At 63.7% G+C, this 56,577-nt stretch carries 53 protein-coding genes (1 of these 53 only partly in view); 20 read left to right on the top strand and 33 right to left on the bottom strand.

Annotation, left to right across the window (positions count from 1 at the left end; genetic code table 11):
• From IC608_RS14500 to IC608_RS14525, 6 genes are all read left to right on the top strand, one after another.
• On the top strand, window positions 1-218 hold a 218-nt coding region (locus tag IC608_RS14500), incomplete at its 5' end, for a mannitol dehydrogenase family protein (RefSeq protein ID WP_486813318.1).
• Between the two features lie 39 nt (window positions 219-257).
• The gene (locus IC608_RS14505) at window positions 258-1,844 is read left to right on the top strand and encodes an FGGY family pentulose kinase (RefSeq protein ID WP_191776970.1); all 1,587 of its coding nucleotides are present in this window, start codon (window positions 258-260) and stop codon (window positions 1,842-1,844) included.
• Window positions 1,845-2,033: 189 nt separating this feature from the next.
• On the top strand, window positions 2,034-2,198 hold the full coding sequence (locus IC608_RS14510; RefSeq protein WP_191776972.1) for a hypothetical protein: 165 nt from the start codon (window positions 2,034-2,036) through the stop codon (window positions 2,196-2,198).
• 49 nt (window positions 2,199-2,247) lie between these two features.
• Window positions 2,248-2,403, top strand: coding sequence for a DUF3309 family protein (locus IC608_RS14515; RefSeq protein ID WP_191776974.1), 156 nt, complete (start codon window positions 2,248-2,250; stop codon window positions 2,401-2,403).
• A gap of 176 nt (window positions 2,404-2,579) precedes the next feature.
• Window positions 2,580-2,942, top strand: a complete 363-nt coding sequence (locus tag IC608_RS14520; protein ID WP_191776976.1) for an ElaB/YgaM/YqjD family protein — start codon at window positions 2,580-2,582, stop codon at window positions 2,940-2,942.
• Between the two features lie 2 nt (window positions 2,943-2,944).
• Entirely contained in the window at window positions 2,945-3,370 is a 426-nt protein-coding gene (locus tag IC608_RS14525; protein WP_191776978.1) for a hypothetical protein, read from the top strand.
• Here the strand turns inward: IC608_RS14525 and IC608_RS14530 are convergent, their stop codons facing one another.
• The 4 genes from IC608_RS14530 to IC608_RS14545 form a co-directional block, all read right to left on the bottom strand.
• Window positions 3,371-4,885 (bottom strand): HWE histidine kinase domain-containing protein, encoded by a 1,515-nt coding sequence (locus IC608_RS14530; RefSeq protein ID WP_191776987.1) that lies wholly within the window; start codon window positions 4,883-4,885, stop codon window positions 3,371-3,373.
• Window positions 4,886-4,950: 65 nt separating this feature from the next.
• Window positions 4,951-5,871, bottom strand: a complete 921-nt coding sequence (locus IC608_RS14535) for a diacylglycerol/lipid kinase family protein (protein WP_191776989.1) — start codon at window positions 5,869-5,871, stop codon at window positions 4,951-4,953.
• Window positions 5,871-7,268: a sensor histidine kinase gene (locus IC608_RS14540; RefSeq protein WP_191776991.1), complete on the bottom strand. Its 1,398-nt coding sequence runs from the start codon at window positions 7,266-7,268 to the stop codon at window positions 5,871-5,873. The genes IC608_RS14535 and IC608_RS14540 overlap by 1 nt, the downstream gene beginning before the upstream one ends.
• A gap of 113 nt (window positions 7,269-7,381) precedes the next feature.
• Entirely contained in the window at window positions 7,382-8,077 is a 696-nt protein-coding gene (locus tag IC608_RS14545) for a Crp/Fnr family transcriptional regulator (RefSeq protein ID WP_191776993.1), read from the bottom strand.
• Between the two features lie 201 nt (window positions 8,078-8,278).
• Between IC608_RS14545 and IC608_RS14550 the strand changes: the two genes are divergently transcribed.
• Window positions 8,279-8,647 carry a hypothetical protein gene (locus tag IC608_RS14550; protein ID WP_191776995.1) on the top strand — a complete coding sequence of 123 codons (369 nt, stop codon included), beginning with the start codon at window positions 8,279-8,281 and terminating at the stop codon, window positions 8,645-8,647.
• On the opposite strand, the gene IC608_RS14555 is transcribed toward IC608_RS14550, so the two are convergent.
• Together IC608_RS14555 and IC608_RS14560 are read right to left on the bottom strand one after the other, a co-directional pair.
• A complete protein-coding gene (locus IC608_RS14555; RefSeq protein ID WP_428055786.1) occupies window positions 8,644-9,222 on the bottom strand; it encodes an RNA polymerase sigma factor in 579 nt (192 codons plus the stop codon). The two genes, IC608_RS14550 and IC608_RS14555, sit on opposite strands and share 4 nt — an antisense overlap.
• Complete coding sequence (locus tag IC608_RS14560) at window positions 9,200-9,403, bottom strand: NepR family anti-sigma factor (protein WP_248306422.1); 204 nt, start codon at window positions 9,401-9,403, stop codon at window positions 9,200-9,202. The genes IC608_RS14555 and IC608_RS14560 overlap by 23 nt, the downstream gene beginning before the upstream one ends.
• 176 nt (window positions 9,404-9,579) lie before the next feature.
• On the opposite strand from IC608_RS14560, the gene IC608_RS14565 reads away from it, so the two are divergent.
• Window positions 9,580-10,374, top strand: a complete 795-nt coding sequence (locus IC608_RS14565) for a response regulator (protein WP_191777000.1) — start codon at window positions 9,580-9,582, stop codon at window positions 10,372-10,374.
• A gap of 115 nt (window positions 10,375-10,489) precedes the next feature.
• Window positions 10,490-10,654 (top strand): DUF1328 domain-containing protein, encoded by a 165-nt coding sequence (locus IC608_RS14570; RefSeq protein ID WP_191777002.1) that lies wholly within the window; start codon window positions 10,490-10,492, stop codon window positions 10,652-10,654.
• 43 nt (window positions 10,655-10,697) lie between these two features.
• Here IC608_RS14570 and IC608_RS14575 read toward each other — a convergent pair whose 3' ends face one another.
• A complete protein-coding gene (locus IC608_RS14575; RefSeq protein ID WP_191777004.1) occupies window positions 10,698-11,498 on the bottom strand; it encodes an ElyC/SanA/YdcF family protein in 801 nt (266 codons plus the stop codon).
• Between the two features lie 149 nt (window positions 11,499-11,647).
• Here IC608_RS14575 and IC608_RS14580 point away from each other — a divergent pair, with 149 nt between their 5' ends.
• Genes IC608_RS14580 through IC608_RS14595 form a run of 4 tightly spaced genes read left to right on the top strand, consistent with a single transcriptional unit; the run spans window position 11,648 to window position 14,850 of the window.
• Window positions 11,648-12,445 carry an ABC transporter ATP-binding protein gene (locus IC608_RS14580; protein ID WP_191777006.1) on the top strand — a complete coding sequence of 266 codons (798 nt, stop codon included), beginning with the start codon at window positions 11,648-11,650 and terminating at the stop codon, window positions 12,443-12,445.
• Between the two features lie 51 nt (window positions 12,446-12,496).
• Complete coding sequence (locus IC608_RS14585) at window positions 12,497-13,252, top strand: transporter substrate-binding domain-containing protein (protein WP_248306423.1); 756 nt, start codon at window positions 12,497-12,499, stop codon at window positions 13,250-13,252.
• Window positions 13,253-13,303: 51 nt separating this feature from the next.
• Complete coding sequence (locus IC608_RS14590) at window positions 13,304-14,116, top strand: ABC transporter permease (RefSeq protein WP_191777008.1); 813 nt, start codon at window positions 13,304-13,306, stop codon at window positions 14,114-14,116.
• Window positions 14,116-14,850: an ABC transporter permease gene (locus IC608_RS14595; protein ID WP_191777010.1), complete on the top strand. Its 735-nt coding sequence runs from the start codon at window positions 14,116-14,118 to the stop codon at window positions 14,848-14,850. Before IC608_RS14590 ends, IC608_RS14595 begins: the two co-directional genes overlap by 1 nt.
• Here the strand turns inward: IC608_RS14595 and IC608_RS14600 are convergent.
• Complete coding sequence (locus IC608_RS14600; protein ID WP_191777012.1) at window positions 14,847-17,234, bottom strand: putative bifunctional diguanylate cyclase/phosphodiesterase; 2,388 nt, start codon at window positions 17,232-17,234, stop codon at window positions 14,847-14,849. The genes IC608_RS14595 and IC608_RS14600 overlap by 4 nt on opposite strands.
• Window positions 17,235-17,422: 188 nt before the next feature.
• Here IC608_RS14600 and IC608_RS14605 point away from each other — a divergent pair, with 188 nt between their 5' ends.
• Complete coding sequence (locus IC608_RS14605) at window positions 17,423-18,778, top strand: aminotransferase class I/II-fold pyridoxal phosphate-dependent enzyme (RefSeq protein ID WP_345890908.1); 1,356 nt, start codon at window positions 17,423-17,425, stop codon at window positions 18,776-18,778.
• A gap of 63 nt (window positions 18,779-18,841) precedes the next feature.
• On the opposite strand, the gene IC608_RS14610 is transcribed toward IC608_RS14605, so the two are convergent.
• The 5 genes from IC608_RS14610 to IC608_RS14630 form a co-directional block, all read right to left on the bottom strand.
• On the bottom strand, window positions 18,842-19,234 hold the full coding sequence (locus IC608_RS14610) for a response regulator (protein ID WP_191777016.1): 393 nt from the start codon (window positions 19,232-19,234) through the stop codon (window positions 18,842-18,844).
• A gap of 15 nt (window positions 19,235-19,249) precedes the next feature.
• The gene (locus IC608_RS14615; RefSeq protein ID WP_191777018.1) at window positions 19,250-21,160 is read right to left on the bottom strand and encodes an ATP-binding response regulator; all 1,911 of its coding nucleotides are present in this window, start codon (window positions 21,158-21,160) and stop codon (window positions 19,250-19,252) included.
• A 66-nt stretch (window positions 21,161-21,226) separates the two neighbouring features.
• Entirely contained in the window at window positions 21,227-22,447 is a 1,221-nt protein-coding gene (gene uxuA / locus IC608_RS14620; RefSeq protein WP_191777020.1) for a mannonate dehydratase, read from the bottom strand.
• Between the two features lie 54 nt (window positions 22,448-22,501).
• Window positions 22,502-22,849 (bottom strand): DUF4326 domain-containing protein, encoded by a 348-nt coding sequence (locus IC608_RS14625; protein ID WP_191777022.1) that lies wholly within the window; start codon window positions 22,847-22,849, stop codon window positions 22,502-22,504.
• Window positions 22,846-23,463: a trimeric intracellular cation channel family protein gene (locus IC608_RS14630; RefSeq protein ID WP_191777024.1), complete on the bottom strand. Its 618-nt coding sequence runs from the start codon at window positions 23,461-23,463 to the stop codon at window positions 22,846-22,848. Before IC608_RS14630 ends, IC608_RS14625 begins: the two co-directional genes overlap by 4 nt.
• 78 nt (window positions 23,464-23,541) lie before the next feature.
• Here IC608_RS14630 and IC608_RS14635 point away from each other — a divergent pair, with 78 nt between their 5' ends.
• Window positions 23,542-24,165 carry a hypothetical protein gene (locus tag IC608_RS14635; RefSeq protein WP_191777026.1) on the top strand — a complete coding sequence of 208 codons (624 nt, stop codon included), beginning with the start codon at window positions 23,542-23,544 and terminating at the stop codon, window positions 24,163-24,165.
• Here the strand turns inward: IC608_RS14635 and IC608_RS14640 are convergent.
• From IC608_RS14640 to IC608_RS14720, 17 genes are all read right to left on the bottom strand, one after another.
• Complete coding sequence (locus IC608_RS14640) at window positions 24,162-24,497, bottom strand: cupin domain-containing protein (protein WP_191777027.1); 336 nt, start codon at window positions 24,495-24,497, stop codon at window positions 24,162-24,164. The two genes, IC608_RS14635 and IC608_RS14640, sit on opposite strands and share 4 nt — an antisense overlap.
• A gap of 3 nt (window positions 24,498-24,500) precedes the next feature.
• Entirely contained in the window at window positions 24,501-25,262 is a 762-nt protein-coding gene (kduD, locus tag IC608_RS14645) for a 2-dehydro-3-deoxy-D-gluconate 5-dehydrogenase KduD (RefSeq protein ID WP_191777029.1), read from the bottom strand.
• The gene (gene kduI / locus IC608_RS14650; protein WP_191777032.1) at window positions 25,262-26,092 is read right to left on the bottom strand and encodes a 5-dehydro-4-deoxy-D-glucuronate isomerase; all 831 of its coding nucleotides are present in this window, start codon (window positions 26,090-26,092) and stop codon (window positions 25,262-25,264) included. Before kduI ends, kduD begins: the two co-directional genes overlap by 1 nt.
• 8 nt (window positions 26,093-26,100) lie before the next feature.
• Entirely contained in the window at window positions 26,101-26,841 is a 741-nt protein-coding gene (locus tag IC608_RS14655) for a FadR/GntR family transcriptional regulator (protein WP_191777034.1), read from the bottom strand.
• Window positions 26,841-28,127 (bottom strand): TRAP transporter large permease, encoded by a 1,287-nt coding sequence (locus IC608_RS14660; protein WP_191777036.1) that lies wholly within the window; start codon window positions 28,125-28,127, stop codon window positions 26,841-26,843. The genes IC608_RS14655 and IC608_RS14660 overlap by 1 nt, the downstream gene beginning before the upstream one ends.
• Before the next feature lie 3 nt (window positions 28,128-28,130).
• Window positions 28,131-28,658, bottom strand: a complete 528-nt coding sequence (locus IC608_RS14665; protein ID WP_428055808.1) for a TRAP transporter small permease — start codon at window positions 28,656-28,658, stop codon at window positions 28,131-28,133.
• A gap of 50 nt (window positions 28,659-28,708) precedes the next feature.
• Complete coding sequence (locus IC608_RS14670; protein ID WP_191777038.1) at window positions 28,709-29,689, bottom strand: TRAP transporter substrate-binding protein; 981 nt, start codon at window positions 29,687-29,689, stop codon at window positions 28,709-28,711.
• A gap of 239 nt (window positions 29,690-29,928) precedes the next feature.
• Window positions 29,929-31,338 (bottom strand): dihydrolipoyl dehydrogenase, encoded by a 1,410-nt coding sequence (gene lpdA, locus IC608_RS14675; RefSeq protein WP_191777040.1) that lies wholly within the window; start codon window positions 31,336-31,338, stop codon window positions 29,929-29,931.
• A gap of 186 nt (window positions 31,339-31,524) precedes the next feature.
• Window positions 31,525-31,980 carry a hypothetical protein gene (locus IC608_RS14680; RefSeq protein WP_191777042.1) on the bottom strand — a complete coding sequence of 152 codons (456 nt, stop codon included), beginning with the start codon at window positions 31,978-31,980 and terminating at the stop codon, window positions 31,525-31,527.
• Between the two features lie 163 nt (window positions 31,981-32,143).
• Window positions 32,144-33,439 carry a 2-oxoglutarate dehydrogenase complex dihydrolipoyllysine-residue succinyltransferase gene (gene odhB / locus IC608_RS14685; RefSeq protein ID WP_191777044.1) on the bottom strand — a complete coding sequence of 432 codons (1,296 nt, stop codon included), beginning with the start codon at window positions 33,437-33,439 and terminating at the stop codon, window positions 32,144-32,146.
• 24 nt (window positions 33,440-33,463) lie between these two features.
• Window positions 33,464-36,466 (bottom strand): 2-oxoglutarate dehydrogenase E1 component, encoded by a 3,003-nt coding sequence (locus IC608_RS14690; RefSeq protein ID WP_191777045.1) that lies wholly within the window; start codon window positions 36,464-36,466, stop codon window positions 33,464-33,466.
• Window positions 36,467-36,790: 324 nt separating this feature from the next.
• Window positions 36,791-37,696: a succinate--CoA ligase subunit alpha gene (gene sucD, locus IC608_RS14695; RefSeq protein ID WP_191777048.1), complete on the bottom strand. Its 906-nt coding sequence runs from the start codon at window positions 37,694-37,696 to the stop codon at window positions 36,791-36,793.
• A gap of 24 nt (window positions 37,697-37,720) precedes the next feature.
• Complete coding sequence (sucC, locus tag IC608_RS14700) at window positions 37,721-38,920, bottom strand: ADP-forming succinate--CoA ligase subunit beta (protein ID WP_191777051.1); 1,200 nt, start codon at window positions 38,918-38,920, stop codon at window positions 37,721-37,723.
• A gap of 90 nt (window positions 38,921-39,010) precedes the next feature.
• Entirely contained in the window at window positions 39,011-39,973 is a 963-nt protein-coding gene (mdh, locus tag IC608_RS14705) for a malate dehydrogenase (protein WP_191777053.1), read from the bottom strand.
• 153 nt (window positions 39,974-40,126) lie between these two features.
• Window positions 40,127-41,251: a cell division protein ZapE gene (gene zapE / locus IC608_RS14710; RefSeq protein ID WP_191777055.1), complete on the bottom strand. Its 1,125-nt coding sequence runs from the start codon at window positions 41,249-41,251 to the stop codon at window positions 40,127-40,129.
• Window positions 41,252-41,524: 273 nt separating this feature from the next.
• A complete protein-coding gene (locus tag IC608_RS14715; protein ID WP_191777058.1) occupies window positions 41,525-42,169 on the bottom strand; it encodes an AprI/Inh family metalloprotease inhibitor in 645 nt (214 codons plus the stop codon).
• 120 nt (window positions 42,170-42,289) lie between these two features.
• Window positions 42,290-42,523, bottom strand: a complete 234-nt coding sequence (locus tag IC608_RS14720) for a hypothetical protein (protein WP_191777060.1) — start codon at window positions 42,521-42,523, stop codon at window positions 42,290-42,292.
• A gap of 197 nt (window positions 42,524-42,720) precedes the next feature.
• On the opposite strand from IC608_RS14720, the gene IC608_RS14725 reads away from it, so the two are divergent.
• The 4 genes from IC608_RS14725 to IC608_RS14740 are packed head-to-tail and all read left to right on the top strand — an operon-like array spanning window position 42,721 to window position 48,450.
• Window positions 42,721-43,818, top strand: coding sequence for a microcin C ABC transporter permease YejB (locus IC608_RS14725; protein WP_191777062.1), 1,098 nt, complete (start codon window positions 42,721-42,723; stop codon window positions 43,816-43,818).
• Window positions 43,815-44,945: an ABC transporter permease gene (locus IC608_RS14730; protein ID WP_191777064.1), complete on the top strand. Its 1,131-nt coding sequence runs from the start codon at window positions 43,815-43,817 to the stop codon at window positions 44,943-44,945. The genes IC608_RS14725 and IC608_RS14730 overlap by 4 nt, the downstream gene beginning before the upstream one ends.
• Complete coding sequence (locus IC608_RS14735) at window positions 44,942-46,558, top strand: ABC transporter ATP-binding protein (RefSeq protein WP_191777066.1); 1,617 nt, start codon at window positions 44,942-44,944, stop codon at window positions 46,556-46,558. The genes IC608_RS14730 and IC608_RS14735 overlap by 4 nt, the downstream gene beginning before the upstream one ends.
• 29 nt (window positions 46,559-46,587) lie before the next feature.
• Window positions 46,588-48,450 (top strand): extracellular solute-binding protein, encoded by a 1,863-nt coding sequence (locus tag IC608_RS14740; protein ID WP_191777068.1) that lies wholly within the window; start codon window positions 46,588-46,590, stop codon window positions 48,448-48,450.
• A 128-nt stretch (window positions 48,451-48,578) separates the two neighbouring features.
• Here the strand turns inward: IC608_RS14740 and IC608_RS14745 are convergent, their stop codons facing one another.
• The 3 genes from IC608_RS14745 to IC608_RS14755 are packed head-to-tail and all read right to left on the bottom strand — an operon-like array spanning window position 48,579 to window position 55,439.
• Window positions 48,579-49,181, bottom strand: coding sequence for an SAM-dependent methyltransferase (locus IC608_RS14745; protein ID WP_191777070.1), 603 nt, complete (start codon window positions 49,179-49,181; stop codon window positions 48,579-48,581).
• 19 nt (window positions 49,182-49,200) lie between these two features.
• Window positions 49,201-53,559, bottom strand: a complete 4,359-nt coding sequence (locus IC608_RS14750; RefSeq protein WP_191777079.1) for a translocation/assembly module TamB domain-containing protein — start codon at window positions 53,557-53,559, stop codon at window positions 49,201-49,203.
• Window positions 53,559-55,439 (bottom strand): autotransporter assembly complex protein TamA, encoded by a 1,881-nt coding sequence (locus tag IC608_RS14755; protein ID WP_248306425.1) that lies wholly within the window; start codon window positions 55,437-55,439, stop codon window positions 53,559-53,561. The genes IC608_RS14750 and IC608_RS14755 overlap by 1 nt, the downstream gene beginning before the upstream one ends.
• Before the next feature lie 391 nt (window positions 55,440-55,830).
• On the opposite strand from IC608_RS14755, the gene IC608_RS14760 reads away from it, so the two are divergent.
• Window positions 55,831-56,577 carry the 5' portion of an SDR family NAD(P)-dependent oxidoreductase gene (locus tag IC608_RS14760; RefSeq protein WP_191777081.1) on the top strand. It continues 39 nt past the right edge of the window, so only the first 747 of its 786 coding nucleotides appear in the window; the start codon lies at window positions 55,831-55,833; its stop codon lies off the right edge, out of view.

A 56,577-nucleotide genomic window follows, 5' to 3' on the forward strand; every position in this document is an offset into this window, starting at 1 on the left:
GCACCGTCATCGCACCCAACGACCCCAGCTGGGACCGCCTCACCACCCAGGCCAAAAAGGCTCAGGAGCACCCCCAGGCCTGGCTCGAAATGACCGACATCTACGGCGAACTGGCCGGAAATACAGCCTTCATCAACGCGTTCAGCCGCTCTCTCACGACGCTCTGGGAGATCGGCACTCCCGCCACGCTCAAACGCTACTTGGCAGCCGCGCTCTAGCCCGAGTAAGGTCCGCCCAGACCAAGAAGAGAGGGCGGCGTGGCGCAAAACCTCCTGGTGGGAGTTGATGTCGGCACGGGCAGCGCCCGGGCCGGTGTTTTCACGCCCGACGGCCACCTCCTCGGCCGCAACGAGAATCCCATTCTCATGCGGCGCACCGACGCCAATTTCGCCGAGCATGACAGCGAGCAGATCTGGACCGCCGTCTGTTCGGCCGTGCATGGGGCGATGAACCAGGCCGGCGCCGCCCCCGAGGATGTGGTGGGTATCGCGTTCGACGCCACTTGCTCGCTCGTCGTGCGCGATGGCCAAGGCGCCCCCGTCACCGTCTCCCGGGACGGAGAGGATCGCTGGGACACGATCGTCTGGCTCGATCACAGGGCGCTTGAAGAAGCGGACGAATGCACCCGGACCGGCCATGACGTGCTCCATTATGCCGGGGGCGTCATGTCGCCGGAAATGGAAGTGCCCAAGCTCATGTGGCTCAAGCGCAACCTGCCCCAGAGCTGGGGCCGGGCCGGCCAGATCTTTGATCTTGCCGACTTTCTGTCCTGGAAGGCGACGGGATCTGCCGCCCGCTCGCAATCCACCCTCACCTGCAAATGGACCTATCTCGGCCACCAGGAGCACCCCTGGCGCCAGGACTTCCTCGAGATGGTGGGGCTCGATGACCTCCTCGAGCGCGCAGCGCTCCCCCAGCGGGCCAGTCCCGTCGGGGAAAATCTCGGGGCCCTGACGGAAAACGCTGCGGCGGCACTGGGCCTCACCACCAAGTGCAGGGTGGGGGCAGGCCTGATCGACGCCCACGCCGGGGCCCTCGGCGTCCTTGGCGCCTTCACCGCCGACGTCGAAACCATCGATCGTCACCTCGCTCTGATCGCCGGCACCTCGAGCTGCGTCATGGCCCTTTCGGCCGAGGACCGCCCCACCACCGGCGTCTGGGGACCCTATTTCGGCGCGGTCCTGCCCGGTGTCTGGCTCAACGAAGGGGGCCAGTCGGCCACCGGCGCGCTCCTCGACCACATCATCCGCTGGCATGGCGCAGGCGGCGAGCCGACCCCCGAGCGGCATCTGGCGATCTGCCGCCGCGTGAGCGACCTGCGCGCCAGCGAAGGCCTGACCCTTGCCAACCGGCTGCATGTGTTGCCCGATTTTCACGGCAACCGGTCGCCGCTCGGCGATCCCTTCGCCCTCGGCGTCATCTCCGGGCTGACGCTGGACAGCGATTTCGACAGCCTTTGCCGGCTCTATTGGCGCACCTGCGTGTCGATCGCACTGGGCGTGCGGCACATCCTCGAGACGCTCAATACCCGCGGCTATGCCATCGACACCCTCCACATCACCGGCGGCCACACCAAGAACCCGCTGCTGATGGAGCTGTATGCCGATGCGACGCTGTGCACGGTCGTGGTTCCAGGGACACCGGACGCCACGCTTCTGGGCATGGCCATGGTGGCCGCCAATGCAGCAGGTCTATATTCCAGCCTCGACCAAGCATGTCTGGCGATGCAGCAGGGGGGCCAGTCCCGCCCGCCCGATCCGGCGGCCCAGCCACAGTTCGACAGGGACTATCGGATTTTCCTCGAAATGCTGCGGCAGCGGCAGGTCATCGACGCGCTCGAATGAGGATGGGTCCATTGCCCCAGGGTCTCGCCTTGTCGGCATCCTGTGCACGCTGACCGCGCGAAACGCGGCGGCCGGTGGAGGTCATCCCGTCGAACGGGCTGGCGGGAACCAAAAATCAGCAGTCGCCGTTTCAGTGTCACGCAGCCCGGAGGGCGCGCAGGACGATCCGACGGATCACTGGAGGACGAGATGACACACATGGAAATCAAGGCACTGGAAGACGCTGGCCGGGACACCGCTGTTTGGACCGAAGCCTATGACGGCCAGACGCATTATTCCAGCGTCATCCTGGCTCTGATGCCCGCCACCTTCATCCTGTTCGTCGCTACCGCACTGCTGCTTGCGTTGATCTGAGCCTGATAGCGCAAGTTAGCGTCAACATGTCGAACCGGAGGGTCGCTCGATGCTCGGCACCATTCTTATCATCATTCTCATTCTTCTTCTCATCGGCGCCCTGCCGACCTGGGGCTACTCCCGTGGCTTCGGCTACTTCCCGTCCGGCATTCTCGGCGTGGTCCTGGTCGTCATCATCATCCTGGTGCTGATGGGCAGAATTTAGCGCCAGCTAAAACCGGCAACTCCACTGGAGTTTGCCTGACAACCTGCAGGTCGCCCCCCTCAGGTTGCCCCGACCCCGAGCGCGTCCCGCGTCTCGGGGTCGTTTTTGTCACGGCCGGGGCCGGAACTCACATGGATTAAGCTACGTTGTAGCGGCATCATCCAAGGAGCGTCCCAATGGCAAATACACCTGACATGGCCCCAGGCCGCCGCAAGGCTGCTGCGGCAGTCTCTTCTGTCGAAACCGAAACCCGTGAGCGCGAACTCGAGGCCCAGGTGGCCCAGTTGCAGAGCGACCTCAAGGCCATTACCGAAACCCTGAGGAAGCTGACGGAGGAGAAGGCCGGCGAGGTGCGCACCAGAGCTGAAATCGAACTGGAGCATCTCAAGCGCCGCGGACAGCACATGCTGGAGGACGCCCAGGGCCAGGCGGGGGAGTACGAGCAGCAACTCAAGGACTCCATCCGGGAAAAGCCGCTCACCGCCGTGGCCGCGGCCCTCGGGGTAGGCTTCGTGCTGGCGCTGCTCACCCGGCACTGACCATGCACCTTCTCCTGCCCCTGGCCTCCCTGCTGGGTATCGAGCTGGAAGGACTTTCGGAGCGGCTCAAGGCGAAGGCCGTGGCCTTCGCCCTTATCGGCGTATTCGGTCTTCTGGGACTGGGGTTTGTGCTGAGCGCCATCTTCATCCTGGTGGCGTCGCAGACGGGGGTGCTTCTGGCAACGGCGATCTTCGGCGGTGTTTTCCTGCTGCTCAGCCTCGCCATCTATGTCGGCTACAGCGTCAGCGAGAATCGTCACCGTCGGTCTGTCACGGAACGTCGCCGCTCCGCCGAAAAGGGTGCCTTCCTGTCCACCGCTGCAGCGGCCGCCCTGCCGCTGCTGCTGAAGTCGCCACTGATCGTCAAACTCGGGCTGCCGGCCGCTGCCATTGCCGCCCTGGCCCTCATGCGCAACGGCGACGACTGATCACTCCGCGGGCAGAGGGATCCATATCTCTGCCCGCACACCTGTTCCGGTCATCTTCAAATGAACGGAACTGTTGAGCACCTTGGCGAGGCTGCGCTCGATAAGCCGGGTCCCGAGGCCCGGCGCACCCATGGCGCCAGCCGAAGATGCTCCGGCTTCCTGCCAATGGAGCCGCAGCCCGCGCTGCGGGGCTCGCTCAATCGCCCAATGCAGGTCGATATGGCCCTCCGGGCTCGAGAGTGCACCATGGCGCCGGGCATTGGTGGTCAGTTCATGCAGCACCAATGCAAGGCCCAGCGCGGCATCGGGCTCGAGCAGGATGTCCGGTCCAGACACCTCCAGCCTCTCGGTCGGAACAAGGAAATCCGGACCCAACTGGTTCTCGATGATCTCAAAGAGCTGAATGCCCCGCCAGTCGCGGTCGGCCAGCAGAACATGGGCTTCCGAGATGGTGCGCAATCTGCCGCTGAAGGCTTCGAGGAAAACGGCGGGATCGGGATTGCCGCGCCAGGTCTGCCGCGCCACCGACTGGATCATGGCCAGCGTGTTCTTCACGCGGTGATTGAGTTCCCGCAACAAAAGCCGCGTCTGGTCGGCGGCCGTCTTGGTATCGGTGACGTCGATGGAGACTCCCATCATGATCTGCGCCCTACCCGCGGCATCGCGCTGATACACACGGCCACGCATCCAGATCCATCTGCTGCTGTGCGCCAGCCGGGCCTCGATGTCGAAATCGTCCCCGCTTTCGAGCGCACGCCCAAGCGCCTCGGCCACCATGACGGCGTCATCGGGATGATTCAGCGACAGGATCTGCTCGGACCTGAACGGCCCGGCCCCGTGGAGCCCGTACAGCCTGCAGAAGGTGTCGTTGCAGGTCACTTCATCCTTGCCGATGTCCCACAGCCAGCTTCCGACGCGCCCGACCTCGAGCGTCAGCGCATGGCGCCACTCCTCCCGCATCAGGGCCGCGGCCGTGCGCGCGCGCATCCTGGACTCGTCCTTGAGCTCGAACAGGCTCGCTGCGGTTTCGGCAAGGTCGTGCAACTGATCAAGCCAGGGGTCAGGGATTTCGGTCCAGGGCCTGGTATCGAAAACGCTCAGCGTTCCGAGGCGCTCCCCGCGGACACTGATCGGGACACCGCAATAGAACCGCACGAAGGGCGGGCCCAAGACAAAGGGGTTGTTGGTAAAGCGCGGGTCCTGGGTCGCATCCAGAACGGTCAGATGAGGCATCTCCTCTGCCGCAATGGTATGGGCACAGAACGAGGTCTCCACGGGCGTTTCCTTGGGACTGTCCATCCCGAAAGAGGCCCGGTGCCACTGCCGCTGTTCATCGATCAAGGCAATCTGCGACACCGGCACACCCATCGCACGGGCCGCCATGCGGGCGATCTGATCGAAGTCCTTGTCCGGACCCGTATCCAGCACCCCAAGATCGCGCAGCACCGCCAGCCTTGCCGAATCCGATACCACCCTGCGAACGTCATCGGGCAGGATGGGGATTTGTTCAGTCACGTTCGTTCCTTGAGCGGCACCGACACTGTGCGTTCATCAACAGCGGCTAACGACGGGGGACCCATCTAGTTCCGCCTGCTCTGCTCATCGGCGGACCGGGGCATGATGACCGTCAATGCTTGTCGCTCGCACCGCAGCACGACCTCCTCGTCGAGCGGGATGAGCTCGCCATCGATCACGGCGTGAGCGCGGCGTTTGCGCTTGGGGAACCGCAGCGTAATCTCCGGCGCGGCCTCCTCCTCGACAAGAGCATTGTCTCGCCACCGACCGGTGAACACGTCGAAGATCAGGCTCACGAGCTCTCCGGTCGTCAGCGTTTTTGCAACTACGACATCCAGTACGCCCTCGTCCAGGCGTCGCGCAACCGGCACTGGCGCTTCATTGAGGATGTTGTTCGAGACAACGATGCCGGCCACGGTTTTAGCCGTCCGGTTTTCCTTGACCAGAAGGTCAACCTCAAACTTCGGAGGATCAACCACTGCGGCTGAAATGGCCCGCACACTGGCCACCATCTTGCCGATGCGGCTGCGAAAAACCATCTGGTCCCGGATGCGCACCAGTCGCGCATGGATCCCGACGCCGAACTGGTGCACGAAGGGCGTGCCGTTGGCAGTCCCGATATCGATCTTCCTAAACTCGCCAGCAGCGATGGCACCGAGCGCCCCTGGGAGATCAAGCGGCCCACCGAGCGCCCGAGCAAACAGGTTCATCGTTCCCGCCGGCAGGACAGCGAGGGGCTTGCCGCTCTTGAACGCAATGGCCGCCGCGGCAGAAATCGTGCCGTCTCCGCCGCCCGCGACGATGGCGTCCACGTCCGACGCCGCCGCCTTCTCCAGAGCGGCTTCGATGTCTTTGCCCTCCACCACGGTGCATGTGCACTCGTGGCCCGCTTCAGCGAAAATGGATCTCGCCTCCGCGCAGAAGGCCTCCAAATCCATGGTGCGCAGGGTGCCGCCCCCCCGGTTCAAGATCATTTCGTAGCGCATCATGGTTCCATGGGTGAGGGGTCTGCGGGCGGTCTGTGCGCGCCCAATTCCGGCAACGCTATCCGGACCCTGAGGCCACCTTCGGCGCGCGGCTGGTAGTCCGGCACGCCGCCGAACTGACCGGAGAGCTGCTTGATGATGACGGAGCCAAGTCCCGGGCCATCGGCAACTTCCGGACCAAGGCCAACACCATTGTCGGCGACTTCGAGGACGGCAATGCCGTCTTCGCGGCGGAGCGACACCGAAATGGCTCCGGTTCGATCACCGGGAAAGGCGTGCTTGAGCGCGTTGGTCACCAGTTCTCCCACCAGAATGCCGATGGTCGTCGCATCACGCGCCGAAACCGCGATGGGCTCGATGCTGCTGGTGATGCTCATCCTATCGGCATCGACCTGCGTGGTTCGGATATCCTCGATCACCGTGCCCAGAAACTCATCCGCGCTCGCCGACTCCAGGTCGTCCCCGAGGCGAAGGCGGCGGTGGGCCGAAGCGATGGCGTGCACGCGAAGGCGGGCGGCCTCAAGAGCATTGCGCACCTCCTGGGACGGTGTGCGCAGCATCTGCAGGGCCAACAGGGACGAGACGGTCGCCAGGGAGTTGCCGATGCGATGGTTGGTGTCCTGCAGGATGGCCTCGACCCGTTGGCGCTCATGCTCGGCAAAGGCTCGTGCCTCCTCGATGGCGCGCGTCCGCTCCGCCACCTCCGCCTCCAGCGCTTCGTTCTGGCTCACCAGACCGGACTGACGCACGGTCAGGTCGGTGACCTGCCTCTGCGTTCGCGTCAACAGGGCATAGGCAAGGATGGCGGCGGCGGCGAGCGCTGCGATGAGCGCGGCAACCAGACCAATGCGGCTTCGATCGATGGCCGCGTTGCGCGCCTCGAGCTTTGCGTTTTCTTCCCCGATGAACGCCTCAAGCGTCTGCGTGACTTCAGTCATGACGCGGGCGCCCATGCCGGTCTCGGTCAGAGTCTGGGCCTCGGCGGCCCGGGCATTTGCGACAAGCTCGATCGTGCGGGCCATCTCCGCCATCTTTGTGGAGATGTCGCCCGTGATGCCGGCAACCTTGGCGGCCTGCCCCGGGTCCTCCTGCGTCATGGCCAGGAGTTCCTCGACGCGCCTGTCGATGCTCGAGACGGCCTCGCGGTAGGGCCTGAGGAAGTTCTCGTCGCGTGTCAGCAGGTAGCCGCGCTGGTTCGCCTCTGCCTGGCTGAGCGCGTTCATCAACTCTCGTGCGGCATTGCGCACGGCGTAGGTCTGGGTCACGTCGCCCAGTTGGCGGTCGATGCCCTGCATCAGCATCAAGGACGCTCCGGCCGCCAGACACACCAGCGCCAACGAAATCCATACGGCCAGTCGACGAGTGCTCAGCCGGGAGCGCAGCAATGGGCCTGCCATAACCACTCTTTCAAGGAGCAGGCCACACGCCTGCTTTTGAGCGCCAACGCCGCCGAAGCCATCCCGCTCCCGCCGGCCGCCGAATGCCCACCATGTGTTGCGCGATTGAACCACTAGATCAAGGGCCGGCGGCGTTCCTCGGGCTCTTCCCACTTGGCAACGCTGCGCAACCCTTCGGCATCCAGCACTTCGCAGCTCCGGTCGTGCCAGCGCAGCAGGTTGAGGTTGGCGAGCTTGCGGAGCGTCTTGTTGGTGTGGACGATGGAGAGGCCGAGCGTGTCGGCCACGTGCTGCTGCGTCAGCGGCACCTCGATGCGCCCTCCCTTGCCCAGGCCCACCGATTCGCCGCGCCGATAGAGAAATGCAACAAGGTATGCAGCCCGTTCGAGGGCGCTGCGCCGTCCCAGACTGAGAAGATGCTCATCGAGCATCCGCTCCTCGCGCGCGGCCAGCCATGTCACGTCGTAGCCAAGACCGGGGTGGTTGCGGTAGAGCTCGTGCAGGCGGTCGCGCTGAAAAACACAAAGAACCAGAGGCGTGAGCGCTTCTACGGCGTGCTCGAGCTCTCCCATAAGCGAGCCCTGGAGGCCGATGAGATCCCCCGGCAACATGTAGTTGAGAATCTGTCGACGTCCGTCCGACAAGGTCTTGTAGCGAAAGGCCCATCCTGACAACACGGTAAAGAGGTGTGCGCTGTTGGAGCCCTGCGAGAGGATGCTGGCACCGGGTTCGGCAACCAGCTCGCCGGTCTTGAAGGATGACACGAACCTCAGTTCGGTGGTGGTGAAGTCCCGGAAGCGGGGCATCATGCGCAGCGGGCACTGCTCGCACGGCACGCGTCGCCCACTGTTCGGCAATACAAGAGTCAAACCGGAAGCCCTACCCTCGAAGTCCGTTCACAACGTTGCATCACCCGGCTCGTTCCTTCTGCTCCTTGATCAACATGTCAAAGTTAAATGACACCGAAGGGTCCAGCGCCCATCAAGCGGGTCTTAACGGAGACATTCTGCATGCTGAAGGGCCGCACCGTCCTGATCGTAGAGACGGAGGCGCTGATCGCCATCGACATTCAGTCGACCCTCGAGTCGGCTGGCGCCGCAGAAACCATCATTGCCTTCAGCGCGACCGAGGCGTTGAAGCTCGCCGAGCATTGGGCCGGTGCCGCTCTTGCAGTGGTGGAGGTTGAACAAAACCGTCATGACCTGCTGGCTCTCATCCGTACGGTCGTCCAATCGGGCATTCCCACCGTCTGCATTTCAGCCGATTCGCGCCTCACTGCGGGCCTGCCGGGCCTGCCGAACGTAAGGGTGCTCGCCAAGCCTGTACCCGAAGAGACGCTTTTGGAAGCTGCGCGGCAGGCGCAGCTTCCAAGTCGCTAGAAGGAGTGGTTTCCGGAGGTCACCTGCGCTGAGACCGCGTCCGGACCATAATCGGACTCTCCGCTCACCTTGAGAATCTCCGTCAGGCGGGTTCGCGCGCGGCTGACACGGCTCTTCATGGTGCCCACGGCGCACTCGCAAATGGCCGCCGCTTCTTCATAGGAAAAGCCCGAAGCCCCGATCAGGATGACCGCTTCGCGCTGGTCGTCCGGAAGCTGGCTCAGGGCCTTCTTGAAGTCTTCCATGTCCATCGAGCCATATTGCGAGGGATGGACGGACAACCGTTCGGTGAAAGCCCCATCGGTATCCTGGACCTCGCGGCCGCGCTTGCGCATCTGGCTATAGAATTCGTTGCGCAGGATGGTGAAGAGCCACGCCTTGATGTTGGTCCCCATCTCGAAGCTGGACTGCTTGGCCCAGGCCTTCATGACGGTGTCCTGCACCAGATCGTCGGCCTTGTCGTGTTTGCCTGTAAGGGAAACGGCAAAGGCGCGCAGGCTGGGCAGAGTAGCCAGCATTTCGCGCTTGAAGGAAGTGCTTTCGGCGCTCATGCTATTCCCTGTTCCGCGAGGCATTCGTACCCGATTGTGCCTGCTCGGCACTGTCGAGCTTTTCCAGCAGATCGAGAAGCTGCGATGGTACGCCTTCCTCCTGCACCGCGCCATAGAGCGCGCGCAGTCGCGACCCGATGTCAGAATTCGGGCCTAGACCGTCATCCGCCCGCCCCGTCTGCTGCCGCGTACGTTGCTGGTTCAATTGGTTGTCTTTCGTCATTAGCTGGAACCGACCGATTCAAGAGCGCGTTTCGTCAATCGGACACAATGTGGGGCCATTTGAAAAGTTCCATTCATGCGTGGAACTTTCGCACTTGCTTGCCGTTAAGGGCGGGTGTGAGGTCAAACACGAAAAAGCGTCACTGGGAGTCTTCGTCAATGTCACTGTCTACGCGGATTGCGCCGCATCTGCCCTACCTGCGCCGGTTTTCACGAGCTGTCACAGGATCGCAAACATCGGGTGATGCGTATGTTGCCGCCACGCTGGAAGCTCTGATCTCCGATATTTCTCTCTTCCCCGAAGCTTCCAGCGATCGAATTGCGCTCTACAAGCTCTTTTCTGCGCTGTTTTCCTCTTCTTCGGTGACCATTCCCGAACCCGCCTCCAGCTTCGCCTGGGAGCAGCGGGCGGCCGCAAACCTTGCAAATCTATCGCCCAAGCCGAGGCAGGCCTTCCTCTTGGTGGCCGTGGAAGGCTTCACCCATCAGCAGGCGGCGGAAATCCTTTCGGCGTCAGAAGAGGAATTCTCCAAGCTCCTCGACGAGGCCTCACACGAGATTTCCCGCCAGGTCGCCACCGAGATCATGATCATCGAGGATGAGCCGCTGATCGCGATGGATATCGAGCAGATGGTGGAAAGCCTCGGTCATAAGGTGGTTTCCGTTGCCCGTACGCACAAGGAAGCCGTCAAGCTGTTCGACCAGACCAAGCCACGCATGATCCTGGCCGATATTCAGCTCGCCGATGGCAGCTCGGGCATCGATGCGGTCAACGACATCCTCAACACCCATTCGGTTCCGGTGATTTTCATCACCGCTTTCCCCGAGCGCCTGCTCACTGGCGAACGCCCCGAGCCGACCTTCCTCGTTACCAAGCCGTTCAATCCGGACATGGTGAAGGCCCTGATCAGCCAGGCCCTGTTCTTCGACGAAGGATCACGCGCGGCAGCGTGATGTGGGCAGCAGCGAATTCGAAAGGCCGGCGGTGAGCCGGCCTTTTTGTTGCCACACAAGGAACCACTCCCATCAAAAGCCGTTGATGAAGCAAGATTAAACCATGGAGCTTCCCATGCTGTATTATGCTCTCGTCTTTCTTGTCATCGCGCTGATCGCAGGCGTACTCGGCTTCGGCGGTGTTGCCGGCGCGTCGGCAGGTATTGCTCAAATCCTGTTCTTCCTGTTCCTCGCGTTCCTGGTCATTTCCCTGGTGATCGGCTTCTTCCGCCGCACCTGATATCTGACCTATGTTCTACAAGGCGGCCTAACGGCCGCCTTTTTTATTTGGGCGAAGGAAACAATGCATCGGAGCGCCCGGTTGCCCAATAGGCCACCAGGCCCACCCATTCGCGAACTGCTGTCGTCGCGGTCTGCATGTTGGTGGCGGGGTCTGCGATGTCGAGGCCGAACGTTTCCTCCCCGGTGCCGCGGTAGTCGACGGGCCAGGGCGTGACGGCGACGCCGGCCTGCCGAAACAATCCGACAGAGCGGGGCATGTGAAAGGCCGACGTCACGAGCAGCACCTCCCCACCTCCCGAAGGGATCATCGCTTTCGAAAACCGCACGTTCTCTGCGGTGTTGCGAGCCTGATCCTCGAGCACCAGCCGTCCCGCATCGATGCCTTGCTCGATGAAGAACCGCTGGGCGGAAATCGCTTCCGTTTCCATCGTAGGGTCATCCACAAGGACACCAAGCCCACCGCTGAACATGATCGGGGCCGTCGGATAAGCGCGGGCAAGGCGCAGCGCCTCGGTCATGCGGTCGCCCGCCACGTTCAGTTCCGTCACGTCACGGGCACCGCTGATCCGGCTGCTGGTGGCCCCGCCCAGCACGAAGATGGCAGAGACGGCCTCGGGCGCGGCCGGCGGCCGCGGGAAGCGGTTTTCCAGCGGCTGGATCAGCAGCGCGCCCAGCGAGGTGTAACCAAGCAGAAACAGCATCGCTGCGGCGGCCGTGACCGCTGCGATCCCGGTGCGCCGCCACCGCCGGATGGTCGCCACCAGGGTCACCAGCATCAGCAACAAGATCAAGCTGAGGGGCTGGACGACGATCCAGACGATTTTGGACAGAACGAAGAACACGGGGAGCAACTCGCGGTGCGGAACGGACGTGGGGACGATTTGGCACTTGCACTCTCGCCAGCTTCTGTTTTTCTAGCGGCCGGTCAAGATTGCCAGAACAATAAGGCAGTCACCGGTCAGGAAGGCGCCCCAACGGCCCAATGGTGAGTATGACGCACGCTTCGCCCGTACCGACGGGATCGTCTCCCGTGGTGGAACTGCGCGATCTCCACAAGTCTTTCGGCGCTCTCGAGGTCCTCAAGGGAATTTCACTCGCCGCCGGCGAAGGGCAGGTCATTTCGCTGATCGGCTCTTCGGGCTCGGGCAAGTCCACGCTGCTGCGCTGCATCAACATGCTGGAAATCCCCGACCGGGGGGACGTGCTGATCGACGGCGAACCGATCCGGCTCAAGGGAGAAGGCGCTCGCCGCCAGATCGCCGACGAGGCACAGATCCGGCACATCCGGTCTGAACTGGGGATGGTGTTCCAGTCGTTCAATCTCTGGGCCCACCTGACCATCCTTCAGAACGTGATGGAAGCACCACTCACCGTGCAGAAGCGGGAGCGCGCGGAAGTGGAAGCCGAAGCGCGCGCCATGCTCGACAAGGTCGGCATCGGCGACAAGGCCGATGCTTATCCGGCGCAACTCTCGGGCGGCCAGCAGCAGCGCGCGGCCATCGCGCGGGCGCTGTGCATCAACCCGCGGGTGATGTTGTTCGATGAGCCGACGTCCGCTCTGGACCCGGAGCTCGAGGTCGAGGTGCTGCGGGTCATCAAGCTTCTGGCCGAAGAAGGGCGCACGATGATTCTCGTGACGCATGACATGGAATTTGCGCGCACCGTATCGGATCGGGTTGTCTTCCTGCACCAGGGGCTGGTGGAGGAAGAAGGATCGCCCGAGGCGGTGTTCGGCGCGACGCAGTCACCGCGCCTGCGCCAGTTTCTCAATGCGGCGGCCCATGATTGACGGCCCGACGAGAACAAGAACGATCAAGCAAAAAACGAGAAGGAGATCGACATGATGAAGAAGATGGTGCTGACGGCGTTTGCCCTGCTGGCGGTCAGCGCGCCGGCGATGAGTCAGGAGACCGTCCGTATCGCGACGGAGGGCGCCTATGCGCCGTGGAACTTCCTCGCGGACGACGGCAAGCCTGCCGGATACGAGATCGACCTCGGCAACGCCATTTGTGCCAAGGCCGAGCTCAGCTGCGAATGGGTCGTCAATGATTGGGACTCCATCATCCCGAACCTGTTGGCGGGCAACTACGACGCCATCATGGCCGGCATGTCCATCACCGAGGAACGCCTGCAGACCATCAACTTCTCGGATGAATACTTCCCGGCCGATCCGTCGCGCTACATCGCGCCCACCGGATCGAGCGTCGACTTCGACAATCTCAAGGACGTCCGCATCGGCGTCCAGGGCGGCACGATCCAGGCCAGCTATGCCGAACAGAACCTGGCGGCCGACAACACCATCGTCTCGTTCACCACGGCCGACCAGGCGGTCGCCGATTTGGCCGCCGGCAACCTCGATGTGATTTTTGCCGATGGCGCCTATGTCGATCCCATCGTCGCCGCGTCCAGTGGCTCGATCGATTACGCGGGCCCCGAGGTCAATATCGGTGAAGGCATGGGCGTTGGCCTGCGCAAGGACGACACCGAACTCAAGGGCAAGCTCGACGCCGCACTCCAGGCACTCAAGGCCGATGGCACTGTCGACAAGCTGATCGCCCAGTGGTTCGACGGCCGCGGCCCGTACTACTCCAACTGACACCCTCGCCTCCTTCGGCTACGGCCGGGGGAGGCGCCATAAGATCGGCGCATGTTCGACGACATTGCCTTCTGGCTTGGCTATCTCACCAACGGCAAGCATCTGGCCTGGTACGCAAGTTTCCAGTTCACGATCTTTGCCGCGGTCATGGGTGGGCTGTTTGCCATCCTGTTCGGCCTGACAGGGGCCATGCTGAAGAGCTCCAGGTTCTGGCCGCTACGGCTCCTGGGGACGCTCTACTCGTCCATTGTGCGCGGCGTCCCGGACGTCCTGTTCTTTCTCTTCTTTCCCCTCGCCTTCGAGCAGGCGGTGGAGTGGCTCGTGGCGACCCAGGTCTGCTCGCCCGAGATGATCGCCGCACAGACCGCTGCCTGGCCGCCCTGCGGGGAAGCGAACTGGTATCTCGACACGCCGCAATATCTCATGCTGGCCAGCGTTTCGCTCGGCATCGTCTACGGGGCCTTTGCCAGCAACGTCATTCATGGCGCCATGCGATCGGTGCCCAAGGGGCAGCTCGAAGCTGCGCGCGCCTATGGCATGTCGGCCGCCCAGGTCATGTGGCGCATCCACATCCGGCAGATGTGGGTCTACGCCCTGCCCGGCCTCTCCAATGTCTGGATGCTCATCATCAAGGCGACCTCGCTGCTGTCCCTGTTGCAGATCGCCGACATCGTTCTGTGGGCGGACCGCCTCGGCGCCCCGAACTTCCTGCCGACGGTGGGGCTCGTTCATGACGACTGGCGGTGGCGCTACTACCTGGTGCTCTTCGTGTTCTACATCCTCGCCACGTGGGTCTCGGAGCGCGGCTTCGAGGCGCTGATGCGCCGCGCCGGTCGGGGCATCCTGAGCGAGGGCCGCGTCTGATGCAGGCCTTCCTCTCCGATCTCGGCTTCATGGCCCCCGCAGTAATGTTCAACATCTACTTTGCGGCAGCCTCGATCCCCATCGGCTTTGTCCTTGCCATCTTTCTTGCCCTTGGCAAGGCTTCGTCCAACCCGCTCATCAGCCGTCTCTCTCGCGGCTACATCTACGCCTTCCGCGGCTCACCGCTCTTTATCCAGTTCTTCATGTTCTATTCCCTGGCACTCTCGCTCAACGTGGCGCTCTGGAAGCCCTGGGGCCTATCGGGCGTCGTGCTGCACCCCTTGTTCATGGGCCCGCTGGTGCTGATCCTCAACACCGCCGCCTATACGGCCGAGATTTTCTATGGCGCGCTGCGCGCCGTGCCGGGCGGGGAACTGGAAGCCGCCCGCGCTTATGGCATGAAGCCCGCGCAGCAGTTCCGCCGCGTGACATGGCCGAACCTGATCCGGCTGGCCTGGCCCGCCTACACCAATGAGGTGGTGTTCCTGTTCCACGCCACGGCCATCGTCTATTTTGCCCTGCCCGTAGTGGGGGGGCAGAAGGACCTGATGATCACGGCCAAGGATTTGTTCGAGCGCGATTACAACGCCTTCCTCCACTTCTCGGTGGCGGCGCTGTTCTTCCTCTGCGTGTCGCTCGTGGTGTTCTTCGTGTTCGGCCTGATCTACCGCCGGCTCATCCGGCACATGCCGCCGCAACCGGGCTTGCGCTTCTCGTTCAACTGGTTGCGCTAGGCCGAGGCGCGAAGCGCGCGCCTGGCTTCCTCCGCCACATCGGGTGCCCGCGTGGGGACGGTCGAGAGCAGGTAATGCGGCATGTCGCGCGGATCGAGCGGCCGGGCAAAATAGAAACCCTGGAGCTGGTGGCACGCGATCTCGGACAGGAACGCGGCCTGTTCGGCCGTTTCGACCCCCTCCGCCGTGATCTTGACCTTGAGGATTTTACCCAGCGTCGCAATGGCGCGCAGAATGTCGCGGGCAACGCTGTCCTTGGCGGACGCTTCCACGAAGGAGCGGTCGATCTTGATCTTGTCGAAGGGAAATTTCAGCAGGTAGCCAAGCGAGGAGTAGCCGGTGCCGAAGTCGTCCATGGCGATGGTGACGCCAAGCGCCCGCAATTGCTGCAGCTTCTCGACCACGGCCTCGGGCTCCTCGATGAGCAGGCCTTCGGTGATTTCAATCTCGAGGCGATTGGGCTTCAGCCCCGACTGAGCCAGCGCTGCGTTGACCACCACGCCGATGTCGGACTGGCGGAAGTGCCGGGCCGACAGGTTGACCGCGACCGTCAGGTGCTCCGGCCATTGGGTAGCGGCGAGGCACGCCTGGTGAATGGTCCAGTCGCCAATGGCAATGATGAGATGGGACTGTTCCGCCAGAGGAATGAACTCGGCCGGCGGGATCAGGCCGCGAACGGGATGGTTCCACCGCACCAGCGCCTCAAAGCCGGTAGGGGCTCCGGTTTCCGCATCGACCAGCGGCTGGTAGTGCAGGACGAGCTGGTCCTTTCCCACCGCCTCGGTCAATTCGTTCTCTAAGAGCCGCCGTTCGCGCGCCTCCGAATCCATGCGGCTTTCGAACATGCGGAACACCGACCGGCCATCGGTCTTGGCTCGGTAGAGCGCGAGATCGGCATTGCGCAGGATCTGGTCGGGGCGCGTCCCGTGCAAGGGCGCGATGGCGATGCCGATGCTGACGCCAACCATCATCTGCCCACCATCGACCTCGACCGGTTGGCAGATGGCCTCGATCAGCCGCGTAGCCACCGCCTGCGCGGCCTCGACGTCAGCCTCGTCGGGCAGGATGAGCGCGAACTCGTCTCCGCCGAGGCGGGCCACCAGATCCCCCTCCCGCACCGTCTTTTCAATTCTGCGAGCGACTTCGAAGAGCAGCCGGTCTCCGGCAAGATGGCCGCGGCTGTCGTTGACCAGCTTGAACTGGTCCAGATCCATGTACAGCACCGTAAACGGGCTGCCGTAGCGTTCGAGCCGGCCCACCGAAAGGGCAAGAAACTCGTTGAACTTCGCGCGGTTGAGCAGCCCCGTCAGCGAGTCGTGGTGCGCCAGCATGGTGATGCGCCGTTCGTCGCGTTTCTGGACAGTGATGTCCGAGCCTGTCCCGAGATAGCCCAGGTAGCGGCCGGTGTCATCGAAGGCTGGCTTGCCCGTGAGGCGCCACCAGGATTCCTCGCCCCCGGCCAGGACCTGCAATTCGACATCCTGGAAGGTCTGCCGGGCCAGCACTTCGTGCTCGATCTGGGCGATGACGGGGTCGGCCGGCGGCGTAATGCAGCGCAGGAAGTACAGAAAATCCGCCCCGATCAGGTCCTCTTCCGAAAGCCCCGTGACGGCGGTGAAGCCACCCGAAAGCCGGTCGATGGTGCCATCCAGGTCAATGCCCCAGATCCAGTCGGACGTGGTTTGCTCGAACTCGCGCAGCAGGAGGCCAATAATCTCCTGCTTTTCCTCGACCAGGGTCTCGGACGTGCGGAGGGCGACAAATGCCGCGGCGTGGTTGAAGGTGATCGTCACCGTAACAAAGGTCAGGCCGGTCAGCATGAGGGAAAGGATCAGCATGTCGCCCGATTGCCCCAGCCCGGAGAAGCCGCTGAGCATGCCCACGATAAGGGGCACGGTGAACGCGCCCATCGCCTGGGGATAGTTGATAAGGGCCATCATCGAGATGCACAGCAAGCCCCCTGCACCGATTATTGCCGCGCCCTGCAGCGCACCGGGCAGTCCGGACGGCAGCAAGGCCAAGGCGCAGGCCCAGCTGGTTCCGGCAAGAAAGCAGCTGAGCACCATCTGTCCGGCAAGGCTGGGCGCCTGGCCTGGCGATGACCTCAAGACGCGCGTGGCCAGCAGAGACGACCACAACAAGATCAGACTGGCGGCGCATAGCAGCGCCAGCACTGCCCATGCCCGCGGCCGGCCCCAAACCAGCAGCACCAGCACTGGCGAAAGGATCAGAGAGGTCGCGAGCAGCGCGGGCACCATGCGCCCGATCGAATCCAGTTGCTGCTTGAGGAGTTTCTCGCGCACGGGCACTGAAAGCCCGTCGGCGCCAATTGCCCGATCGACAAACGCATTGGTGGCTGAATGGAGCAGGCGCAGCAGGAGCATAGCGGCACCTTGGCCCATGCCACTTAATTTTGCGTGTTTTCTATTGCGCCCAAGCAGAGGATCGGGGACAGCGGAGGAATGCTGTTGATCGGGGTCACTGAATTACTAAAGATGCACCAAGATTCAGACGGCGGCATGAGCGGCGCCGTATAGTGCTGCCAGTCAACAAAAAATCGATGGGACCTCTCGTGGAAAAAACTCTGCCAACCGTGCCGGAAGCCGCCCTTACCGGCAGTTTGCGCGACTACAGAACCCCCGAAGGTCCGGCGCTGATCGCGCGAACCCGTGAATTTTACGATTGGCAGAACCTGCGCCGCGAGTCGGGGGTATGGCCCTATGCCCGCTCGGCGTCCACCGCTCCCACGGCGCGCTGCGACGCCCTCAGCGACAGCGGCGAGGGCTTTCGAGGCATCAATTTCGCCAGCCAGGACTATCTCAGCCTCTCGTCCCATCCCGCCATCAAGGCGGCGGCGATCGAGGCCATCGGCCAGTACGGCGTGCATAGTGCCGGCTCGGCGGCATTGCTGGGCAACACCGCGAACTCACTGAGCCTGGAAAAGGCTCTATCCAGTTTCCTTGGTGGCCGCGAAATCGTGCTCTACCCCACGGGCTGGGCGGCGGGCTACGGATCGGTGCAGGGTTTCGTCCGCGCCGACGACCATGTCGTGATGGACATTCTGGCCCACTCCTGCCTGCAGGAAGGCGCCAAGGCTGCAACGCAGAATGTGCACTACCACGGGCACCTCAACCTTAGCGCGCTCTTGCGCAAGCTCGAGCGCATCCGTGCCACGGACCAGCAGAACGGCATCCTCGTCGTCACCGAGAGCCTGTTCTCCATGCACTCCGACACGCCCGATTTGGGCGCCATGCGGGCGCTGTGTGACCAGTTCAACGCGACTCTGCTGGTCGATTGTGCTCACGACCTGGGATCGATCGGTGAAGACGGCCTTGGCCATCTGGGCCTGCAGAACATGCTCGACGGCGCGGACATCATCATCGGCAGCTTCTCAAAGACGTTTGCGTCCAACGGCGGTTTCATTGCCGTCAGGGATCGGGCGGCGGCCGAGTACCTCAAATATTACAGCGCGACCCACACCTTCTCCAACGCGCTCTCCCCCGTCCAGGCGGCCACCGTGCTTGCTGCGCTTGAAATCGTCCGCTCAGATGAGGGCCGGGAGCTCCGCCGGAAACTGATGGACAATGTGCTCTACCTGCGCGCCGAGATGAACAAGGCGGGGCTTGAAACGCTGGGGGACCCTTCCCCTATTGTCCCGGTGAACCTGGGGCTCGAAGGCGTCGGCCGCTATGCCGCCAGGCGACTTGCTGCCCTGGGCGGCATCGCCAACCTTGTGGAATACCCGGCCGTGCCGCAGGGCGCAGCAAGGTTCAGGTTCCAGGTGATGGCGTCACACACCCGGGAAGATGTCGAGCAGGTCGTGGATATCTTGAGCCGGGCCATGCGCGATGCGGACCTCGAATATCGCCTCGGCCACGAGGGGCGGGACCCGGACCTTCGTCAGCGCTCGCGCGCCGGGGCGCTCTGAGCCGGGTTAGCATCCCCGCGCCTGCTGGCGGCTAGCGACGACGCGGCACCTGGCGCCCGACGCTCAGCCGCCAATGGCTGCTGGGGGCATCTTGGGCCCCAGCACGGCTTCCATTTTTCCCAGCAGCCGCGGCAGGTCGACGGGCTTGGTGTCAAAATCGATGCAGCCGGCGGCAAGAGCCTTGGCCCGGTCGCTCTCGAAGGCACTGGCGGTGAGGGCGATGACGGGCAAGGCCGCAGTCTCCGGATCGGCGTGGATGCGGCGCGTGGCTTCGCAGCCGTCCATTTCGCCCAGGCCGATATCCATCAGGATCACGTCGGGCATCAGGTCTTTGGCCGCCGCGATGCCTGAAGGACCGTCTTCGGCGAACCGGATGGCAAAGCCCCGGCGCTCGAGCCTGCGCCCCAGCACGTCCCGATTGATCGCATTGTCTTCGATGATGAGGACCAAGGCCATTGTCGATCGTCCTGACTAACCGGCTGCCGATTTCGCGCGACTGCTGCGAACAGACTGGATCCCCGACAAGGCCGCTTTCACCTTGGCTGCGTCGAACGGTTTCATGACGATTCCGTCCGCACCGGCGGCCAGTGCCTTCGAGCGCTCGGACAGAATCGAAATCATGAAGACGGGAATGTCCGAGGTGATGGGATCGGCCTTGAGGGCCGCCAGGACGTCCCATCCGTCGAAACCCGGCATGAGAATGTCGAGGAAGATGGCATCCGGCTTGACGGTGCGGGCGATCTGCAGGGCCGATTGCGGGGCATCGGTACAAATGGGCGTGTAGCCGTGCTTAGAGAAAAGCCGCTCGGCAAGTTCGAGAAAATTCCTGTCGTCATCCACCACCAACAGGCGGTTCCTGCCCTTGTGCTGGGTGTAGGAATCCGCGTCACTCATGGCCGGAGCGCCGATGGCGTCGGGGCGGTCTTCCTCAGGCGCGGCAGGGGGATTTCGCGTGGGCTCGCGTGAAACCTGCGGCGCGGGTGACGCGACGGGAGAAGCGCCGGCCGACGGCGCCACGTCTGCGGGCAGATGGATGGCAAACCGGGCGCCCTTGCCCAGCGCACTTTCGACTTCGATCCGGCCACCCATCAACCGGCACAGGTTTTGGCTGAGCGACAGGCCCAGTCCGGTGCCCCCGTAGACTGCCGCGATCTTGGAGTTCGCCTGTGAGAAATTGCTGAAAAGGGCGCGCTGTTGCTCGGGCGAAATCCCGATGCCGGTGTCGGTGACGGCAATCTCCATCCATTCCCAGCCATCGATGCGGCGCCGCGCGACGGACAGGGTGATCTGGCCATTCTGCGTGAACTTGGCCGCGTTTGAGAGCAGGTTGAAGATCGCCTGTCGCAGCTTGGTCGCGTCCGCCTGTACCGTGCCGAGCGGGCGTTCTGCGTCGACCACGAAGCTGTTGGTGTTCTTGGCCGCCAGCGGTCGGGCCGTGGCTTCGACGTCACTGATCAGCTTGTCGAGGTCAACCCTCTCGACATGCAGCACCATCTTGCCGGCCTCGATCTTGGAGATGTCGAGAATGTCGTTGACCATGGCCAGAAGGTGTTTTCCCGCGCCACTGATCTTCTGAAGATCGGCGATCTGCTCGCCGCGTCCATCAAGTTCGGCGTCCTCGAGCAGAATTTCGGAATAGCCCAGCACGGCATTGAGCGGCGTCCGCAGTTCATGGCTCATCTTGGCCAGGAACTCCGACTTCGCCCCGTTGGCGCGTTCAGCCTCGTTCTTGGCAACGGTCAGGGCACGAAGGGTGGACTGGTGCCGCTCGATTTCCTGCATCAGCTCGGACTGGCTGTCCACTACCACCGCGTAGTACGCGGCCATCATGAACACGTAGAGGTTTGCGCCAAGCGCCGAGAGGACCCCGGCGACCACCATGTTCTCGACGGGAATGTGGTTGGGGAACGCCCCGTGCAGATACAGTCCGTAGAGACAGGCGAGGCCGCCAAAGATCGCGCTGAGCACCGTGATGCGCGCCAGCCAGGTCGAGCCGAGATACATGAACCCCAGCAGCGGAACGAGGACCAGCCAGACCAGGAAGGGCGAGCTGGCGCCCCCGTAGTGGTAGGCCCCCCAGAGGATGCAGAACACAAGGTTCAGCACCGACGCCATTGCAATGGGAACATAGGCCCGGGGCAGGAGCTTGAGCAGCCCCAGGAAAGGCCAGAACCCGTAGATCGACGCCGCCAAGATCGGCACATGCGGCATGGGTTGGGGATCAGCGATCCACAGCGTCACCGGGATAGGGGTCGCGATCAGCGGCCCGAACAGGTGGCTGATGACGAACATCTGCACGCGCTTTCGCACGTGCAGGTCGCTCCTCATTTCCTGGGGTGTGAACCAGGCCACCAGATGGTGGAAGGCCCTCAAGGCGTCCATAGGCAATGCTGTCCGGTGCGGGATGACCGGACGATTGTGGGCCAGCAGGGTTTGAGAAGTCGTAAACTACGGCTTGGCAAGGCCATATGTTGCGTGTTCCAGCGCCGTCATCACGCCCCGCAGTTCCGCCAGTCCCTTCATGCGGCCGATGGTGGGGTAGCCCGGTTGCGAGCGGCGGCCCAGGTCATCTAGGATGTCCTGCCCGTGGTCGGGTCGCATCGGGATGACGGCATCGGCACGACCTTCCGCCTTCCGTCGGGCCTCCTCGCGCACGATGGCGGCGATCAGGGCCACCATGTCGGTATCGCCGGCCAGATGCTCGGCCTCGTAGAAGGAATCGCGCAGGGCTTCGCCATCGCGCTTGACGTTGCGGAGGTGGATGAAGTGCACCTTGCTGCCCAGGCGCTCCATCATGCCGGGCAGATCGTTGTCGGGACGGGCGCCAAGCGATCCCGAGCAGAGCGTGGCACCATTGGCCGGACTGTCCACCGCCTCGAGAATGGTGCGGTAATCAGCTTCGGTCGACATGACCCGCGGCAACCCCAGCAGCGAAAACGGAGGGTCATCGGGATGACAGCAAAGGCGCAGGCCCAGATCCTCGGCCACCGGCACCACTTCTTCGAGAAAGTCGATGAAGTGCTGCCGCAACTGATCGGCATCGATGCTGCCGTATTGGGCAAGATGCTCCCGGACGTCATCGAGGCTGAGGGATTCGGTGGAGCCCGGCAGTCCCATGGTGACGTTGCGGGCGAGGCGCTTCTTGTCATCCTCGCTCATCGCCGCAGCACGGCGGGCGGCTTCGTCCACGATGGCGTTGGTGAAGTCGGCTTCGGCGCCGCGCCGCTGCAGGATATGGATATCGAACGCGGCAAAGTCGTTGATGTCGAACCGCATGCAGGAGCCGCCATTGGGCAGGGTCCATGTCAAATTTGTTCGGGTCCAGTCCAGCACCGGCATGAAGTTGTAGCAGATGACCTCGATGCCGCTGTCCGCCAGGTTGCGGAGTGACGTCTTGTAGTTGGCGATGTGCTCGCGCCAGTCGTTCTTCTGCTTCTTGATATCCTCGCTGACGGGCAGGCTCTCGACCACGTCCCAGGTGAGGCCGGAGGGCGTGCCATCACGGCGCGTGCCGATCTCGGACTTGCGTTTTTCGATCTCCTCGCGGGTCCAGACGACACCGTTGGGCACGTGGTGCAGCGCACTGACAACCCCCACGGCCCCGACCTGGGTGATGTCATCGATGCTGCACAGGTCCTTGGGACCGAACCAACGCCAGGTTTGCCGCAAAGCAGTAGCTCCTTCTTGTATGGTAGCGTCATTAGACGGTGGGACCGGAGAGGTCTAGGGGTTCGCCACGCTAATCAACGTGTCGGCGTGGCAGGGACCATCGGACGAGCACCAGCAGGCCAGGTTCTTGCCGCCCAGTTCAGCGCGGATCGTCGCTGGATCGGGTGGGGGACGGTCGATCTCGAGTTGCCCGGCCAGCCAGAGCCTGTGCCGCCGCACGGCCTCGGCACGCGCTGCATCGGCGGGAATGCCCATCTCCTCCGCTATCGCGCCGACGGAAAACGGGTTCCCCCACCGACCCGGTCTCGCCACGGACTGCGCCTGCAGTCCATTCGTCGTTTGCGAAAGGGCCTGCAGGTCAAATCCGGACCGCCTTGAGAGCACGAGACGCACCGGCTTCATTTGCGCATCTGCCTGTCGAAGACGAAGCGTGGCATTTCCCATTTAAAGAGCAGCGCGGCGACGCGAAGGGAAAAGCCTACTGCAGCGGCAATGATCGCTATCAAGTCGGCCTGAATGCCGCCATGGATGCCAAGGAAGTAGATGACGCCGGTGACCATCGAGACCGTGGCGTAGAGTTCGCCCTGGAAGATCAGCGGAATGTCGTTGCAGAGCACGTCCCGCAGGATGCCGCCCACCGTGCCCGTCACCATGCCCGCCACGATGACGATGATCGGGTGCACGCCGGCGTCGATGCCCACATTGCACCCGATGATTGTGAACACCACCAGGCCCAGGGCATCGAGCAGGAGAAAGGGCCACTTCAGCCGATCCACCAGCCGCGCCAGCGGAATCGTCGCTAGCGCTGCGCCGCACACCAGCAGCAGCAGATAGGGGTTGGCGACCCAGACGAGCGGGTAATGGTCGAGGAACACATCGCGCATGGTCCCTCCGCCCAGAGCCGTGACGCAGGCAATGAGGCAGACGCCGAACCAGTCCATGTTGCGCCGTCCGGCAGCCAGCGCGGCTGTCATCGCCTCGGCAGCGATGGCGATGTAGAAGGCGATCAGCAGCATGTCCCATCCGTTGAAATCGGCTTGCAGGCCCGACCATAGCGGCAGAACGTGGCGCCGTCGCCATCAGCTGAGACAACCATGCGCCAGCCCACCAGCGTCCGCGCTCTCGAGACCTTCGGCCGGGTTCGGCTGAGCGAAAGCTTCTTCATGCGCGATTTTCTTTTTTCGGAGATCGCCGCCGTCAACGGCTTTGCCAACATCCCGGATGATCCCGATCTTGCCATCGCGGCCGGACGCGCGCTCTGCCAAACCCTGCTTGAGCCGCTCCAGGAAAAGTTCGGCCGCGTCGCCGTCAGATCGGCCTACCGCTCGCCGGAAGTCAATGCGTTTGGCAATGCCAACAAGCTCAACTGCGCCAGCAATGAACGCAACTACGCCGGTCACATCTGGGACCGCCGCGACGCTGAGGGACGGATGGGCGCTACCGCCTGCGTCGTCGTCACCCGCGCCATCGGCTACTACGACCGCACCGGCGATTGGGAAGCGCTGGCCTGGTGGATCCACGATCACCTGCCCTACCATGCGCTCGAGTTCTTTCCCCGTTACGCGGCATTCAACATCACCTGGCGGGAGCGGCCGGAGCGGCAGATCTACAGCATGATCCCGCCGCGTCGCGGCTGGCTGACCAAGCCGGGGCATCCCAATTGGGCAGGACGACACGACCACGCCTACGCCCCCTTGCTGCAGGAGCTGGCCGGTTAGACAAAATCCTGACGCATGGGCGTGAAGACGTCGACCAGGCGGCCGCGCGTCAGCGCCACGACACCATGGGTCAAACCGGACGGCACGATGAAACTGCCGCCCTGCTCCACCACTTGCGTCTCGCCATCAATGGTCACTTCGAACCGCCCCTCGGCCACGTAGCTAACCTGGACATGCGGATGGCTGTGGGGCGCACCCACGGCGCCCTGTTCGAAGCCGAACTCCACCTGCATCAGCTCCGGCGTGTGGATCAACACGCGGCGCGTATTGCCCGGTCCCAGCTCGGTCCACTCGGTCTCATGGGGCTGGGCAAAGAATTTCTGATCGCTCATGACTTACCTCGCTAACCAGCCGCCATCCACGGGGATGACCGCGCCGTGCATATAGTTGGACGCAGGCGCCAGAAGGAACACCGCCGCGTCACCAATGTCCGCCGGAACGCCCCAGCGCCCTGCGGGTATCCGCCCAAGAATGGAGGCCGACCGGTCAGGGTCGTGGCGCAGTGCTTGGGTGTTGTTGGTCTCGATATATCCGGGCGCTATGGCATTGACGTTGATGTCGTTGGCTGCCCATTCATTGGCGAGGAGGCGCGTGATGCCCAGGACCCCGCTCTTGGAGGCGGTGTAGCTCGCTACCCGGATACCGCCCTGGAAGCTCAGCATCGAGGCGATATTGACGATACGGCCGCCCCGCCCCGCCGCGAGCGCCTTGCGGCCGAGGGACTGGCAGAGGAAAAACATCGACTTCAGGTTGATGTCCATCACGCTGTCCCAGTCCTCCTCGGTGATGTCCACGGCATCGGCTCGACGGATGATCCCGGCATTGTTGACGAGCCCATCGATTGGGCCGTGCGCGTCCCAGGCCGCTTCGAACATGGCCTGCGCACCCCGAGGCGAGCCGAGATCGGCCTCGATGGCCGCAAAATCTGCCCCCTGCCCCGCCATCAGCGATGCGGTTTCTTCCATGCTCGAGCGCCCGACGCCGAGCACGGCGCCACCAGCGCGTCCGATGGCAAGAGCGATGCCCTGCCCGATGCCCGTATTGGCCCCGGTCACCATGACCCGCTTGCCGGACAGATTGAAGGCGCTGAAGTCCATCAGCGCAAATCCTCCATGGCGACCTTGTCCACGTCGGTGTAGTCGACATTGTCGCCGGCCATGGCCCAGATAAAGGTGTAGGCCCCGGTGCCGGCGCCGGCATGGACCGACCACGGCGGGGACAGCACCGCCTCCTCATTGCGCACGATCAGGTGCCGCGTTTCCTGCGGCTCTCCCATGAGGTGCATGACGAACGCGTCCGGCTGCAGGTCGAAATAAAGATACGCCTCCATGCGCCGGTCGTGGACGTGCGCCGGCATGGTGTTCCAAACCGATCCCGGAGCAAACTGCGTCAGCCCGACCACCAGCTGGCAGGTCTTGACGCTGTCTGCGTTCACATACTGGAAGATGGAGCGCTCATTGGCCGTGGCATTGCTGCCCAGATCAAGGCGCTTTGCCCCCGACTGCTGCAGGAGCGTGGTCGGATAGCGCGCATGGGCTGGAGCGCTGAGCAGGTAGTACTTGGCGCCGTTGCCGGCAAAGCGGACGTCTTTGGCGCCCATGCCGATATAGAGCATGTCGCGGCTGCCGACGGCGTGATCCTGGCCATCGACACTGATGCTGCCGGGTTCGCCGATGTTGACCACGATCATCTCGCGCCGCTCAAGAAAGGCGCCCGTGCCCGTGGGCTTGATGGGTTCCAGCGCCAGCGATCCTTCGCCGGGGACTGCGCTCCCCACGGCCATGCGGTCGTAGTGGCTATATGTCCAGCGCACCTCGCCCAGGGCAAACAAGTCTTCGATGAGGAAGTTTTCGCGCAATTCCTCGGTGCCCAAGCCTGCGGCGGTGACAGGATCGATGGCGAAGCGGATGTCGTATTGGGTGGTCATGGAAATTCCTACTGGCTTTGGCTTCGCTCGGCGAGCCGCGCGCGGTAGCGCTCCTGGCTGCGGGAAAGATGGTCGCGCATCGCCTCGCGCGCTGCTTCCGCGTCGCGCGAGGCGATGGCACCGAGAATGCGGCGGTGCTCCTCGTGGAGGCCTGCCTGGTATTCGAAGGTGAGGACGCTCTCCGTACCCCAAGGTGAGGCCACGTCACACGGGATCGTGCGGCTGCCCAAAGAATCGAGCACTTCGATGTAGAACGGGTTATTGGTTGCCGCGGCGATGGCGCGATGGAAGGCGAAGTCGCTCTTGCCGGTCGGATTACCCTGCTTCAGCAGCCGCCCAAAGTCGTTCCACGCCTCCAGGATTGCGGCCTCCTGGCTGGCGCTGTGGCGCTCGGCAGCAAGGCCGGCGGATTCGATTTCGATGCCCATACGCACTTCGAGCACGTTGAGAGCCACTGAAATCTTGTTGCTGCTCTCCCCGCCCAGCCGGGTGAACGCCGTCGCGGCGCGATCGAGCAGGAAGACGCCGGCACCCTGGCGCGGCTGCACGAGCCCATCCGCCGCCAAGGCCGCGATCGCTTCACGAATGACCGTTCGACTCACCCCGAACTGCACCGCCAGCTGATTTTCGGTCGGCAGCTTGGCACCGGCACCGAACTCACCAGCGGAGATGCCCTTGCGCAGCGTCTCGATCACCATGTCGGCCAGTTTCAGCCGGCGCGCCGGCACCCCCGCGGTATCAAGCGACATCAGTGCCCCCTGAACAGGCCCGGAAGCCAAAGAGAGAGCGCGGGGATGTAGGTGACGAGTCCCAGCACCAGCAGCCCCGCTCCGTAGAACGGCCAGACGCTGCGCATGGCTTGCCAGATCGAGATCTTGCCCACTGCTGCGGCCACGAACTGCACGGGCCCCAGGGGTGGCGTGTTGAGCCCGATGCCGAGATTGAGGATCATGATGACGCCGAAATGGACGGGATCGACACCGAATTCGGTGACCATCGGCAGGAAGATCGGGGTCGTGATGATGATCAGCGGGCCCATGTCCATGAAGGTCCCGAGCAGCAACAGCAGGATGTTGATCAGCATCAACACCATCAGCGGATCGTTGGTGAGTTGCGCCACGCCATCGGTGAGGATCGGAGCAACGCGCAGATAGGCCATCAACCAGCCGAACGAGGCGGCCGAGCCGATGATGAAGAGCACCATGGCGGTGGTCCGAACGGCGCCGGTAACGCAGTGCACGAAGTTCGAGAAGTCCATCGTCCGGTAGACGAAGATGGTGACGAGCAGGGCGTAGATGACGGCGATGCAGGAGCTTTCCGTGGCCGTGAAAATACCGGAGCGCACGCCGCCAAAAATGATGGCGATCAGCATCAGGCCGGGTATCGAAATGATGAAGTATTGGAATGCCTTGGCAAAGCCGGGAAATGGTTCGGTTGGGTAGCCCCGGCGCCGCGCCACAATATAGGCCGTGACCATCAGTGAGATGGCCAGCAGGATGCCCGGGATCACCCCGGCCGTAAAAAGGTCGGCGATGGAGATGCGTCCGCCGCCGGAGATCGAATAGATGATCATGTTGTGGCTGGGCGGCAGCAGGAGCGCGATGAGCGCGGCCATCGAGGTCACGTTGACCGCATAATCGGCGCCATAGCCGCGCTCCTTCATCTGCGGAATCATGATGCCGCCGACGGCCGCCGCTTCGGCAACAGCCGATCCGGAAATGCCACCGAAGAGGGTCGAGGCGAGGACGTTGACCTGGCCAAGGCCGCCCCGGATGTGGCCGACAATGGCGCCGGCAAAGGCGATGATGCGCGCGGCGATGCCGCCACGCATCATCAGGTCGCCGGCAAAGATGAAGAAGGGGATGGCCATCAGCGTGAAGACCGAAACACCCGAATTGAGCTGCTGGAACACCACGATGGCCGGGCGCCCGAGATAGGTGATGGTCGCGAAACTCGCGATGCCGAGACAAAAGGAGATCGGCGTGCCTATCAGCATCAATGCCGTGAACGTGCCGAAGAGAATCCAGTATTCCATCGCTTAGGCCTCGCTCACGATCTGGTCGGTCTCGACGTCGTCCACCGGTTCTCCGGCCAGGCGCAGGGCCATGCGCTCGAGCACGAAAAGGCAGATCAGCAGGCCTGAGACGACGATGGGAAGGTAAGTCAATGTCTGCGGCACCCCGAGCACCGGGACGCGAACCGTCCACCCCCGCAAGGCAAGTTCTCCGCCGAACCAGACCATGCCGAAGCCGAACGCGAATATCGCCAGATCGCTGATGGTGCGGAGGACCGGCTTGCCCGATGGCGGCAGGACGTAGAGCAGAACGTCAAAGCCCATATGGAACTTCTCGCGCACGCCGACCGCGGCGCCGAGGAAGATGAACCAGCTCATGATCATGATCGAGGACGCTTCGGTCCAGGGGGGCGAGGAGTTCATCACGTAGCGCATGAAGACCTGGTACGCCACGATTGCCGTCATCGCCACAAGGCCAAGTCCCGCCAGCCACAAGGCGACCATGGCGACGCCTCCGAACACCCGGCTGGCGGCCAATAATCCGTTTTTCACGTCACTCTCCATCGAGAAACCAGGCCGGCTTTCGCCGGCCCGGTTCGCCATCAGCCTTCAGTGGCCTGGATGCGTTCCACCAGGTCCTTGAGCTTGGGATCGGTGACGTACTTTTCGTAGACCGGCTTCATGGCCTCGATGAACGGCGCCTTGTCGACGGTGTTGATCTTGGCGCCGAGTTCCTCGACCTTCTTCTTGGACTCGACTTCCTGGGCCGCCCAGAGCTCGCGCTGCTTGGCGACGGAGTCCTTGGCCGCCTGGCGGAAGATTTCCTGATCTTCAGGGGCTAGGCCGTCCCAGACGATCTTGGACATCACCAGCACTTCGGGCACCATCAGGTGTTCGTCGAGCGAGTAATATTTCGCCACTTCAGCGTGACCGGCCGTATCGTAGCTGGGGTAGTTGTTTTCGGCACCGTCGATGACGCCGGTCTGGATGCCCGAATACACCTCGCCATAGGGCATGGGCGTCGCGTTGCCGCCGAGTGCTCCGACCATGTCCACGAAGATGTCGGATTGCATGACGCGGAACTTCATGCCGGCCATGTCGTCCGGAGTTTCGATCGGCTTGCTGCTGTTGTAGAAGGAGCGCGAACCGCCGTCGTAAAAGGCCAGAGCCACCACGTCGACGCTGTCGAAGGCAGCCAGGATTTCGTCGCCGATCGGGCCATCGAGCACGTTGTGGTAGTGGTCGACCGAGCGGAAGATGAAGGGCAGTTGCGTAACCGTGGCCTCAGGCACCTGGGTGCCGAAGGCTCCGATCGAGATGCGGTTGAGGTCGATCACCCCGAACTGCGTCTGCTCGATGGTGTCGGCTTCCTGACCCAACTGAGCCGAGTGGAAAACCTCGACCTCATAGCGGCCATCGGTGCGCTCCTTGACCAGTTCGCCAAAGTACTTCACCGCCTCGACCGTGGGGTATCCATCAGGATGGGTATCGGACGAGCGAAGCACTGTCTGGGCGCTGGCCGCTGAGACGAGAAGTGATGCGGCGACGACGGCACCAGCCGCCGCGCGTGGCAGATGAAACATGATGATCCTCCCAGTTTTATCTCCGACGGTTGCGCCCTCTCCCTGGCGCTTGGTCGGCGGAGCCTCCCCGGCCCCTGTGCAGCGCAGGCGAAAAACCCGGCTGCCATGCGTAACTGGTATGGAAGCCGAAAAAACAAGTCAACATACAATCTTTTCCAAGTTGTATGATGACCTTAACTGGAGCCGGATGCAAAAAGCCCCGGACTAGGCCGGGGCTTTGGGATCTTGATGAGGCTCGGTCAGATGTGAATGGCGCCGTCGCCGAGAGCAAGGGCCGCCTCTCGCACTGCCTCCGAAAGGGTCGGGTGGGCGTGGGTCGTTCGGGCCACGTCCTCGGCAGCACCGGAGAACTCCATCGCCACCACGAGCTCGTGAATCATCTCGCCGGCATTCTTGCCGATGATGTGGGCCCCAAGGATTCGATCAGTCTCGACATCGGCAAGGATTTTGACAAAACCCTGGGTGGCCAGCATCGCCTTGGCACGGCCGTTGGCGGTGAAGGGGAACTTGCCGATCTTGTAGTTGACGCCCTCGGCCTTGAGCTCATCCTCGGTCTTGCCGACAGAGGCCACTTCCGGATTGGTGTAGACGACCGCTGGGATCGCCTTGTAGTTCACGTGCCCCGCCTGCCCTGCGAGAATTTCCGCTACCGCGATGCCCTCGTCCTCTGCCTTATGCGCCAGCATCGGCCCGGCAATGACGTCCCCGATGGCGTAGATGCCGTCCACTGATGTCTGGTAGTGGTTGTCCACCCGGACCCGGCCACGCTCGTCCAGCCCCACGCCGACGATGTCGAGCCCCAGCCCATCGGTGTATGGCTTGCGGCCGACGGCGACGAGCACAATATCGGCGTCCATCGTCTCGGCCTCGCCGCCCTTGGCGGGTTCGACGCGCAGCTTGAGCGATCCGTCTTCCTGCTTGTCGATTCCCGCCACCTTGCTCGAGAGCCTGAACTCGATGTCCTGCTTTTGCAGCATGCGCTGGAACTGACGGGCCACTTCGCTGTCCATGCCGGGCAGTATGCGGTCGAGATACTCCACCACGGTGACCTTGGCCCCCAGGCGCTGCCACACCGACCCCAGCTCGAGCCCGATAACCCCGGCACCGATGACGACCATGCGCGCCGGCACCTGTTCAAGCGCCAGAGCACCGGTGGAGCTGACAATGCTGCGCTCGTCGATCTCGATACCGGGCAGGCTGGCGGAAACGGAGCCGGACGCGATCACGGTGCTCTTGGTGGCGATCTCCGTCTGCGCGCCTGTCTGCGGCGTCACCAGCACCTTGCCGACAGCCGGAATGGAACCGATGCCGCGGAACACGGTGATCTTGTTTTTCTTGAAGAGGTAATCGACGCCGCCCACATTGGAGGCCACGGTTTCGCTCTTGTGCGTCATCATTTGCGGCAGGTTCAGCTGCGGCGCCGGAATGTCAATGCCCAGGCTCTTGAAGCCGTGCCCGGCCTCTTCAAACAGTTCGGAGGCGTGCAGCAGCGCCTTGGACGGAATGCAACCGATGTTGAGGCACGTGCCCCCCAGGGTCGGCCACTTTTCCACCACGGCCACCTTCAGCCCCAGTTGCGCCGCGCGGATGGCGCACACATAGCCCCCCGGGCCCGAGCCGATGACGGTGAGGTCGAATTGTTCTGCCATTTGTCCTTGCCCTGAACTGTTGTGCGCCGCGTGCAGCCGGCTCGCTCAATGTAGTACCGGTGACGTGATTAAACCACCGGCGGCGGTGGGAAAAGCCCTGCCGCGTCCGATCAGGTACAGGATAGGCGGGGGCCCGCGAACGCTCCAAAAGCATGAGGTCTGTCGAGGAGGCTGGACGTGCCGCCCTCAGGACGCGGAAATCTCCTGGGCGCGCTCCAGCGGCCCGGGCAATTGCTTGTCGATGTCAAACGCGCCGCTCTCGACCTGCTCGAGGAAGGTGCGGCAGAAGGTGTCCTGGTCGCCGGCCTGGTTGTAGGCCGACATGATCTGGCTGCCGCCGTATTCCCGGGCGGCTTTGAGGTCACCTTCGGCCGCTCCGCCAAGCATGTCGATCACCCGGTCAGCCAGGTCCAAGTAACTGATATTGCGAAGATACCAGTTCTCGGCCGCGGTCTTGTAGCTGTCGTCGAGGCCGGTGGTTTCGTAGCAATGGGTGGTCATCACGTTGACGATGGCTTCCGAGCCGTGGAACGCCATCAACTCTCCGATCAGGGCCGCATTGTCTTGCGCTTCCTGGGCTTTGCCAGGAGCGATCGACAGGGCGAGGAGGGTGAGGACCAAGGCCGGGGTACGAAACAACATTTCACTCCAAACGCTAACAGACAGTGCCCCCGGTCACGCACAAAGACGGTTCGCGCGTTAACGGAGGGCTAACACTGGCTTCCACCACGGACACGAAGCTGCGAGGCACGCAAAAAGGGCCCGCCGGAGCGAGCCCTTTTCAACCAGAACTGCGGCAGAAATCCTAGAGGTCGAGCACGAGACGCTCGGGCGCCTCCAGGCTCTCCTTGACGCGCACGAGGAAGGTCACCGCTTCCTTGCCGTCGACGATGCGGTGATCGTAGCTCAGCGCCAGATACATCATCGGGCGAATGACGATCTGTCCGCCCACCACCACGGGACGCTCCTGGATCTTGTGCATACCCAGAATGCCCGACTGCGGGGCATTGAGGATGGGCGTACTCATCAGCGAGCCGTAGACGCCGCCATTGGAAATGGTGAAGGTGCCGCCCTGCATGTCGGCCATCGACAGCTGGCCGTCGCGCGCCTTCTTGCCCAGATTGCCGATTTCCTTCTCGATCTCGGCGATTGCCATCTGGTCCGCATTGCGGACCACCGGCACGACAAGACCCTTGTCGGTCCCGACGGCCACGCCGATGTGGGCGTACTGCTTGTAGATCAGGTCATCGCCATCGATCTCGGCATTGACGGCGGGAATTTCCTTGAGCGCATGGACGACCGCCTTGGTGAAGAAGCCCATGAAGCCCAGCTTGACGCCGTGCTTCTTCTCGAAGAGCTCCTTGTACTGGTTCCGCAAGTCCATCACCGGCTTCATGTCCACCTCGTTGAAAGTGGTCAGCATGGCGGCGGTGTTCTGTGCGTCCTTGAGGCGCCGTGCGATGGTCTGGCGCAGGCGGGTCATCTTGACCCGTTCTTCGCGGCTAGCGTCATCCTGCGCGACAGGGGCGCGCGGCGCGGCAGGAGCCTTGACCTCGGCCGGCTTGGCGGCCGGGGCCGAGGCAGGGGCGGCCTGCGTGGCCTCCTCGGCAGCCGTCGGCTGCTTCAGTGCCGCCAGAACATCTTCCTTGAGCACCTGGCCCGACTTGCCCGACCCGTTGATGGCGTCGCCATCGAGGCCCTTCTCGGCAATCATCTTCTGGGCCGATGGCGAGGGGGCACGATCCGTACCCCCAGAGGCGGGAGCGTTCTGCCGTATGGCTTCCGGGCCTGCCTGACGCGCCGTTTCGGCCTGCGGTGACAGGGCTGCGGCCTTGGCGGCCGGCGCCGAGGTACTCGCACCGGACCCGGCTCCGATCGCGCCGAGCAGCGCGCCGACGTCCACCGTGTCGCCGGGGTTGGCAGCGATGGCCTCGAGCACACCGGCAGCCGGCGCGGGCACTTCGATGGTCACCTTGTCGGTCTCGAGTTCGACCACGGGTTCATCGGCGGCGATGGTGTCGCCCACCTTTTTGAACCACTGGCCGATGGTGGCCTCGGTGACGCTTTCGCCCAGCGTCGGCACGCGGATTTCTGTCGACATGGAGTGTTGATCCTCTTTGGTGGCCTATTTGGCGAACGCTTCGTCCAGGAATGCCTGAAGCTGGGCAAGGTGGGTGCGCATGAGCCCGGTGGCCGGCGAAGCCGCGGCCGGACGGCCCACATAATGCACCCGCTGGCCGACGCGGCCAACCTGATCCAGCACCCATTCCACATAGGGCTGGATGAAGGACCAATAGCCCATGTTTTTGGGCTCTTCCTGGCACCAGACGATTTCCGCATTGGGGAAGCGGCTCAATTCGTCCACCAGCGCCTTGGCAGGGAACGGATAGAGCTGCTCGACGCGCAGGAGATAGACATCGTCGATGCCGCGCTTCTCGCGATCCTCCAAGAGGTCATAATAGACCTTTCCGGTGCACAGCACGACGCGGCGGATCCGGTTATCCGGCGCCAGCTTGATCGTCGTCTTCGGCACGCCCGGCGTTTCAGCATCGTCCCAGAGGAGACGATGGAAGAAGCTGCCTTCGCCCATTTCGGCGAGGCTCGATACCGCACGCTTGTGGCGCAAGAGACTCTTGGGCGTGAACAGCACCAAAGGCTTGCGGAAGTCGCGCTTGAGTTGCCGGCGCAGCGCATGGAAGTAGTTCGCCGGCGTGGTGCAGTTGGCGACCTGCATGTTGTCTTCGGCGCAGAGCTGCAGGAAGCGCTCGGGACGCGCCGAGGAGTGCTCGGGCCCCTGCCCTTCATAGCCATGCGGCAGCAACATCACGAGGCCCGACATGCGGAACCACTTGCGCTCGCCCGAGGAGATGAACTGGTCGATGACAACCTGGGCGCCGTTGACGAAGTCGCCGAACTGGGCCTCCCACAGGGTCAGCGCCCGCGGCTCGGCAAGGCTGTAGCCATATTCGAAGCCCAGCACGGCCTCTTCCGAGAGCATGGAGTTGATGACTTCGTAGCGCGCCTGATCAGGAGCGAGGTTGTTGAGCGGCGTGTAGGAGCGCGCTTCCACTTCCTGATCGTTGAGCACCGAATGGCGCTGGCTGAACGTGCCGCGTTCGACGTCCTGGCCGGAAAGACGAACGGGATGGCCCTCGGTGACAAGGGTTCCGAAGGCAAGCGCCTCGGCGGTCGCCCAGTCGATCCCCTCGCCCGCGTTGATGGCCTTGAGACGGTTGTCCATGAAGCGGCGCACCGTCTTGTGCGCGTTGAAGCCCTCGGGCACGCGGGACAGATCGGCGCCGATCTGCGCCAGCCGGTCGATGGCAACGCCGGTTTCGCCGCGGCGCGGACCCTCGTCTTCGGCGGGCTTGAAGTTCTTCCAGGCGCCATCGAGCCAATCGGCCTTGTTGGGCTTGTAGTTCTGGCCGGACTCGAATTCGGTCTCGAGCGAGGCCTTCCAGTCGGTACGCAGCTTTTCCACTTCCTCGGCCGTCACGAGGCCTTCGGCGATCAGCTTTTCCGCATAGATTTCGAGCGTCGTCTTGTGGCCGCGGATGCGCGAATACATCAGCGGCTGGGTGAAGCTGGGTTCGTCGCCTTCGTTATGGCCGAAGCGGCGATAGCAGAACATGTCGATGACGACGGGCTTGCCGAAGGTCTGGCGGTATTCGACCGCCACCTTGGCCGCGAACACCACCGCTTCCGGATCGTCGCCGTTCACGTGCAGCACCGGCGCCTCGATCATCTTGGCGACGTCGGTCGGATAGGGCGAGGAGCGCGAATAGATTGGGGAGGTGGTAAACCCGATCTGGTTGTTGATGACGAAGTGGATCGAGCCACCCGTGCGATGTCCCTTGAGGCCGGACAGCCCCAGGCACTCGGCAACCACGCCTTGGCCGGCGAAGGCGGCGTCGCCATGGATGAGCAGCGGCAGAACCATGGAGCGGTCCGGCTTGCCCTCGGTGGCGATGTCGATGAGCTTGCCCTGCGGGGAGATGTACTGGTCCTGCTTGGCGCGCGACTTGCCCAGCACCACGGGATCGACGATCTCGAGATGCGAGGGGTTGGCGGTGAGCGACAGGTGCACCTTGTTGCCGTCGAACTCGCGATCCGAGGAGGCGCCCAGGTGATATTTCACATCGCCCGACCCCTCGACGTCGTCCGGGTAGAACGCGCCACCCTTGAATTCGTGGAACAGCGCACGATGCGGCTTGGCCAGCACCTGCGTCAGGACGTTGAGGCGCCCGCGATGGGCCATGCCCAGGACAATGTCCTTGATACCAAGGGCCCCACCACGCTTGATGATCTGCTCAAGCGCGGGAATGGTGGCTTCGGCGCCGTCGAGACCGAAGCGCTTGGTGCCGGTGTACTTGACGTCGAGGAATTTTTCGAAGCCCTCGGCCTCGACCAGCTTGTTGAGAATGGCCTTCTTGCCCTCGGGCGTGAAGGAGATTTCCTTGTCCGGCCCCTCGATGCGCTCCTGGATCCACTGCTTGGCGTCGGGATCGGAGATGTGCATGAACTCGATGCCGAGCGTGCCGCAATAGGTGCGCTGCAGGATGGCCAGCATCTCGGGGATGGTGGCGTATTCGAGCCCGAGGTAGTTGTCGATGAAGATCTTGCGGCCGTAATCGGCCTCCGTAAAGCCGTAGCTCTTGGGATCGAGCTCGGGGGCCGACTCGTCAGACTTGAGCTTGAGCGGGTCGAGATCGGCGTGCAGATGGCCGCGCATCCGGTAGGCGCGGATCATCATGATGGCGCGGATCGAATCGCGCGTCGCCTGCAGCACGTCGGTCGGGCTTGGCGCGGGCTTGGCTTCCGCAGCAGCCTTCTTGGCCGTAGCCTTTTCCGTCTTGACCGCGATCTCGCCCCAGTTGCCGTCAAGCGCGTTGACGAGCTCACCCTGTGGCGTCTGCGGCCAATCCTTGCGGCCCCAGCTCGGGCCATCGGCGTTCTTTTCGGCAACGCCGGCCTGGTCGTCGAGCCTTGAAAAGAAGCTCTTCCAGGTCTCGTCGACACTGGATGGGTCCGTCTTGAAGCGGGAATAGAGTTGTTCGATGTAGTCGGCGTTCCCCCCATAGAGGAACGAGGTCAGCAAGAACGTGTCGTTCTTTTCCTGTCGTGTCATCGCTTGTGTCGCAAGGCTTTGCGCCTTGCTATCCTTCTCAACGGACCGGCTGCGGCCGGCTTCAGATGCGGTCTGCAAAGTGCGGGGATATTGACCGCTTTTCCTTTGTATCTTGTTAAGACTTGCGGCGCCTGCAAGGGCACCTACCTCACCTAAACGTGTAGATTCGGGCACTACCACCGAACCTTGGCCGAACCGCGACCGGCCGGGTCGCGCGCGGGTTTGGACCTTCTCGCTCCGTCCCTCTCATCGAGGCGTGGATCACCCGGACAAGCCGGGTGATGACGGTGGGGGATGGAACAGCGTCCCCTAACCCGGACTGCCTCAGCCCTTGAGCACTTCGGACAAGGTGGCGCCGATGCGTGCGGGCGAGGCCGAAACCTTGATGCCGGCCGCTTCCATCGCCGCGATCTTTTCTTCCGCGCCGCCCTTGCCGCCCGAGATAACGGCGCCGGCATGACCCATGGTGCGGCCCGGAGGCGCCGTGCGGCCCGCGATGAAGCCGGCCATCGGCTTCTTGCGGCCCTTCCTGGCTTCGTCGATCAGAAACTGCGCGGCTTCTTCTTCCGCCGACCCGCCGATTTCGCCGATCATGATGATCGACTTGGTGGCGTCGTCGGCGAGGAACATCTCGAGCACGTCGATGAACTCGGTGCCCTTGACCGGATCGCCGCCAATGCCGACAGCGGTGGTCTGCCCCAGGCCCTCATTGGTGGTCTGGAACACCGCCTCATAGGTCAGCGTGCCCGACCGGGAGACGATGCCCACCGAGCCCTTGGAGAAGATCGAGCCCGGCATGATGCCGATCTTGCATTCTTCCGGCGTCAGCACGCCCGGGCAGTTCGGACCGATAAGGCGGGACTTGGATTTGGCGAGCTTGGCCTTGACGCGCACCATGTCCATGACCGGAACGCCTTCGGTGATGCAGACGATAAGCGGGATTTCCGCCTCGATCGCTTCCTCGATGGCGGCAGCGGCGCCCGGAGGCGGCACGTAGATCACCGAGGCATTTGCGCCGGTCTTTTCCTTGCCCTCGGCCACGGTGGCGAAAATCGGCAATTCGGTGCCGTCGACACCGGACGACCAGGTTTCCCCGCCCTTCTTGGGGTGCGTGCCGCCGACCATCTTGGTGCCGTAATAGGCCAGCGCCTGCTCGGTGTGGAACGTGCCGGTCTTGCCGGTTAGGCCCTGGACGAGAACCTTGGTGTCTTTGTTGACGAGAATCGACATTGGGTACTTCTCTCTTCGAGGGGCTTAGGCGGCCTTGCGGACGGCGGCGACGATCTTCTGGGCGGCGTCGTCGAGGTCGTCGGCGGAGATGACGTCAAGGCCCGAATTGTCGAGGATGGCCTTGCCTTCCTTGACGTTGGTGCCTTCGAGACGGACCACCAGCGGAACCTTGAGGCCGACTTCCTTGACCGCGGCGATGACGCCCTCGGCAATGACGTCGCAGCGCATGATGCCGCCGAAGATGTTGACGAGAATTCCCTTCACGGCCGGATCGGCGGTGATGATCTTGAAGGCGGCCGTCACCTTCTCCTTGGAGGCGCCGCCACCGACGTCGAGAAAGTTGGCAGGCTCGGCGCCATAGAGCTTGATGATGTCCATGGTGGACATGGCCAGGCCCGCGCCGTTGACCATGCAGCCGATATTGCCCTCGAGCGCCACATAGGCGAGGTCGTACTTGGACGCCTCGATTTCCTTGGCGTCTTCCTCGGAAAGGTCGCGCAGGGGCTTCAGTTCCTCGTGGCGGAAGGCGGCGTTGTTGTCGAAGGAGACCTTGGCGTCGAGCACGCGCAGGTGGCCGTCTTCCATGACGATCAGCGGGTTCACCTCGAGCAGGCTCATGTCCTTTTCGGTGAAGGCCTTGTAGAGGATCGGGAACAGCGACTTGCCGTCTTCCGCGGCGGCGCCGTCGAGCTTGAGCGCGGTGTTGATCTTGCTCACGTCGCCGGCGGTGACCCCGGCCTCGGGGTCGATCGCGACGGTGATGATCTTGTCAGGCGTATGCTCGGCCACGGCTTCGATGTCCATGCCGCCTTCGGTGGAGACCACGAAGGAGACCTTTGAGGTGGCGCGATCGACCAACAGCGAGCAGTAGAGCTCGCGCGCGATATCGGCGCCGTCCTCGATATAGAGGCGATTGACCTGCTTGCCGGCCTCGCCAGTCTGCTTGGTCACGAGGGTGTTGCCCAGCATTTCGCGGGCGTTGGCGATGACTTCATCCACCGACTTGGCGAGGCGCACGCCGCCCTTGGCGTCGGGCCCGAGTTCCTTGAACTTGCCCTTGCCCCGGCCACCGGCGTGGATCTGCGACTTGACCACGTATAGCGGACCGGGAAGCTGCTCGGCCGCGGCCTTGGCCTCGTCGACCGAGGTAATGGCGACGCCCTGGGCGACGGGCGCGCCGTATTCCTTCAGCAGCGCCTTGGCCTGGTGTTCATGGATGTTCATCTGGTTCCCCTTGGGAATGGGCAGAAAGGAGCCGGCGAGAGGCCGCCGGAAAGCAACAGCCGCCGAACGGGGCCGGCGGCTGAGAGGCGATCAGGCCAGCTTGGGCTGGATCTTCTGGCAGGCTTCGATCAGGCCTTCGACGGCACCGACCGATTTGTCGAACGCCTTCTGCTCGGCCGAATTGAGCGTGATCTCGATGATCTTCTCTGCGCCATTGGCGCCGATCAGCACAGGCACGCCGACATAAGTGCCTTTGACGCCGTATTCGCCATTGAGGTAGGCGGCGGCGGGCAGGATGCGCTTCTTGTCCTTGAGATAGCTCTCGGCCATGGCGATGGCGGATGCAGCGGGGGCGTAGAAAGCGGACCCGGTCTTGAGCAGCCCGACGATCTCGGCGCCGCCGTCACGGGTGCGCTGGATGATCTCTTCGAGCTTTTCCTTGGAGAGCCAGCCCATCTTGACGATGTCGGTCAGCGGAATGCCGGCGACGGTGGAGTAGCGGGCCAGCGGCACCATGGTGTCGCCATGGCCGCCGAGCACGAAGGCCGACACGTCTTCCACCGACACGCCCAGCTCTTCGGCGATGAAATGCACGAAACGCGAGCTGTCGAGGACGCCCGCCATGCCGATCACCTTGTTGGTGGGCAGGCCGGAGAACTTCTGCAGCGCCCAGACCATGGCGTCGAGCGGGTTGGTGATGCAGATGACGAGCGCGTCCCTGGCATACTTGGCAATGCCCGCGCCCACCTGCTCCATCACCTTGAGGTTGATTTCGAGGAGGTCGTCGCGGCTCATGCCGGGCTTGCGCGGCACGCCGGCAGTGACGATGACGACATCGGCGCCCTCGATGTCCTTGTATTCGGACGTGCCCTTCAGCGAGGCATTGAAGCCCTGCGGGGGAGCGGACTGCGCCAGGTCCAGCGCCTTGCCCTGCGGAACGCCATCGACGACGTCGAACAGGACGACGTCACCCAGTTCCTTCTGGGCCGCCAGCAGAGCCAGCGTACCGCCGATCTGTCCAGCACCGATTAGGGCAATTTTCTTGCGGGCCATAAGTCCTCATCCCAAGCTGCAGGTAGAATTGGGGCACGTCTTAACCCTGTGGGCCACCTCGGGCAAGTGAACCGTTCGTCGTAAGGCGCAATTCGGCATTGCCGATGGGCGAAGGGGGCCTGCCGGTTCGGCATCGTGTCGGTGCGCAACTGTTCAATTGGGCGATTCCACGGCATCGCGCAGCCCCTTGCCCAGATACTCTTCGGACTGCATTTCCGTGAGCCGCGAGATGGTGCGCTGGAATTCGAACGCCGTCTTGTCGTCTCGCCCGAGTTGGTCGAGTGGCACCGCGAAGCTGGCGGCGAGCTTGACGCCGCGGTCGTAGAGCGAGTCGATGAGCAGGATGAACCGCTTGGCCGCATCGGACTTGGTGCGGTCCATTTGCGGCACCCCATCGATCAGCACCGAATCGAACTGGTGCGCGATGCGGACAAAATCCCGGGTCCCGAGCGGCTTTTCGCAGAGATCGACAAAGCCGAAGCGGGCGGCGCCCATGGCCATGGCGGGAACGGGAATGGAGCGGCCGATGCTTTCGACGGCGCCCGGGTGCCCCGGGTCGCCTCCCGTGATGCGCAGCCAGAGCCGGTCCATCGCCGCCTTGACGTCCGGCCCGGTACCGAAGGCGTAGACCTGCTGACCGGCAAACTTGAGCCGCCGGTAATCCTGCTCCGCAGGCAGCGCCAGCACGACGCAGTTGCGCTTCAGGAGCGCGATGAAGGGCAGGAAGAGCTGCCGGTTGAGCCCATCCTTGTAAAGCTCATCCGGCACCACGTTGGAGGTAGCAACGAGCGTGAGGCCACCGGCAAACAGCTTGCTGAACAGCCGGTCGAGCAACATGGCGTTGGTGATGTCGTGCACGTGGAATTCGTCGAGGCACAACAGCCTGAGGCCCGTCGCCAGTATCGGCTTGACCACCGCTTCGATTGGGTCGGCGTCGTCACTGCTCCCCTTGGGTGACTTACGGAAAGCGGCGACCTTGGTATGCACCTCGTCCATGAACTCGTGGAAATGCACACGCTTCTTCTGGCGGAACGGCACGGCCTCGTAAAAGAGGTCCATCAGCATGGTCTTGCCGCGCCCGACCTCGCCATGAAGATAAAGGCCCCGCACCTTGGCCGGTTTTTCGAAGAGGCCGCGAAAGCCGCGCCTCGGCCGGGCGGCCAGCAGGTCCGCCAGGACGCGATCGAGTTCTTGAGCGGCGTCGCGTTGGGCGGGATCTGCCGTCAGCGCGTCCCGCGCGACAAGCGCGTCATAAGCGCTGCGGACGGGGGCCTGCATGCCGGCGTTCACTCTATAGACCTCATGCAGTTCTCAAAGATGTCATCTCCGCCTGTCCAGGAGCAACTCACGTGAGGAGGTCCGTCAATAATCGTCGTGGCTTGGAAATGCGATGACGTCGCGCGGCAGAAGCCGTTCCGGATGCAGGGCAGCGCCCTGGTGCGTGGGCTCAAACGGAGGCCCCCGCTTTCGCGGGGGTGACCGGTGTGGGTGTCTGGGACGGGCTCGCAGCACAGCCAACAAAAAGCCGGCCCGATGGGCGGGCCTCTCGTCTTAGCGAGCCATCGACACGGCCTGGCCGCCGCTGATGGTGCCGATATAGCGGCCACCGGAAGGGGCCATGAAAGCAGCGATGTTGCCGTTGTCATCATAAAGCTGCAACTGGCTGCCCACCTGCTGCCAGCCCGTGACCGAGGCAATCTGCGGCACGGTGCAGCCGGGAGCCGAAGCGCGGTAGTAGTTCGTGCCCGTCTTGGCGGTCATCGGCAGGTTGAGGCGACAAGTCTGGCCGCCGGCAACGACGTTCCAGGTGCCTTCCGGTCCGGTGGACGCACCGGTTGCCATCGGAGCGCCGACAGTAGTGATCGAGCCGGTGCTGGCCGTCGCGGTGGGTGCCGTGCCGACGCTGGCGCCGGTGGTGATCTGCGAATTGGAGGCCATGGCCGTGTTGGTGGCAGTGCTCTGACCGCCAAGCACCGGTTGACCGGAGAGGCTCGGCGTGGGTGTGCCGGGCGCGCCGATCGCGGGTAGCGAACCCTGCTGCACGGTGGACGACTGCACGGGCTGCGCCTGTGGAGGCGCCCCAATGACGTTGAGATTGGACGTATTGGTACCGGCGGTCGATGAGCAGCCTGCCACCACAAGGGCGACGATCGCCAATCCTGCACCGGAAGAAGCGCCGCGCTTCCAAACCTGCATTGTACACTCCTGCCCCGAGGGCTTAAGGGAATTAACTCTTTGGGCGGCTTTTAGCCCAGACGCCCGTTCGGTTCAATTGCCCATCCCGCACAACAGTGCTGCGCGAGCAATGTGGCCGATTTACGAGGCCGCACTATCCATGTCCTTCAATAGATCGGCGACCAGAAGAGTTGCGTCTTCTGCTTCGTCTTCCGGAACATCTATGGCAATGCCTTCCGGACCGAAGAGGTTAGGCACCCCCGGCAGACCACCGTCGCGCGGTTCCAGCGGGTGGAAGCCGTGCGCCCGCAGCGCAACCAGCAGCACCCGCACCACCCCCGGATTCTTGACTTGGGCGACCGTCTGGAAGCGCATGGCGATCTCCTTCTCCCTTGAGTTGTAACGGGAAATGGCCTGTGGGCAAGCGCAAATGCGGTGATGGCCAAGCCGCCGCGCCGCTTGCACACCGGGCAGCGGCATGATGCTTTAGGGCGATGGCTTCACCGCTTGGTGATTTGCCGGTCCCCTGCGGCTGGCGAACAGTGGCCACAAGTGTTTCCGCCGGAGAAGGCATGGGCGCCTACATTATCCGCCGCCTGCTTCTGATGATCCCGACCGTGTTCGGCATCATGGCGATCTCGTTCCTCATCACGCAGTTCGCGCCGGGCGGTCCTGTCGAGCAGGCGTTGGCCAATCTTTCGGGCCAGAATGTCTCGATGACCGAACGCATCACCGGCAGCGGCTCGGGGGATCTGGGGGTCAACCAGACCAACGGCGACAGCAAAACCGGCTATCGCGGCAGCCAGGGCCTGCCGCCCGAACTCGTCGCGCGCATCGAAAAGCAGTTCGGCTTCGACAAGCCACCGCTCGAGCGCTTTGGCACCATGCTCTGGAGCTATCTGCGCTTCGATTTCGGCGAGAGCTATTATCGCGACATTTCGGTGATCGACCTCATCAAGGAAAAGATGCCGGTGTCGATCTCGCTCGGCCTCTGGATGACGTTGATCGCCTATGGCATTTCCATTCCGCTCGGCATTGCCAAGGCGGTGCGCGACGGATCGCGGTTCGACGTGTGGACCTCGACCATCATCATCGTCGGCTATGCCGTGCCCGGCTTCCTCGTCGCTATCGCGCTGGTCGTTCTGTTCGCGGGCGGCAGCTTCTGGTCCATCTTCCCGCTTCGCGGTCTGACCTCCCCGGGGTGGGCGACATTCCCCTGGTGGCGGCAAATCCTCGACTATTTCTGGCATCTGGTGCTGCCCATCATCGCCATGGGTCTCGGCGCCTTTGCAACGACGACGCTGCTCACCAAGAATTCCTTTCTCGACGAGATCGGCAAGCAATACGTGACGACGGCGCGCGCCAAGGGCCTGACCGAGCACCGGGTGCTCTACGGCCACGTCTTTCGCAATGCCATGATGCTTATCATCGCCAGCTTCCCCGGCGCCTTCATCGGCGTCTTCTTTTCCGGCTCGCTGCTGATCGAAACCATCTTTTCGCTCGACGGGCTGGGGCTGCTCGGCTTCGAGGCCGTGACGACGCGCGACTATCCGGTGGTCTTCGCCACGCTCTACATCTTCTCGCTGCTCGGGCTGGTGATCGGGCTCATCTCCGACCTCGCCTATATGTGGGTCGACCCGCGGCTCGATTTCGAGGGCCGCTCGGCATGACCGTGCTTGCCTCCCCTGCCCCGATTAGAAAGATGACCCTTTCGCCGCTCAACCGGCGCCGGCTCGCCAATTTCCGCGCCAATGGCCGCGGCTGGTGGAGCCTCTGGATCTTCCTTGTGCTGTTCCTCGTGACGCTGGGCGCGGAGTTCATCACCAACGATCGGCCAATCGTGGTGCAATACAAGGGCGAGACACTATTTCCCGCCTTCGTCACCTACCCCGAATCCACCTTTGGCGGGTTCCTCGCGACCACCGATTATCGCCAGCCCTTCATCGCCGACGAGATCGCGGCCAATGGTTGGGCATTGTGGCCGCCGGTGCATTTCAGCTACCAGACGGTGGACATCTACCTGCCGACATCGGGCGCCAACCCGCCGACCTGGATGCTGAGCCGCGACGCTGCCTGCGCCAACTATCCGATGGGCGTGGCGGACCCGGCGTGCAACTGGGGCAATTTCCACTGGCTCGGCACCGACGACCAGGGCCGCGACGTGCTGGCGCGGCTGATCTACGGCTTCCGCATCTCCATTCTCTTCGGTTTCATTCTAACCATTCTCTCCTCGGTCGTCGGCGTGGTGGCGGGCGCCGTGCAAGGCTATTTCGGCGGCTGGGTCGATCTCATCTTCCAGCGGCTGATCGAAATCTGGAACTCGGTGCCGGCGCTCTACCTGCTGCTGATCGTCTCGAGCGTCATCGCGCCGAGCTTCTGGGTGCTGCTGGGCATTTTGCTGCTGTTCTCCTGGGTAGCGCTGGTGGGCATCGTGCGGGCCGAATTCCTGCGCGCCCGCAATTTCGAATATGTCACCGCCGCCCGGGCGCTCGGCGTCTCCGATCGCACCATCATGTGGCGGCACCTCTTGCCCAACGCCATGGTCGCGACGCTGACCTTCATGCCGTTCATTCTCTCGGGCTCGGTGGCAACACTGACCTCGCTCGATTTCCTCGGCTTCGGCCTGCCGCCCGGCTCGCCCTCGCTCGGTGAACTGCTGGCGCAGGGCAAGGACAATCTGCAGGCGCCCTGGCTGGGGCTGACCGGCTTTTTCACCCTCGCCCTGATGATGACGCTGCTGGTCTTCATCGGCGAAGCAGTGCGCGATGCCTTCGATCCGCGAAAGACCTTCGCATGAGCGGCCCCCTGCTCTCGGTCCGCGACCTCTCCATCGGCTTCGGCGCCTTCGAGGCGGTGCGCAAGGTGAGCTTCGACATCGAAGCGGGCGAAACGCTGGCTCTGGTGGGCGAAAGCGGCTCGGGCAAGTCGGTGACGGCCCTCTCGGTGCTGCGCCTTTTGCCGCCGGCCGCATCGCTTGCTGGCAGCATCGCCTTCGAGGGGCAAAACCTTGTGACACTGCCCGAACCGGGGCTGCGGGCTGTGCGCGGCAATCGGGTGGGCATGATCTTCCAGGAGCCGATGAGTTCGCTCAACCCGGTGCATACAGTGGGTCGGCAGATCGGCGAGGTGCTGGCGGTGCACCAGGGCATGCGGCGCGAGGCAGCGCGGCGGCGCACGCTCGAATTGCTCGATGCCGTCGGCATTCCCGACCCGCAGCGCCGGCTCGAGGACTACCCGCATCAGCTCTCGGGCGGGCAGCGCCAGCGCGTCATGATCGCCATGGCGCTGGCCAATGATCCAAAACTGCTGATCGCCGACGAACCGACCACCGCGCTCGACGTGACGGTACAAGCGCAAATCCTCGCGCTGCTCAAGGATCTGCAGCGCCAGACAGGCATGGCGATGCTGTTCATCACCCATGACCTGACGATTGTGCGGCGGATCGCCGACCGCGTCTGCGTCATGACCAAAGGCGAGATTGTCGAGACTGGCCCCACGGCGAAAATCTTTTCGGCGCCGCAGCATGCCTACACCCGGCACCTGCTGGCCGCTGCCCCGCAGGGAAAACCTCTCGCGCCGCCCGCCGATGCCCCCGAAGTGGTTTCGGCGAGCGACATGAAAGTGTGGTTTCCCATCCGCCGCGGCCTCCTGCGACGGACAGTGGGCCACATCAAGGCAGTGGACGGCGTGAGCCTTTCGGTCCGCCGCGGCGAAACGCTGGGCGTCGTCGGCGAAAGTGGTTCGGGCAAGTCGTCGCTGGGGTACGCGCTGCTGCGGTTGATCGGGTCCGAGGGACGCATCGTGGTTCTGGGCGAGGCCATCGACGAAAAATCGGGCAAGGCATTGCGGCCATTCCGCAAGCACATGCAGATCGTCTTCCAGGACCCGTTCGGCTCGCTCAGCCCGCGCATGTCGGTGGCCGAGATCGTTGAAGAAGGGTTGCGCGTGCACCGGCCTGACCTCAACGCGCCGCAGCGGGCGGATAAGCGCGACGCGGCGTTGCGCGAAGTCGGACTGGACCCCGGGTCCGCCGGCCGCTATCCGCACGAATTTTCAGGCGGTCAGCGCCAGCGCATTGCGCTCGCCCGGGCGCTGGTGCTGGAACCCGCCTTTCTGGTGCTTGATGAACCCACCTCAGCGCTGGACGTCTCGATCCAGGCGCAGATCATCGATCTGCTGCGCGCCATCCAGCAGCGGCACGGCCTGAGCTATCTCTTCATCAGCCACGATCTGCGCGTGGTGAAGGCGCTGGCCCATCGGCTGATCGTGATGAAGGACGGCCTGGTGGTCGAGACCGGCGCGGCGGACGCGATCTTTGCCGCACCGCAGCATGATTACACGCGCCAGCTCTTGGCCGCCGCCTTTTCGGAAACGCCCCACCAATTGCCCGGCGCCCCGCAAACCGACTAGAGTTTCCGCCACCCACAGGAGATACCGCCATGACGCTGCGATCACTGTTCAAGACGATGCTCCTGGGGGCGCTTGTAACGCTTGGACTTTCAGCACCGGCCCTGGCGCAGAGCCCTACCGGCGTCTGGGTCCACGCCGCCTCGGTCAACGGCACGCCCAAATATCCCGAAGGCTTTTCCCACTTCGACTACGTCAATGTCGATGCGCCCAAGACCGGCCTCCTGCGCCTCAGCGCGCGCGGCAGCTTTGACACCTTCAACCCGCTATTGCCCAAGGGCCAGGCGGCCTCGGGACTGGGCCTGGTCTATGAAACGCTGTTCACCTCTTCGCTCGATGAGGTCAATGTCAGCTACGGACTTCTGGCCGACGCCATGAAGATCGCCGACGATTACACCTCAGTTACCTTCCGCTTGAACCCCGAGGCCAAGTGGCACGATGGCGAGCCGGTGACCGCGGAGGACGTGGTCTGGTCCTTCAACAAGCTGGTCGAGCTCAACCCCAACGTGGCGCAATATTACGCCGACGTGACGGGAGCCGAGGTCACTGCGCCGGGGGAAGTTACCTTCACCTTCAAGACAGGGGAGAACCGAGAATTGCCCGACATTCTCGGGCAGACCATGGTGCTGCCGCAGCACTGGTGGGAAGGTACCGACGAGAGTGGCAAGCAGCGCGATATCGGCCAATCGACGCTGGAGCCACCCATGGGCTCGGGTCCTTACGAACTCTCGAGTTTCGAGGCCGGCAAGACGGTGCGCTATACGCTGGCCGACAATTACTGGGGCAAGGATCACCCTACCGAGATCGGCGCCAACAACATCGCCGAAATCCGCTACGAGTATTTCCTCGATGAATCGGTGACGTTCGAGGCCTTCAAGGGCGACCAGATCGACTTCTGGAGCGAATATATCTCGCGCCGCTGGGCCACCGCCTACGATTTCCCGGCCGTCACGGACGGTCGCGTGGTGCGCGAGGAGTTCCCGCAGGATTATGCCCAGAGCGGGGAGATGACCGGTTTCATCTTCAACATGCGGCGCGACAAATTCAAGGACGAGCGGGTGCGGGAGGCGCTGAACTATGCGTTCGACTTCGAACAGCTCAACGCCACCGTCTTCTTCAACCAGTACCAGCGCATCGACAGCTACTTTTTCAACCTGCCGTTTGCCTCCAAGGGCCTGCCCGAGGGGCAGGAACTGGATATTCTTCAGAGCATCAAGGACAAGGTGCCGGCGCGCGTCTTTACTGAGCCCTATAGCAATCCGGTGAGCGGCGATCCAGGCAAGCTGCGCGAGAACCTGCGCACGGCGCTCGGCCTTTTGACCGAAGCCGGCTACAGGCTCGACGGCTCGCGCCTGGTGGATGCCAACGGCACACAGCTCAGCTTCGAGATCCTCATGCACCAGCCGACGCTCGAGCCCATCGCCACCAACCTCAAGACCAATCTGGGGCAGATCGGGATCGCCGTCTCGATCCGCATGGTCGACACGCCGCAATACATCAACCGGCTGCGCAGCTTCGACTACGACATGATCTATGGCGGCTGGGACCAAAGCTTTTCACCCGGCAACGAGCAGCGCTACTTCTTCGGCTCGAGCACGGTGGATGACGAAGGGGCCCAGAACTATGCCGGTATTGCCGACCCCGGCGTCGACGCGCTGATCACCAAGCTGATCGCGGCCAAGGATCGCGATACGCAACTGGCGGCCGTCGCTGCCCTCGACCGCGTGCTGCTCGCCAACCACTACGTCATCCCGGGCTATGCCCTGACCTATTCCCGCACCGCCCGATGGAACCGCTATTCGCACCCCGAACCGGTGCCGGAATTTTCTTCCGGCTTCCCGACCATCTGGTGGTGGGACGCGGACAAAGCTGCAAAGACCGGCGGCGGGGAATAGGAGACGTACCTTTCGGAGACCTCATGGTGAGCCTGTCGAAACCCCGTCCTTCGACGGGCCCAGGATGAGGTTACGACGGGCTCGGGATGAGGTCTACCGAGGCACCTGTTGAGCTGGCGAGGCTGGAGCTAAAGCGGCTTTCTGGCGACCAGATCGATCAGCGCCGACATGCCTTTATGTGCGGCGCCTTCGTCCACCTCGGCATCGTAGCTCCTGAGTTCGATGATCTCGAGGGCGGCGAAAGCGCTCCGCAACAACGCCTCGGTATAGAGCTTTTCAACTTGCCCCGGCCCGCCGGTGCCGTACTCGAGTTGTTTGGGCGTATAGCCTTCGATCAGCAACAGGCCGCCCGGCGCGAGCGCGCGGATCATGCCAGCAAAGATGGCCTCGCGCAGCGCCGGCTCGGCGAACTGGAAAAAGATGCCGACGACAATTTCGAACTGGCCCTCGGGCCAGTCGTAGTCGGCAATGTCGATCAGTTCGGTCTTGAGGTGGACACCGCGCCGGCCTGCCAGGTTGCGCGCCTTTTGCAGGGCCACCGCCGAGGCATCGAGGCTGAGGACGTCCAGCCCCTGCTCGGCCAGCCACACCCCGTTGCGACCTTCGCCATCGGCAATCGCCAGCGCCGTCCTGTAGGGCTTCAGCCGCTCGACCTGCCCAGCGAGGAAAGCGTTGGCTGCCTCTCCGAAAAGATAGTCGGGCCGGTCGTAGCGTTCGTCCCAGAAACTCATCGGTTGTCTCCGAAAAGGATCAGTAGTCCCGTTCGTAGAACACACCGACACTCGAATTGCCATCCTGCCCTGCGGCGCCCTTGACGACGAGATCGTCGGTGACGTCGAGGTTGATGGTGACCTTCGAGTTGCCGTTCGCCCCAGCGGTGACGCCGAGATAGACGTTGTCCTGGATGTAGGTGCCGGCCTTCACGCCGACATTGCCCTGCGCATCTGTGACCACATCGAGATCGGCGAGACCGGCCGCGCCGCGCAGGCTGTCGACGAGCCCGCCATTGCCGCCCCCGCCCACGAGCTCGGCGGCAGCCGCCGCCAGCTGTGCCAGCTGGATCGGGGAAAGTTCGCCCATGCCGCGCTTGAAGATCAGGCGGCTCAATACCTCATCCTGCGGCAGGGTCGGGTTCGAGCTGAAGGTGATGTCGGGCTCCGAGACGCGGCCGGTGACCGTGATGAACACCGTGATGTCATCGGTCTGGGTACGCGCCACGAAGTTGAGCTGCGGATCGAGGTCCCCGACCAGCGTCACCGTCCCGCTCTCGAAATCGAGCCGTTGGCCGAGAATGGAGAGGCGGCCGCGATTGAGCGAGAAGGCTCCCACTGGCTGGATGTTATTGAGCGGGCCGGTCAGGCGCACCGAACCACCCACTTCCGCGTCGAGGCCGCGACCGCGGATGAAGATCTGGTTGGGGGCGTTGAGCTGCACGTCGAGCAACAGGCCGGGCGAACGAGTCTGCGGCACCGGAGCACCGCCTGCATCCACCTTGGCCCTCGCCAGGGTCTGCGCCACGTCGCGCGGCGTCCGCTTGTGCCGCACATCGATCAGTTGCGCCCCGCCGCCAAGGCTTTCCGGCACGGTGATGTTGGCCTGTTCGACAAACACATCGCCCGAGAGCAAGGGCGTGCCGGTGAGATTGCCGGTCAGCCGCAGCCCACCCGAAACGGTCGCCACGAACAGATCGCCATCGGCATAGCGCGCTGAGTTGAGGCGCACCGAGACGTCGGCGGGCATGGCGCCCGTGATGCCGATGCTGCCCGACGCAGAGACACTGCCGCCGGTTGCAAGATTGGCGGTCAGTTGTTCGATAGTGGCCCGATCGCCCGCAAGGCTTGCCCGCCCGGTGATATTGGTAAGCCGCAGGTTCAGTTCAGGGTCGACATAGCCCGCCCCGCTGGTGGAGACCGACCCGCCGAATTGCGGGCTGGTGAGGCTCCCTTGGACGCGGGCGTCGATGGTGATGGTGCCCGAAAACTGACCGCCACGATCGGCAACGAAGCGATTGGCCAGACTCAAGGGCGCCGACCCGGTCAGCGCCAGTGACACGCCGGGTCCGGCAAGCGGCACGCGGCCGGAACCGGAAACCGAGAGTCCGCCCGCGCCGTTGGCGGACACTGCATCCAGCGTCACCACCTGGCTGCGATAGCTGCCGGAGGCGGACAGGTTCAGCGGCGCAATGCCATAGGAGGAGATGGACGCGGCATTGACGCCACTCGCCCGCGCCTCGAAATTCACCAGAGGATCGGCCGCGCTGCCGGAGATCGTCGCGCGCCCGTTGACCGTGCCGGCCAGCCCCAGGCTCGGCATGACCGCATTGGCGATGGAGAGCGGCAGATCGGAGATGTCCACGACGACGTCGAGCTGGTCGCCGGCATTGCCGCTGGCCGTGATACTGCCCGAACCCACATTGAAGCGCACGGCATCGAGCGACACCGCGTGGCCGCTGACCACCAGCCGCGTCGGGGTGGCAAGGCGCGCCGAAAGTGTACCCTGCGTCAGGGCGGCGCGATCGAGGGCGAGGCTATAGCCGGTCTCGATCGGCGAGAGCGCGCCGGCAATGTCGACATCGGTGCCCGTTGCGAGAGCCGCCTGCGCATCGAACTGCGTAGTGTCCCCGCTTTGGCTCGCCTTGGCCTCAAGCGTGTTGATGGTGACGCCCCCGGCGACAACTTGCTGCGCCGTGGCCGTGCCGTTCACGACGGGCACTGCGAAGAGGTCGGAAACGGTCGCGGCGATATCGGCGCGTCCCACGGCAATGCCGTTGATCCTAAGATCGGCGGCATTCGCGGTGACCGCTGCAGTTTGCTTGCCGTTTTCGGGCGTCAGCACGACCGCCGCATTGACCGAACCGGATGCTTCACTGAGCAACAGCGCTGCGGCCAGGGACACGTCGGGCGCGGCCACGTCGATCCGCCCATCCAGGAGGCCGGTCTCGACGGCCCGCGTGATCGCGCCGGTGAGGCGCGCGCCGGCAATGTCGAACTCAAGGTCGGACAGCGCCTGCTGCGTCTCGTCGGCCGAGAAATTGGTTGCCAACTGCGCCTGATAGCCATCCAGCATCGCAGAGCCGGTGACGTCGCCGGCCGTCTTGCCGTCCAGCACCGAGGCGGCCACAGCCAGCTTGCCATCGCGCAGCGTACGACCGGCAAGACGGCCTGACGGAACAGTGCCGTCGAGCACCAGCATCAGGGGCTGATCGGCGCCGGTGGAGCGCGCCGAGCCGCGCACGGAGAGCTTGCCGCTGGCCTGGTCCGAGATCAGCGCCAGATCGGCGAGATCGAGCGCGACGGTGAAGTCCGATGCCTCGCTGGCGATCGTGCCATCGGCATTGAGCTGCACCTGGGCGTTGGCGACGCGGAAATCATCGGCCGAGATGCCGGCTTCGGTGCGCGCCAGGCGACCGGAGAGGGAGACCGTGCCTTCGAGCAGCCGATCGGCCACGGCATCGTCAACGGTGAGATCGCGTCCCTCACCGTCGAAGATCAGGTCGAACCCACCCGAGAGCGGCATGACCTGCCCGCTGGCCGTGAGCGTCAGTCCGCCGCCCAGCTGCCGGCCGGCCAGCAGCGAGAATGGCGCAATGTCGGAGGTCTCGACGCTGATATCGCCGTCAAAATCGGTCCCGTCGATCTGGCCCTTGGCATCCAGAGCCAGCGCGGCGCCGGCGATGCGGAACTGGGCGAGTTGGATCGCCTCACCGGCGTTCCACAAACCGGCAATGCCCAGGCCGACGCTGTCGCCCAGGGCCGCTTCGATGGCTGGATCGGCGACGATGCCCGACAGCGTGCCATCGCCATTGAAGGTGACCCGGCGCGTGGCGGGATCGTTGATGTTTTCGGCGACGCCACCCACCGAAAGGGCGAAGCGGTCGGCGGCAAACTGTGGCGTCGACAGCCCGTTCACATCAACAGTGGCCGACCAGTCGCCGCTGTCATTGGCGCCGAAGTCGATGGCCACTCTGGCGCCGTCGACCTTGGTCGCGCCGCCCGGGACGGGCAAGGTGACCGCCGTACTGGCCGGATCGGCGATCGTGGCATCAAGCTTGAGGCGGGACAGAAAGTTGTCGCTCGTGGTGCGGGCCATGCCCGAGACCGACAATTGCCCGCCCGAGAGGGTGAACTGCGAAATGTCGAGCCCACCGTCATCACGCACCAGCGCCTTGGCGCCGAGCCGCGTCTCCTCGCCAAAGAACGGACGGTAGGGACCAGCAATCAGCGTCGACAGGGGGCCGGCCAGTTCCGTCGACACGGCGTAACCTTCCGGCTGCTGACGGATCGTGGCGCTGCCACCCAGCGCTTCCCGCCCGTCCGCGCGCAGATGCAGCTCGGTATCGAGATTGGCGACCGGGCCGGTGCCCTTGAGGGACAATTCGACCGCCGGGCGTCCCTCGATGTTGAGAAGATTGGCCAGGACACCGTTTTCAGGTTCATTGAGATCGAGCGCAAGATCGAGGACTTGGCTCTCGTTCTGGTAGCCGACATCGAGGTTGAGCGTGCCACCGGGACCGTCAAGACGCTCGATATCGAGCTTGGCATCGAGATTGCCGCCTTCGAGCGTCATGGCCCCCGCAAGCGAGATTTCCGAGCCGAGGCCAAAGACGCTGGCGCCGAAGCTGACGCTGGGCACCGCCAACTCGCCGATCTCGATGGCGACGGGGAACTCGGGCACTTCGAAACCGGTGGCCTCCGGCGGGGGCAGATCAACGGCTCCCTCGGCGGGAACAGCATTGCGGATGTACTCGATGGAGCCCGCCTTGAGCGAGCGCACCTCGAGCCGGCCGGTGAACAGCGCCGCCTGGTTCCAGTCGAGCGCTACGTCGTTGATGCGCAGCCAGACGCCTTCCTGATCGGCGATGGTGATCTGGCGGATCGAGACGTTCGAGCCCAGGGCGCCGTCGATATTGGAGATGCTGATCTGCCGCTCCGGTGTCGACAACTGGTCCTGCACCAGATTGGTGAGCCAGCTTTTCTGCTCTTCATTGCTCATGGACTGCACGTCCTGAGCAACAAGCGCCACCGGCACCCCGACCGCAGGAAGGGCGATGGCGGCGGCCAGAAGCAGCCGGCGCGGCTTGCGCAAGGGGTTGGGGACAAGCTTGGTCATCAGAAGGCCTGCCCTATGCCGGCGTAGATCGCATAGTCCGGGTCGCCCGGCCGTTTGTTGAGCGGCAAGGCCACATCGAGCCGCAGCGGCCCGAGGCCGGTATAGTACCGGATGCCCACGCCTGCCCCCAGGCGCAGGTCATCAAGGCCTGGGAACGTGTCTGCGGCCACATAGCCACCGTCGAGGAAGCCCACGACGCCGATATCCTCCGTCACCTTGGCGCGCGCTTCGATCGAGCCTTCCAGAAGATAGCGTCCGCCGGTGACGATACCAGAACCATCGTCGACGCCGATCGACTTGTAACCATAGCCCCGCACGGAGCCGCCACCGCCGGCAAAGAACAGCTTGTCGGGAGGAATTTCATTGAGCGAGGGGCCAACGAGCGCGCCGGCCTTGATGCGGCCTGCAAGCACGAACGCGTCGTCGGGGTTGAACCCGAAATAGGTTCGGCCCTCGATGACGAGTCGAGCCCCCGGCTTGCCGCCGAGGAGGTCCACGAAGGGTTCGACATTGGCCGAGGCGTAAAAGCCCTCGGTGGGGTCAACCGTGCTGTCGCGGCCATCGTAGGTGGCGCCGGCGTAAAGACCGGCCGTGGCAAAGTCGCGCGTGCCGAAATCGTCCTCGAAGCGGGCGCGCTTGAAGGTGGCGCCACCCTCGAAGGTGATCTCGTCGGAGAAGTAGTGCGTCAGGCCGACCTTGGCCGAAGCGGACGTTTCCGAATAGGTCGGATAGAGCGTGCGCTCGGCCGAGACGGCGGCGACCAGATCGGTATCAGGTGACAGGAAACCCGGCTTGGTGAAGGTGCCGCCGACGAAATAGTCGAACTCTTCGGTGTTGACCGGATAGCCGATGCTGGCAACGCGGGCGTCAAGCCGAAGCCGTTCGGCCTGGCCGAACAGGTTCCGCCAGAGGTGATAGGCTTCCAGACCCAGCCCGTCGACCGTGGAATAGGTGGCGCCGACACCAAAACGGCGGCCGGGTAGTTCATCGACCAGAAGCGTGTACGGCAACAGCCCGTCGCTGCGCACGGTTTCCGCGGCTTCGAACCGGGCCGAACTGAAGACCTCCAGCCGATCCAGCCGCTTCTGCGCCCGCTCCAGCGTATCGGGATCGTATTCGATGCCTGGGCGGAGGCCGGTCTGCCGGGCGACAAACTCCGGGTTCATGCGCTCGGTGCCTGAAACGGTGACGGGCCCGAAGGCAGCATAGGGGCCGGGGTTGATCGTGATGGTGGCGTCGACCGTGTTGGTTGCGTGATCCGCGACCACGTCGCGCGACACGATTTCCGCCTTGGGATGGCCCTGCTCGCGCCAAGCCTGCAAAGCCAGTTGTTCGGCCGCCAAGATCACAGATGACCGCGCGACCTCGCCGGCGCCATAGCCGCGCATCACCGGAAGCTCGACCTGGTCGTCCGGATCGCTGGTCGGCGGTGCCTGGTTGACGATGGCGACGTCGTTGAAGGTGAAGAGCGGCCCGGCCGTGACGACGATGGTGACCGGCACGGGATCGGGGAGGTTCACGTCGGGCGCCAGATTGGCGGCCTCGCTGTTGCCGATGCGGATGCTGACGGTACCGCCGTAATAGCCCTGGTTATAGAGCGCGGCCAGCAAACGGCGATAGTCGCCCTTGGCCTTGGCAATCAAACCGGCAGCGCCCGAGGCCGGTTCGTCCTGGTCGCGCATCAGGGCCGAGGCGTCCCGCAGGGCACTTTCCACCGTACCGCCCTCACTGGAAGTGAAAGTCACGGTGTAGGGTTGAGGATCGACGATGACCGCCTCTGCGTCCTTGTCGGACTGGTCCTCGAAGAGCGTGATGCCCAGAAATTCGAAGGCAGACACCGGCGCAACCGCGACAGCCAGCGCGGCCGCAGAAATGCACAAGGCGCCAATACTCGTTACCAGACGCGCGCTTTGCAGTGGTCCATCCTGCCCGTTTTACGCTTCAACCAGAAAGCGAAGCGTTAGATTGCCCCACGGACGGAAAGATTGCGTTAAACCTGCCGTCCCGCCACGACCGGCGAGGACACTCCTCGCCACAATGGCGTCAATTCGAGGGCAAGTTTAGGCTGGGCATGCCCAAAGGACCACCCGCTTTGTGCCTCCGTCGGGTTTTGCGCCTCAAGACGTTGCCGGATGGTCACGCCGGCCCCGAACTCCGGGCACCTCCGGCCAGTCGAACGTCGAGGGTTGAAGTGATCGTCCGAACTGGGAATTGACGTGGCGCCAGCCGCCGGGCCAGTTTGCCCACAGCACTCCCTCCGTAGGACCGCCCATGTACACGCTTCTCGACCCCAGGAACTTCGTTGTCTTCATCACCGGCGCCACCTCCGGTTTCGGAGCTGCGGCGGCCCGTCGCTACGTGGCGGCAGGTGGCAAGGTCATCGCAACCGGGCGCCGGGAGGATCGGCTCGCGGGCCTGCAGGCCGAACTGGGAGCGGACAATTGCCACGTCATGACGCTCGACGTGCGCGATCGGGCCGCGATGGAAAAAGCCGCGGCGGACATTCCCGCGCCCTTCGCCGGCATCAACATCGTGCTCGCCAATGCGGGGCTGGCGCTGGGCCTGCAACCCGCCGCCGAGGCCGACCTCGATGATTGGCAGACGATGATCGACACCAATATCTCGGGCCTTGTCTACACGGTGCGGCTGCTGCTGCCGGGGATGATCGCGCGCGGGGGCGGGCATGTGGTGACGCTGGGGTCGGTGGCCGGCGAATTCGCCTATCCGGGCGGCTCCGTCTATGCCGCTTCCAAGGCTTTCGTGAAGCACTTTGCCCTCGCCATCCGCTCGGATCTGCAGGGCAAGAACATCCGCGTCACGGACATCGAGCCGGGCCTCACCGAGACCGAGTTCTCGCTGGTTCGCTTCAAGGGCGACGAGGGCAAGGCCGCGGCCCCTTATGCTGGAACCATGGCCATGACCGCCGAGGACATCGCGGAATCGATCTTCTGGGCCACCAGCCTGCCGGCGCATGTGAACGTCAACAAGATCCAGCTCATGGCCACGACCCAGGCTATC

It is taken from the genome of Devosia oryzisoli, assembly GCF_014837245.1.
Taxonomy (GTDB): Bacteria; Pseudomonadota; Alphaproteobacteria; order Rhizobiales; family Devosiaceae; genus Devosia; species Devosia oryzisoli.

Excerpts from the sequence above, each read along its gene's own strand:
- IC608_RS14510 (WP_191776972.1), top strand. The coding sequence starts at position 2,034 with ATGACACACATGGAAATCAAGGCACTGGAAGACGCTGGCCGGGACACC.
- IC608_RS14515 (WP_191776974.1), top strand. The coding sequence starts at position 2,248 with ATGCTCGGCACCATTCTTATCATCATTCTCATTCTTCTTCTCATCGGC.
- IC608_RS14520 (WP_191776976.1), top strand. The coding sequence starts at position 2,580 with ATGGCAAATACACCTGACATGGCCCCAGGCCGCCGCAAGGCTGCTGCG.
- IC608_RS14525 (WP_191776978.1), top strand. The coding sequence starts at position 2,945 with ATGCACCTTCTCCTGCCCCTGGCCTCCCTGCTGGGTATCGAGCTGGAA.
- IC608_RS14535 (WP_191776989.1), bottom strand. The coding sequence starts at position 5,871 with ATGCGCTACGAAATGATCTTGAACCGGGGGGGCGGCACCCTGCGCACC.
- IC608_RS14540 (WP_191776991.1), bottom strand. The coding sequence starts at position 7,268 with ATGGCAGGCCCATTGCTGCGCTCCCGGCTGAGCACTCGTCGACTGGCC.
- IC608_RS14545 (WP_191776993.1), bottom strand. The coding sequence starts at position 8,077 with ATGATGCCCCGCTTCCGGGACTTCACCACCACCGAACTGAGGTTCGTG.
- IC608_RS14550 (WP_191776995.1), top strand. The coding sequence starts at position 8,279 with ATGCTGAAGGGCCGCACCGTCCTGATCGTAGAGACGGAGGCGCTGATC.
- IC608_RS14555 (WP_428055786.1), bottom strand. The coding sequence starts at position 9,222 with ATGCCTCGCGGAACAGGGAATAGCATGAGCGCCGAAAGCACTTCCTTC.
- IC608_RS14565 (WP_191777000.1), top strand. The coding sequence starts at position 9,580 with ATGTCACTGTCTACGCGGATTGCGCCGCATCTGCCCTACCTGCGCCGG.
- IC608_RS14570 (WP_191777002.1), top strand. The coding sequence starts at position 10,490 with ATGCTGTATTATGCTCTCGTCTTTCTTGTCATCGCGCTGATCGCAGGC.
- IC608_RS14580 (WP_191777006.1), top strand. The coding sequence starts at position 11,648 with ATGACGCACGCTTCGCCCGTACCGACGGGATCGTCTCCCGTGGTGGAA.
- IC608_RS14585 (WP_248306423.1), top strand. The coding sequence starts at position 12,497 with ATGATGAAGAAGATGGTGCTGACGGCGTTTGCCCTGCTGGCGGTCAGC.
- IC608_RS14590 (WP_191777008.1), top strand. The coding sequence starts at position 13,304 with ATGTTCGACGACATTGCCTTCTGGCTTGGCTATCTCACCAACGGCAAG.
- IC608_RS14595 (WP_191777010.1), top strand. The coding sequence starts at position 14,116 with ATGCAGGCCTTCCTCTCCGATCTCGGCTTCATGGCCCCCGCAGTAATG.
- IC608_RS14600 (WP_191777012.1), bottom strand. The coding sequence starts at position 17,234 with ATGCTCCTGCTGCGCCTGCTCCATTCAGCCACCAATGCGTTTGTCGAT.
- IC608_RS14610 (WP_191777016.1), bottom strand. The coding sequence starts at position 19,234 with ATGGCCTTGGTCCTCATCATCGAAGACAATGCGATCAATCGGGACGTG.
- IC608_RS14615 (WP_191777018.1), bottom strand. The coding sequence starts at position 21,160 with ATGGACGCCTTGAGGGCCTTCCACCATCTGGTGGCCTGGTTCACACCC.
- IC608_RS14625 (WP_191777022.1), bottom strand. The coding sequence starts at position 22,849 with ATGAAGCCGGTGCGTCTCGTGCTCTCAAGGCGGTCCGGATTTGACCTG.
- IC608_RS14630 (WP_191777024.1), bottom strand. The coding sequence starts at position 23,463 with ATGCTGCTGATCGCCTTCTACATCGCCATCGCTGCCGAGGCGATGACA.
- IC608_RS14635 (WP_191777026.1), top strand. The coding sequence starts at position 23,542 with ATGCGCCAGCCCACCAGCGTCCGCGCTCTCGAGACCTTCGGCCGGGTT.
- IC608_RS14640 (WP_191777027.1), bottom strand. The coding sequence starts at position 24,497 with ATGAGCGATCAGAAATTCTTTGCCCAGCCCCATGAGACCGAGTGGACC.
- kduD (WP_191777029.1), bottom strand. The coding sequence starts at position 25,262 with ATGGACTTCAGCGCCTTCAATCTGTCCGGCAAGCGGGTCATGGTGACC.
- kduI (WP_191777032.1), bottom strand. The coding sequence starts at position 26,092 with ATGACCACCCAATACGACATCCGCTTCGCCATCGATCCTGTCACCGCC.
- IC608_RS14655 (WP_191777034.1), bottom strand. The coding sequence starts at position 26,841 with ATGTCGCTTGATACCGCGGGGGTGCCGGCGCGCCGGCTGAAACTGGCC.
- IC608_RS14660 (WP_191777036.1), bottom strand. The coding sequence starts at position 28,127 with ATGGAATACTGGATTCTCTTCGGCACGTTCACGGCATTGATGCTGATA.
- IC608_RS14670 (WP_191777038.1), bottom strand. The coding sequence starts at position 29,689 with ATGTTTCATCTGCCACGCGCGGCGGCTGGTGCCGTCGTCGCCGCATCA.
- lpdA (WP_191777040.1), bottom strand. The coding sequence starts at position 31,338 with ATGGCAGAACAATTCGACCTCACCGTCATCGGCTCGGGCCCGGGGGGC.
- IC608_RS14680 (WP_191777042.1), bottom strand. The coding sequence starts at position 31,980 with ATGTTGTTTCGTACCCCGGCCTTGGTCCTCACCCTCCTCGCCCTGTCG.
- odhB (WP_191777044.1), bottom strand. The coding sequence starts at position 33,439 with ATGTCGACAGAAATCCGCGTGCCGACGCTGGGCGAAAGCGTCACCGAG.
- IC608_RS14690 (WP_191777045.1), bottom strand. The coding sequence starts at position 36,466 with ATGACACGACAGGAAAAGAACGACACGTTCTTGCTGACCTCGTTCCTC.
- sucD (WP_191777048.1), bottom strand. The coding sequence starts at position 37,696 with ATGTCGATTCTCGTCAACAAAGACACCAAGGTTCTCGTCCAGGGCCTA.
- sucC (WP_191777051.1), bottom strand. The coding sequence starts at position 38,920 with ATGAACATCCATGAACACCAGGCCAAGGCGCTGCTGAAGGAATACGGC.
- mdh (WP_191777053.1), bottom strand. The coding sequence starts at position 39,973 with ATGGCCCGCAAGAAAATTGCCCTAATCGGTGCTGGACAGATCGGCGGT.
- zapE (WP_191777055.1), bottom strand. The coding sequence starts at position 41,251 with ATGCAGGCCCCCGTCCGCAGCGCTTATGACGCGCTTGTCGCGCGGGAC.
- IC608_RS14715 (WP_191777058.1), bottom strand. The coding sequence starts at position 42,169 with ATGCAGGTTTGGAAGCGCGGCGCTTCTTCCGGTGCAGGATTGGCGATC.
- IC608_RS14720 (WP_191777060.1), bottom strand. The coding sequence starts at position 42,523 with ATGCGCTTCCAGACGGTCGCCCAAGTCAAGAATCCGGGGGTGGTGCGG.
- IC608_RS14725 (WP_191777062.1), top strand. The coding sequence starts at position 42,721 with ATGGGCGCCTACATTATCCGCCGCCTGCTTCTGATGATCCCGACCGTG.
- IC608_RS14730 (WP_191777064.1), top strand. The coding sequence starts at position 43,815 with ATGACCGTGCTTGCCTCCCCTGCCCCGATTAGAAAGATGACCCTTTCG.
- IC608_RS14735 (WP_191777066.1), top strand. The coding sequence starts at position 44,942 with ATGAGCGGCCCCCTGCTCTCGGTCCGCGACCTCTCCATCGGCTTCGGC.
- IC608_RS14740 (WP_191777068.1), top strand. The coding sequence starts at position 46,588 with ATGACGCTGCGATCACTGTTCAAGACGATGCTCCTGGGGGCGCTTGTA.
- IC608_RS14745 (WP_191777070.1), bottom strand. The coding sequence starts at position 49,181 with ATGAGTTTCTGGGACGAACGCTACGACCGGCCCGACTATCTTTTCGGA.
- IC608_RS14750 (WP_191777079.1), bottom strand. The coding sequence starts at position 53,559 with ATGACCAAGCTTGTCCCCAACCCCTTGCGCAAGCCGCGCCGGCTGCTT.